The following is a 41,477-nucleotide window of genomic DNA, read 5'->3' as shown; positions in this document are numbered from 1 at the left end:
GCTAGACGGCCGGCGGCGCTGGATTCCCTACCAGGGCGGCTTCACTGCTGCGGCCCGAACACCTCCAGCACCACCGGCGGGAGATCCTGCGGGCTGACCGTGCCCACCACCAGTACCCCGGCATCGACGAAATCGGCTACGGCACGAGGCATATGGTCGGCCGACGTGACGACCACTGCATCGCCGGCGCCCAGCGTGTGCATCATTTCCGCGGAGTTGACGGCGTTCTCGACGGTATCGCCGGCGCGTGACTCGATGTGGATCCGCTCCGGGGCGATGCCGTGGCCGACGAGCCAGCCGGCCATGGCGTCGGCTTCGGTGGTGCCGCCCCGCGGATTCCCGCCGGTGACGATGATCGGTGAGGCCGGCGACACCATCGCCTGTACGAGCGCCGCCTGCAACCGGGCGACGAGTTCGGGTCTCATACCGCCGTCGGGCAGCAACCCGTAACCGAGCACCACGATGGCGGTGGTCGGCCCGTGCGGGGCGGGCAGCGGCGGCAGTGGATCGCTGACGGCGCGTAGCTGTTCGACGACGCCGGCCGCATCGGTGAGCGGATCGGCGGCGGCGGTGGGGAAGGCGACCGCGGTGAGGGCGCCGACGGCCAGAGCCGCTGCGGCGAAGAAGCGAAAACCATTGGGCCGCAAAGTAGTACGAAAACCGGGCATCAGGACTCCAGGCGACGTGGGGCCGTGCCACGTACGCACGTGGACCGGACCGGACGGACAACTCCAGTGAGAATCCGATATCTGTTCGTGATTGCGTCGTAATTGGTTGTATCGCTGGATATTTCACGGCACGGCCGACATTGCCGCTGTGACTGCGCCGATAACGGGAAAAGCCCTGACGCCACCGGGCAATTCGCTCGGCTGTGCAACTTCACTGCGGTCGGTTCGGCGCCTCGTGAGATTCCGAAGAGACTGCCTTTGTCCGTATCGGCGGCCCGTCAGCGACTTTAGCGTCTGAGTTCAGTTTCGGCCGCGCGGCTCGCTGTCGCGCATCGCAACAAAGAACGCCGATGTTCTGACGAAAGGTTCACCCATGAGACCAAACACCCGCCGCAGGCCGCTGAGCGCCGCGGTCGTCGTGGGGGTTTCGCTGTTGACGATGGGCTTCGCGGGGATCGGCGCCGACGCCGAGCCGGCGGTGGCGCCGAACGATCAGCAGCAGGAGCAGCAACTGGTCGACTTCATCGACCAGGGACTGAAGAATCCCGCCGCCCACCCGATCGCCGATTCCGGCAGCTCCGGCACCGGTTCGGCCTGCACCTCGGGCAGCGGCGCGGGCTCGGGCAACGGGTCGGGCGACTGCTACGGCGGTTCCGGGTCCAGCTCGGGCTCCTCGGGTGGAACCTCCAGCGACACCATCGGTTACGGCCCGGCGCAGAGCTCGTTTCTGGCCGCCTTCGGATACGGCCTGCTGCATCCGGACGTGGCCCCGCCGGGAACCAACGACTGGAATTGCCAACCCACCGCGGCGCATCCGGAACCGGTGGTGCTGGTGCACGGGACGTGGGAGAACGCCTACGACAACTTCTCCTTCGTCAGCCAGCCGATCAAGGACGCCGGCTACTGCGTATTCACCTTCAATTACGGCAAATCCAATCTGATTCAGGGCGGCGGCCTGGGATCGGTGCTGCCGGGCGCGAACGGCACCGGGTTGATTCAGGATTCGTCCAAGCAGCTGGCGCAATTCGTCGATCGCGTGCTGGCGGCGACCGGCTCGCAGAAGGTAAATCTCGTCGGCCATTCCCAGGGCGGCGCGATGTCGCGGTGGTATCTGAAGTTCGACGGTGGTGCGGCGAAGGTGCACCACATGATGACCTTCGGCGCCACCAACCACGGCACCACCCTCGACGGCATCGGCGCGCTGGGCCGGGCCATCAACAACTTCGGCATCGACGTGCTCGGACTGGTGGAGATCTTCGTCGGCCACTCCGGCATCCAGCAGACGGTCGGTTCGGATTTCGTCAATCAGCTCAACGCCGGTGGTGACACGATGCCGGGTGTGGACTACACGGTGGTCGGCACCCGCTACGACGAGGTCACCACACCGTACGATCTGACCTTCCTGCAGCCCGGGCCCGGTGCGACGGTCAAGAACGTCACCCTGCAGGACGGCTGCGAACAGGATCTGTCCGATCACCTGACGATGATGTATTCGCCGCGGGTGCTCTCGATCATCCTCAACACTCTCGATTCGACTCAGACTCCCGCGCTGACCTGCAGCTTCAACCCGTGGCTGCTGGGTGGCGGCGGCAAGCTCTGAGTGTGGCGACCTGCCCGCCGGAACGCGAAAACCCTGAATTCCCATCGTGTTCCGGCGGGCCGCACGCCGCCGTGGGGTCCGGCGCGGATCTAGGACACGCCGGCCTCATATCCGCGCTCAGGAGTGCACACACCCACGGCGGTGCGCCCGCCGGGCGATGCCCTCACACCGCATCGCCCGGCGGGCCTCTTCGTCTCGGCCCGTCTGCGGCGATCCGTTACCTCACGAAGGAGTTCTCATGTTCGGAAAGGTGCTGCGCGGCAGCATCATTCCCGCCGTTCTGATGATGGCGGGCGCGGTGCTGGGGGCCGCGCCAGCCGGTGCGCAACCCGACCCGGTCGCCGCGGACGGCTCGGCGGTCACCGGCAGCTGGCGGCTCGATCCGCGCACCGAACAGTTGCGGGTGCATTCGGCGGCGATGAACACCGACATCATGGTGAAGGTGCAGACCCCGGCCGACGACCAGGCGCCCGCGCCGGTGCTGTATCTGCTCAACGGCGGTGGGGGAGGCCAGGATTCGGCCACCTGGGAGCGCAACACCGATGTCGCGGGTTTCCTGTCAGCAAAGCAGACCTATGTGGTGCAGCCGGTCGGGGGCCGCTGGAGCTACTACACCGACTGGCGCGCGCCGGATCCGAAACTCGGTGTGTACAAATGGAAGACGTTCCTCACCGTGGAACTGCCGCCGCTGATCGACGGGCGCTACCGCACCACCGGCGCCAACGCGCTGGCCGGGTTGTCGACGTCGGGGACCTCGGTGCTGCAACTGCCGATCGCGGCCCCGGGACTGTATCGCTCGGTGGCCGCGTATTCCGGATGTGCGCAGATCAGCGATCCGATCGGGCGGGAATTCGTCAAAATGGCGGTGCAGACGTGGGGCGGCGGCGACGTGGAGAACATGTACGGCCCCGACGACGACCCGATGTGGGCGGCCAACGACCCGTACGTGCACGCCGACGGGCTGCGGGGGCTGAATCTGTTCATCTCCACCGGCACCGGTGTACCCGGCATGTACGACGTGTACGGCGGGGACCATATGCAGCCCGGTCCGCGCGGATATCTCGATCAGCTGGTGATCGGCGGGGTGATCGAGGCCGCGGTGAACTGGTGTACGCACAATATGTCGACGCGCCTGGGGGAGCTGGGGATTCCGGCGACCTTCGACTTCGAACCGACGGGCACGCATTCGTGGGGCTACTGGCAGGACGCGCTGAAACGCTCATGGCCGGTCCTCGCCGCGGGACTCGGCATCGCGCCGTGAACCGGCGTCGCACGCCGTGAGGGTCGCGACCAGCGTGCCGGTCCGCGCGTGCGGCACGCCACACCGGCCGGTACGGTGGCCCGGCAGTCGTAGACTGTGCACGAACCACATGACGATGGGACGGTCACAACGAATGATTCGGGCAGGTGAGCGGGTGACCAGCGGAGTCCTGCGGTGACGGCGGCGGCCACCGAGACCGCCTCCGGACCGGGCGCGGGGCAGACTCCACCGCAGCCGGTACCGGCGCTGGAGAAATTCGGATTCGCGGAGTTCCGCCGCACCGCCGCGATCGGCACGACGATCGGCAGCCGGGTGACGCGCCGCGTACTGCGCCAAGGTCTGCGCCCGGCGAAGCGGCGACGGGCGATGGCCGAGGGGACGGTCGACGGCTTCGAGGCGCTGGGCCCGATGTTCGTCAAACTCGGGCAGCTCATCGCCTCGTCGCCGGCCTCCTTCCCGGACGAACTCGCCGACGCGTGCCTGCGCTGCCTCGACGACGTCCCGCCGTTTCCGGCCACCGACGCGCGCGCGGTGATCGAGGCCGACCTCGGCGCCCCGATCGACCGATTGTTCCGGGAATTCGACGACGAACCGCTCTCGGCCGCGTCGGTGGCTCAGGTGCATGCCTGCGTCCTCGCCGACGGCCGCCCGGCGGTGCTGAAGGTGCAGCGTCCCGATATCGCGCGGCGCATGATCGTGGATCTGCGCGCCGCCTACCGGCTGGCCGGCTCGCTGACCAGACGTTCGGAGAACGCCCGCATCGCCAACGCCGAGGGTGTGGTCCGCGATCTGTACGACACCACCGTCGCCGAGCTGGACTTCCGCAACGAGGCCCGCAATCAGGCGCAGGCGAGGGCCGATCTGGCCGCCTTCGGCGACAACACCGGTGTGGTCGTCCCCGAGGTGTACTGGGAGTACTGCGGACCGCGCGTGCTGTGCATGGAGCGGATGCGCGGGATGCCACTCGACCGCTTCGACGATATCCGCGCCGCCCACCCCGATCCGGAGCTCCTGATCCGCCGTCTGGTCAAGGCGTGGGTGGAAAGTGTTGTGGTGCATGGCCTTTTCCACGGCGACGTACATGCCGGAAATCTCTGGCTGCTCGACGACGGCCGGGCCGCCATGCTCGATTTCGGCATCGTCGGCACCATGACGCCGCAGTGGCGCGCGTTCGTGCGCGCGCTGTTCCACGCCAGCGCCATCGACGGTGACTTCCGCCCGGTCGCGCGGGCACTGCGGGAACTGGATCTGCTCGACGGCGACGACGGTGACGACGCCACCATCGGCCGGCAGCTGGCAACCGCGCTCGCGCCGGTGCTGTCGGGCAAACTGGCGCAACTGGATATGGGTAAGGTCGCCGCCCGGCTGGTGGAATTCGGCAAACGCCGCGGCGCCTCGGGCCCGCAGCAGTTGCTGCTGATGGGCAAACAGCTCGGCTACTTCGAACGCTATGCGGTCGCACTGGCGCCGGGCTGGCGGCTGGGTCAGGACCTTTATTTGTTCCGCAACATCTTTCCCGAGGAAGTGACCGCCAAGGTCGCCGCCGAGGGGATCGAACTCCCCGCCGACTGAGCTCACCCGCGGGATCGGCACCACGAGAAGGAGTGCGCAGATGTCGCCGGAGCAGACGTCGCCGGAGGAAATGCCCGCGGTATTTCTCGGCCACGGCAACCCGATGAACGCGCTCGACCGCAACCGCTACACCGAGGCGTGGGCGGCGGTCGGGCGCGCCGCGCCGCGGCCGCGCGCGATTCTGGTGATCTCCGCGCACTGGTACACCAACGCGACCGCGGTCACCGCGATGCCGCGCCCGCGCACCATCCACGACTTCTACGGCTTTCCGGACGAGCTGTTCGCGGTCGAATACCCGGCGCCGGGCCTGCCGGAACTGGCCGAACAGGTCGCCGATGTGGCCCGTCCGCAGTGGGTGGGCTGCGATACCGACAGCTGGGGCCTCGATCACGGCACCTGGTCGGTGCTGGTGCACGCGTTTCCGGACGCCTCGATTCCAGTGGTGCAGTTGTCGCTCAACGCCTTCGAACCGCTGGACTACCACCTCGAACTCGGCCGCAAGCTCGCGCCGCTGCGGTCGGACGGGGTGCTGATCGTCGGCAGCGGCAATATCGTGCACAATCTGCGCGCGGTCGATTTCGGGCAGCCGGATGCCGGGTATGACTGGGCGGTGCGCTTCGACGAGGCGGCCCGGGAAGTGCTGATGCGCGCACCCACCGAGGTCGCCGCGCTCGACGCACATCCCGATTTCGCCGCGGCCGTCCCCACTCCCGATCACTACCTGCCGCTGCTGTACATCGCGGGCCTGGCCGATACCGAACCGCTGGTGCCGATCGTCGACGGGCATTGTGCCGGTTCGATTTCCATGGCCGCCTACCAGCTCGGCGGTACCTGCCCACCGCAGTCGGCGGGAAGTGGCGCGCCGGGGTTGCCGGAGGGAGTTCCGGCCCTCGACAGCAATATGTGATCGCGTTCAGGCCCGGCGTTCGCCGAGCAGCAGGGCGACGATCGCCAGTGCCGTGTGGATGCGGGGTCGATCGCCCCCGAGCAGTGGCGCGTAGAGGTGCGCGTCGCAGATGCGGACGATGGCCTCGCCCAGTACGTCGGCGGCCAAGGGGAGTGCCAGATTGCCCTGACGCTGTTCGCTGTCGAGCAGTTCGGCGACCATGCGCGCCGACGTCGACTCGATCCTGCCGGGGAGCAGCGCGAGCCGGATGAACAGGGCCGGTTCGCGACTGGTGAGAACGCGCAGCGGTTCGGATTCGGCGACCGCGTTCATCACCCGTTCGAGGGTGTCGAGAACCAGTGCCGCACCGGATCCGGTGGCGGCGGCGAACACTTTGCGGTAGGTGCGTTCGGTGGCTTCGGCCAGCACGGTCGCGATGAGGTCGTCCCGGTTGCCGACGTGCCGGTACAGCGTCGCGCGTCCGATGCCCAGCTCGCGGGCGAGCACCGACATGTCGAGTTGTTCGCCCGCCAGGTACAGCTTCGTCGCCGCGTCGACGGCGCGACGTCCCTCGGAAGTAGCGATCATGTCGTCCATCTCCTCATACCGCGGCAGGTCGTGCCGGCTCGGCGGCCGTATCGAGCTGGTTGACGAATCCTCGACTGTGAGACACACTTGCGCAGTGTCTCACACGGGATGGCGTGGATCACATTCTTCCGGCCGCATTCATAGCCGTCCCGCTCGCCGCTGATACCCCGAGGAATTCGATGTCTACCGTTGAAACCGTCCGTGGACCCCTCGACACCGCCGCCCTGGGCAAGGTGCTGATGCACGAGCACGTCTTCGTGCTCGGCGAGGAGATGCGGCAGAACTATCCCGACTATCCGAATCACTGGGATGAGGACGCGCGGGTCGCCGACGCCGTCGCGAAATTGCGGGAATGCGCCGCCCGCGGGATCGATACGATCGTCGATCCGACGGTGATCGGGCTCGGTCGCTACATTCCGCGAATTCAGCGGATCAACGAGCAGGTCGACATCAATATCATCGTGGCGACCGGCCTCTACACCTACAACGAGGTGCCGTTCCAGTTCCACTACACCGGCCCCGGCCTGCTGTTCGACGTCGACGAGCCGTTGGTCGAGCTGTTCGTCAAGGACATCCGCGAAGGGATCGCGGGGACCGGCGTGAAAGCCGCGTTCCTCAAATGCGCGATCGAGGAGCAGGGCCTGACGCCCGGAGTCGAGCGGGTTATGCGTGCCGTCGGCCAGGCGCACGTGGAGACCGGGGCGCCGATCACCGTGCACACGAACGTCCACAACCAGTCCGGCCTGATCGCGCAGAAGGTGCTCGCGGAGGAGGGAGTGGATCTCGGCAAGGTCGTCATCGGGCATTCGGGCGACAGCACCGATCTGGACTATCTGTGCGCTCTCGCCGACGCCGGCTCCTACCTGGGTATGGACCGCTTCGGACTCGACGTCCTGCTGCCGTTCGAGCAACGAGTGGACACGGTGGTGCGACTGGTCGAGCGCGGCTACGCCGAGAAGATGGTGCTCGCTCACGACGCGGCCTGCTTCATCGACTGGTTCTCCGACGAGGGTAAGGCCGCCGCGGTGCCGAACTGGAACTTCACCCACATCAGCGACGACGTGCTGCCGGCGCTGCGGGAGCGCGGCGTCAGCGACGAGCAGATCGACACCATGCTCGTCCACAACCCGCGGCGCTATTTCGGTGCCTGAGTTCCGCTTCTGCGCGGGCCGTGATGTGTTGCGCGCCCAGCGAATGGCGAACACGGCCGATCGAGGAGATGTACTGATGACAACCGAACCCGCGGTGATCGAGATTTCGCGCCACGACAACCCCTTTCCGCGAACCGGCGTCACCGAGCGCGACGGTGTCGCGCACTACACCGGGCTCCCCGCGACGCTGCTGGACATGCTGCACGCCCAGGTGGAGAGTCGGCCCGACAGTGAAGCGGTCGTCGAACTCGCCGCGGATCGCCTGACCTATCGGCGGCTGTGGGAGCGTGCCGCCCGGGTCGCCGGGGGTCTGCGTGCGGCGGGGTTGCAACGCGGAGACCGTGTCGCCGTGCGTTATCCGGCCGGCGTCGACTGGGTGCTCGCCTTCTGGGGCACGGTGATGGCGGGCGGAATCGTCGTCGCGGTCAATACCCGCTCGGCCGGACCGGAGGTCGATTTCGTGCTGACCGATTCGGGCGCGCGGATCGACCTCGCTCCCGGCGTACCGCTTCCCGACGGCGATCCGGTTGTGACGCAAGATCTTTCGGCCGACGATAGCGCGGCGATCTTCTACACCTCGGGCACCACGGGGCACCCCAAGGGGGTGCCCACCACGCACGAGGCATTCGTGACCAACGCCGAGAACATGGTGCGCTGCATCGGACTTTCCCGCGATATCGGCGAGGGTATGCGGACGCTGATCTCGGTTCCGCTGTTCCACGTGACCGGCTGCAACTCCCAGTTGCTGACCGCCGCCCACCTCGGCGGCACCGCGGTGATCATGCCGGCGCTCGACGTTGCCGAGTTGATCACCGCGCTCTCGACGGAACGGATTTCGTTCCTGGTGACGGTGCCGGCCGTCTATGCGCTGATGGTGCGGCACCCCGACTTCGGCGCGGCGGACACCGCCGCGGTGCGCTGGGTGGGCTACGGCGGCGCGCCGATCGCACCGTCGCTGGTGCTGGCATTGAAGGACGCGTTTCCCAACGCCCAGGTCTTCAACGGATACGGCATGACCGAGACCGCGTCTCTGATGACGGTGCTGCCCGACGGAGACGCCGTCGACCACGCCGATTCGGTCGGCTACGCGGTGCCGTCGGTTCGGCTCGGCGTCGTCCCGCTCGGCGGCGAGCCCGGCGTCGGCGAACTGGTGGTGCGCGGGGCGAACGTCACCGGCCGCTATTGGCATCGTCCCGACGCCGACGCCGCCACGATCGTCGACGGCTGGCTGCATACCGGTGACGTGGTCCGCGTCGACGATGCCGGGCGGGTGCACATCGTCGACCGGATCAAGGACATCATCAACCGTGGTGGAGAGAACGTCTCCAGCGTCGAGGTCGAAGCGGTTCTGCTCGCGGCGCCGGGTGTCGCCGACGCCGCCGTCCTCGCCGTACCGGACGCCGTCATGGGGGAGAAGGTCGGCGCCGTCGTCGTCGCCGATCGTGCCGACATCGACATTGCCGCGCTGATCGAGCACTGCGGGCAACGGTTGGCCGACTTCAAGGTGCCGCAGTACGTGACCGTGGTGGGTGAACCATTGCCGCGCAACGCGGGCGGCAAACTGCTCAAAGCCGCGCTGCGCGAACGCACGACGTGGCGTGAGCCCCTGCGGTGAGGAATGCGAGATCGCCCACTCGCGGGACTCCTCGCCCAGCGGCACGCGGATGTCGTGGCGGCGCTCACGGCCTCGGCGCGGTGATGCCCGGCGGCGGTCCTCCCACTGCGATGACCCGCCGGAGTTCGGGCGCCGGCACGCCCGGCGCGCCTCGGCGGGCGATCGTTTCGGCCCGGCGCGGCGCGGGTACTGCCGCCTCATGGGTTTCGAATCGACGAATGTCGTCGACTTTCCCCAGGCCGACGTCTTCGAATGGTTCACCCGGCCCGGTGCGCTGACCAGGCTGGCGCCGCCGTGGCAACCGGTACGGGTGGTCCGCGAAGCGGGATCGCTGAAGGACGGGCGCGCCGAACTGGCACTGCCCGGCCACCTGCGCTGGGTGGCCCGGCACGATCCGGTCGCCTACGACCCGCCGCACCTTTTCGCCGACGAACTCGTCGCCGAGGGCCCCGCCTCGGCCTTCGCACATGTGGTGCAGTGGCGCCACACCCACGGCTTCGAAGCCGTCGACGCAGGCCGCACCCGCATCATCGACGAGGTGGACACGCCCGTGCCCGCCGCGCTGCTGCGGCCCATGTTCGAATACCGGCACCGGCAGCTCGCCGGTGATCTGGCAGCCCACGCCCGTGCCGCCGAGAACGGCCTGCGGTCGTCGACCATCGCGATCACCGGCGCCTCCGGACTGGTCGGGACGGCACTGACCGCGTTCCTGCGGACCGGCGGGCACCGCGTGATCCGGCTGGTGCGCGGGCCCGCCCGCGAACCCGACGAGCGGCAGTGGGATCCGTCCGCGCCCGCCGCCGATCTGCTGGACGGGGTGGACGCGCTGATCCATCTGGCCGGGGCGCCGATCGCGGGCCGGTTCACCGACGAGCACAAACGCCGCGTGCGCGACAGTCGCGTGGAACCGACCCGCGCGCTCGCCGAACTGGCCGCGCGGACCGGATTGCCGGCCTTCGTCGCGGCGTCGGCGATCGGCTACTACGGCTACGACCTCGGCGATCGCCCGCTCACCGAGGACAGTCCGGCCGGTGACGGATTTCTGGCCGAGGTGGTCTCGGCGTGGGAGGACGCCGATCGGCCCGCCCGCGACGCCGGGGTGCGGGTGGTGCGGGTGCGAACCGGTCTGGTGCAGTCGCCGGCCGGTGGGCTGCTGCGCATGCTGCGGCCGTTGTTCGGTGCCGGAGTGGGCGGACCGATCGCCGGTGGGCGGCAGTGGATGTCGTGGATCGGCATCGACGACATGATCGACATCTACCACCGCGCGCTGTGGGATACCGCCCTGTCGGGTCCGGTGAACGCGGTGGCGCCGCATCCGGTCCGCAATGCCGAATACACTCGCACGCTGGCCCGCGTCGTCCGACGGCCCGCGATCCTGCCGGTGCCGCAGGCCGGTCCGGCGCTGCTGCTGGGCGGGCAGGGCGCGCGGGAGCTGGCAGCGGCGAGTCAGCGAGTGGAGCCGACCCGGCTGCTGGCCGCCGGCCATCATTTCCGCACCGACCGTCTCGAACCGGCCCTGCGGCACGTGCTGGGCCGGCTCGAGGCGCCGGGGGAGTAGGCACAGCCGGGAAAGAGGGGGCCGGCCACCTCAACCCACCCACAGCAGGCCGATGACGGCCGCGCAGCCGAAGACCAGCCACGCCGCGTAGTCGCCGAGGTGCCCGCTGTGCAGCCGGTGCAGTCCGTGCCGCACCGCGACCACCGCGGCAGGGCGAGAATCGTTGTCGCCCAGCATATTACGAAGGTGGATGCCGCACAGCGCGAGGGCCACCGCGGCGCCGGCCGATACCAGGCCGAGGATCGTTCCGTGCAGCGTCCAGCTCAGATCCGGGGCGGATTGCACCGGGACGGCTCCCGACAACGCGCGGTCTCGATAGCCGATCCGATCGCAGAACTGCGCGGCCGCCGCGGCCACCTCGCGGCCGAACCGTCCCGGAAGTCCGCTCAGCACACCGGCACTCAACAGTGCGAACACCGCCGCGAGCATCGTCACCGGAATGCGGCCGGGCGGGGTGTCGGCATCGGGAGTCTCGTGCGCGCCGGTGGTCTCGTCCGCCTCCGACGCCGGCCGGGGTGGACGGCCGACGCCGAAGAACACGCGCAGTCCCACCCGCAGCACCGCGGCGCCGGTCAGGGCCGACACCACGATCACCAGCGCGGTCAGCGGTATCGAATGTGCCGATTCCTCCAGCAGCGATTTGCCGAAACCGGTGCCCGACAGCGGAATTCCGCTCAGCATGAGTCCGCCCAGCAGGAACGCCGCTCCGACCACCCGGTGCCTCCGGGCGCGACCGTACAACCGCACCTCGTCGAGAGATCGATAGCGCGACAACAGAATTCCCGCCATCAGGAACAGCGCGCCCTTCACCGCGGCGTGCCCGGCCAGATACACCGCCGAGGCCGCCACGCCTTCCGGAGTCAGTGCGGCCAGCCCGAGCAGGAACAGTCCGATGTGCGCGATGGTCGAATAGGCGAGCAGTCGCTTGATATGGCGCTGCAGGACACACATCACGGTGCCCAGCAGCGCGGTGCACACGGCCAGCACCAGCATCATCCGATGTACGCCCGCGGCCGGTAGGACGGTGTCGAACACCGCCCAATAGACCCGCGCCACACCGTAGATGCCCAGCGGCGCCATCGCGCCCGAGAACAGGACGCACACCGGGGTGGGAGCGACCGCGTGCGCGTCGGCCAGCCAGAAATGGAACGGCACCGCCGCGGCTTTCACCAGCCAGCCCGTCGCGATCAGCCCGAAGGCGATGAGTACCAGCGCATCCGGCGCCCGCTGCGACAGCGCGAGGCTCAACTGCGGCAGACCCAGCCGACCGGTCCGCGCGTAGAGCAGGCCGATGCCGAACAGACACAGATAGGCGCCCAGCGAATTGACGACCGCGAAGTTCAGGCCGCCCTGGACGGCTTCGGGTTCCTCGATCTCGAGTCCGGTCAGGGCGTAGGCGGCCACACTCATCAGCTCGAAGAAGACGAACATGTCGAACAGGTCGCCGGTGAGGGCATAGCCCGCCATGCCCGCGGTGAACAGCAGCAGCAGCGCCGGATAGTGCGCGCGCACGGTATCGAAATAGCGCCAGCCGAACAGCAGGGCCGTGGTCGCGAGCACGGCGATCAACAGCACCATGGCCGCGCCGAGCCGGTCGGCGACCAGCACGATGCCGAGCGCGAATCGTGGTCCGGGATGCCAGCCGCCGGCCCAGGTCACCACCGCGCCCGACCCTGTCGCGGCGAGCAGCCACGCGGCGAGGATCGTGGTGGCGAGGGCGGTGACCAGCGCGAGCGTATCGATGAGGCGACGGGGAGCGATCCGTCCGAGAAGCAGCAGCACACAGGCGCCGGCGATCGGCACCGTGACGATCAACGGCGGCAGCGCGCTCGCGGAACCGCCCATCAGCCGCGCAGAGCGTGCAGTTCATCGGGGACCACGGTGCCGTGCCGTTTGGCCACCTGGATCACCAGGGCCAGCAGCAGCGCGCTCACGGTCGCCGACACCACGATGTCGGTCAGCGCCATGGCCTGCACCACCGGGTCCACCACCGGCGAACCGGGCGGATTGGCCTGCCCGAAGATGGGTGCGCTCGCCTTCTTCTGATATCCGACGGCGAGCAGCAGCACATACGTACTCGACTGGGTCACCGACACGCACACCACGGTGTGGACGAGATGGCGGCTGCGGATCACGCCGAACAATCCCATCAGCAGAATCCACGCCGCGACCAGATACGGGAATACGCTCATCTCGCCCCTTCGTCGGCGCCCAGATACTCGTCGAGGAACTGGGCGAGCAGTACGACGACGCCGCTGCCCACCGCGATCCCGACCGCGCAGCTGAACAGCGCGACGGTGCCCGCGGAGAACAGGTGCCCGCTTGTGCCTTTCGGCAGGAAGTTGGACAGGAATCCGGTGCCGGCCGCGAGCCCGGCCGCGCCCAGCGCGAGGACCGCGCCCATACCGACGGCTTCTCCCGTCTCGTACCAGACCAGCGGCCGGACCCGCCGCAGTGCCCGATAGTCGCCGGCCACGTACAACAGATGCAGACCGGTGGCCAGCACCACGCCGCCCTGGAAGCCGCCGCCGGGGGTGAGGTGGCCGTGTACGACGACGTCGGCGCCGATCAGCAGCGTCACCGGCAGCAGGATGTAGCCGGCGAGGCGGGTGGCGGCCAGCAGTGGTGGACGCGACGACGAGGCGATCGCCGGTCGCGGCGGCCGGGGCTGGGAGGTGCGCCGCAGCAGTGTGGCCGCCCCGACGACCGCCGCCACCAGAATGGCCTCCTCGCCGAGGGTGTCGAATCCGCGTTGATCGAAGTTGACGGAGGACACCACGTTCGGGCTCCGGCGATGCAGTGCCTCGGCCACCGCGGCGTCGCGATAGGGATGAAAGGCGTTGCCGAAGGCGGGAATTCGCAGCACCGCGAGGATCAGTGCGACACCGAGTCCGAGGGCCCCGGCGGCGAAGACCAGCAGGCGCGTCCGGGTGCTCACGAGCGTCTCCGCCGGCGCACCGACCGCACCGCCAGCAACACCATCAGCGGCACCACCGCGGTGCCGACCGCGATCTGCGACAGCGCGACATCGGGGGCGCCGAGCACCAGGAACAGCGGCGACAGCAGCGCGCCGTAGACGCCCAGCGTCACCGCCTGGCGCTGCGGATTCTCGGTCCACACCACGACGGTGGCCGCGACGGCCACCAGGAGAAGTGTGAGGATGATCAGTACATTCATTCCCGTTTCCGTTCGCCCAGAACGACATTCAACTTGCCGATCGCCGCCGACGACACCGGTGCGGTGACCCACAGCAGTGCCGCGGTGAGGGCGACGATCGCGGTGGTGAGACCCGGGCCGTAGTCCAGCAGTACCGCCAATGTCAGCAGCGGCCCGGTCACCGACGTGAGCATGCCGGGATAGTGCAGCCGCGCGTACACTCCGCGCGGTCGCAGCGCCGCCCACGACGCCGCCACCGCCACCACGACCGCCGCGCCGAGGACGACGGCGGCCGCGGTCGGGGCGGGATCAGTCATCGCCCGCCCCGGTCAGCCGGGTGAACACCAAGGTCCCGGCGAACGCCAGCAAGGCCAGCACCGTCGCCACGATCAGATAGTCGGGACGGTGGGCGGCGAGGCTGATCGTGATCAGTACCAGCACCGTCACCGTCCCGACCATCTGCATTCCGACGAGTCGGTGGGCCGCGATACCGCGCGCGGACAACCAGATCCCCGGCGGCAGGGCGCCCGCCAGCAGTGCGATCGAGGCGACGGTCCACATCAGCGTCGCCGGTCCGGGTCGCGCACCGCGCGCTGCAGCGCGGACTCGGGCAGCGGCAGGGTGTGCAGCCTGATCCGGGAGTGTTCGGGGTCGGAGTAGACCACCAGGGAACCCGGTGTCGCCGACAGCAGAATCGTCGCGACGGCTTCCCGTCCGTCGCGCTGTGCTGTCGAACCGCTTGCGGGCAAGGGCAGTTCGGTGAGTCGACCGGCCGGCCGCCGGCCGCGCGCCACCAGGGCGAGCGCTCCGGCACTGTCGCGCACCACCGCGAGCGCGGTGCGGGCCACCCACCGCGGCAGCTCGGCGGGCGGGCGCCACCTGCCGCCGACCGCGCGTCGCGCCGCACAGGCGGCCACCGCACACGGTAGGGCCAGCACCGCGGCGGCGATCACCTCCTCCCACGCGGCGACGGTCACCGTGGCCTGCCAGATCAGCACACAGATCAGCCACCAGGCCGCCGCCTCCGCCACGACACCGCCGCGCCGCATCCAGACCTCCTGCCTCGGGGCCGCACATACCCGCTCGACCTGCGGGTACCCGGGGAAGTCGTGGCCAATCGCGAACTGCCGCCGACCCGGTACCCGCAGGACGTTTGGTTCCCCGGATGCCCGGGTATCGGCGACGACGAGCGATAAACGCGAAACGCGCCTGCGCGGCGGAAGGAGAGGACGTGTCCTTGAGCGAGTGGATTTCGCCGTCGGCGGACCCGGCACCCACGGGTTCGGTCGTCGGCGTGCGAGTACTCGCACAAGCGCGCCAGTTGCTCATGCTGCGCGCACTGGCCGAAACGGTCGCATTGATGGCCGAATTCGCGCTCGACGAGGTGACCGACATTCGGGTGGCGCTGGACGAGATCGCCACCGCACTGATCGAACGGGCCGTTGCCGGATCGTCGATCGAATGCGATTTCGGCTACGACGGCGACCGGATGTCGGTCGCGGTGACGGCGGTGGCGGTCACCCCCGAGGCGCTGCATCAGGACGGGCTCGGGTGGCATGTGCTCACCTCCATCACCGACTCGCTCGAGGCCACCACCGCACCCTTCGATTCGGCGGTGGCGGGATATCCGGTGACGGTCGAATTCCGGCGATTGCGCCGGCACGGTATCACCGCGTGAGTCCGGCGAGGGCCCGGCACTCGGTGTGCCGGACCCTCGTATTCCTGGCCGGCGGTCCGATCGACCGCCGAAAGTCACTTCGCCGGAGTCAATTCGCGCATCGGAGTGTCGAGTTCGCTGCGATAGAAGTCGATGAATCCTTCCGGATCGGGTCCGGCGTTCTGCATCACCAGATGGTCGAATCCGGCGTCCACATATTGCTGTGCCACTTCCAGATAGCGTTTCGGATCGGAACCGCAGGCGAATTGGCCGAGAATATCGTCGCGGCGCACGGTGGAGGTCGCGGCGTCGAAATTCACCGGATTCGGCAACTCGCTCATTACTTTCCATCCGGTGAGCGCCCAGCGTGAGGTTTCCAGTGCGGCCTGCGCCGCGGTCTGTTCGTCGGCGGCCCAGGCCATTCCGACTTCGGCGTAGCCGCCGCCGCGACCACCGGCACCGCGGTAGGTGTCCACGAGTTGCGCTTCGGGGTCGGTCGCGAACAGTCCGTCGCCGAGTTCGGCGGCGAGCCGGGCGGCATCCGGTCCGCCTGCGGCGACGATGATATCGGGCAGCCGCTCGGGCAGATCGAACACTCGCGCATCCGAAATCGACAGGTACTCACCGCGATACGTGCGATATCCGCCGCGCCACAGCAGCCGGATGATCTCGAGGGCCTCGCGCAGCATGCGCTGGCGGATATCGATCGGCGGGAATTCCCGGTCCACCACATGTTCGTTGAGCCGCTCACCGGATCCGACGCCGAGATCGAAACGCCCATCCGACACCAGCGCCACAGTGGCGGCGGCCTGCGCCACGATGGCCGGGTGATACCGGATGGTGGGGCAGGTGACACCGGTGACCAACCGGATGCGCTCGGTGCGTTCGGCGATGGCGCCGAAGACCGTCCAGGTGAAGGGGGAGTGGCCCTGATTGTCGAGCCACGGGTGATAGTGATCGCTCATTTCCACGAAGTCGAATCCGGCCGCCTCGGCGTGAATCGCCTGTCGGATCAGGTCGCGCGGTCCGTAGGATTCCGACGCCAGTTTGTAGCCGATCTGCATTGTGGGGGCTCCTCACGTGCGTGGGACAGTCCATTCCCGGCTACCCAGCCGTGCGGTCCGCAACCGCAGGCGACGGGCTATACAGACCGCTTCGTCTTTGTTAGAAAGGTGATAGCGGGATTTGCCTCGAGAAAACGGGGCACTGCACATGTCGATTTTCGCCTGGGAGATCGCACATGAAGACGAACGCCACATTCCGGATCGGTCATCACCGTTCACTTCCCGTCCCGGGTCGCGCCGAGGCCCGGCTCAGTGCGGTCATGCGCACCCACGGGGCCGCGGTCGTCTTGTCGGTGCGCGGGGAGGCCGATGCGTGCACTCTCGACGATTGGCGGCGTCTCATTCACGAGGGCGCGGCGCTGGCCGCGGACCACGGCGGGTCGCTCGTCGTCGATACCAGCGGGCTCGGCTTCCTGGGCTGGCGCGCACTGGTCGTAGTGGCCGAGGAAGCCGCCGCTCAGCGTGGACGTGGTGTCGCGATATGCCTGGTCAGCCGCACGCCGACGATCGCACGAATGGCCGCGGTGGATCCGCTGACCGCCGAGTTGGCCATTCACACCACCGTGGTCGGCGCCTTGAGCAACCTGCCCGCCCCTCCCGCCGACGCGAAGTGAGCCGACACAATCGTTGTCGGAGCCGCAAGATCGTCGTAGCGTCGCTGGGGTGAGTGTTCCTCAGCATCTGCCCGCCACCGCGGGCGAACTACGCGCCGCCGGTTATCAGCCGCGCGGGGTGAAATCCGAAATTCGCGAGAATCTCCTCGCCGCATTGCGATCCGGGACCGATCCGTGGCCCGGCATCGTCGGCTTCGACCGCACCGTCGTCCCGCAATTGGAGCGGGCGCTGCTCGCCGGCCACGATGTGGTACTGCTGGGCGAGCGCGGCCAGGGCAAGACCCGGCTGCTGCGCACCCTGGTGGGGTTGCTCGACGAATGGACGCCGGTGATCGACGGTGCCGAACTCGGCGAACATCCGCTGGCGCCGATCAGCCCGGCGGGCCGGCGGCTCGCGGCCGAACTGGGCGACGACCTGCCGGTGGCGTGGCGTCACCGCAGCGAACGTTATGCCGAAAAGCTCGCCACCCCCGACACCTCCGTCGGTGACCTGATCGGCGACGTCGACCCGGTGAAGGTGGCCGAGGGCCGCAGCCTCGGTGATCCGGAGACCATCCACTTCGGGCTGGTTCCGCGCGCCCATCGCGGCATCGTCGCCATCAACGAACTGCCCGACCTCGCCGAGCGGATCCAGGTCGCGCTGCTGAACGTCATGGAGGAACGCGATATCCAGGTGCGCGGCTATACGCTGCGGCTACCGCTGGATGTGCTGCTGGTGGCCACCGCCAACCCGGAGGACTACACCAACCGCGGCCGCATCATCACTCCGCTCAAGGACCGGTTCGGCGCCGAGATCCGCACCCACTATCCGCTCGACGTGGAGGCCGAGACCGCGCTGGTGCGCCAGGAGGCCGATCTGGTCGCCGAGGTCGGCGACCCACTGCTCGAGGTGCTGGCGCGCTTCGTGCGCCAGCTGCGGGAATCGCCGGCCGTCGATCAGCGCTCCGGCGTCTCGGCGCGCTTCGCGGTGGCGGCGGCCGAGACCGTGGCCGCGGCCGCACTGCGCCGGACCGCGCTGACCGGTGAACATCCCGCCGTCGCCCGCCCGGTGGATCTGGAGTCGGTGCCCGCGGTGCTGCGCGGCAAGGTGGAATTCGAATCCGGTGAGGAGGGCCGCGAGAGCGAGCATCTCACCCATCTGCTGCGCCGCGCCTTCGCCGAAACCGCACGCCGGCGCCTGGCCGGGGTGGATTTGCGGCCGCTGGCCGAGGCGGTGAGCGCGGGGCATCCGGTCACCACCGGCGAACGAGTGCCCGGCCAGGAGGTGCTCTCGGCGCTGCCCGAGCTGCCGGTGCTGGCGCGGGTGGCCGAGCGGCTCGGCGCCGAGTCCACCGATTCGCCGGCACGAATCGCCGCGACCGTCGAATTCGCTTTGGAGTCATTGTATTTGAGCCGCCAGCTGGCCAAGGACTCCGACGACGGCACGGCGACCTACGGCTCATGACGACCCCCGACCGCTATTCCTACGGGCCCTATCACGACGGTCCCGACCCGCTGGCGCCGCCGGTCGATCTGCGGGAGGCGCTGGACCTCATCGGCCGCGACGTGATGGACGGCAGTTCCCCGCGCACCGCCCTGGAGGAGTTGCTGCGCCGCGGCACCGGCCGCACACCCGGCCTGGACGAGCTGACCCGGCGGTTGTGGCAGCGCCGCGCCGAGATCACCCGGCAACACCGCCTCGACGGCACCCTGCAACAGGTGCGCGAGTTGCTCGACCAGGCCTTGGAGGCCGAACGCGCCGCCCTGTTCCCCGACCCCTCCGACGATGCCCGCTTCGCCGAGGCCGAACTCGACGCGCTGCCGTCGAGTACCGCCGCCGCGGTGACCGAACTCGCCGACTATCAGTGGCGCTCGGAGACGGGCCGCGCCAACTACGAGCAGATACGTGATCTGCTCGGTCGTGAACTGCTCGACTCCCGCTTCCAGGGCATGAAGCAGGCGCTCGAGAACGCCACGCCCGAGGATGTCGAGCGGGTGCGGCAGATGATGTCGGATCTGAACCAGCTGCTGGCCGCCCACGCCCGCGGCGAGAACACCGAGCGGCAGTTCGCCGAGTTCATGGCCGAACACGGCGAGTTCTTTCCCGAAAACCCCCGCGACACCGAGGAATTGATCGATGCGCTGGCCGCGCGGGCGGCGGCCGCGCAGCGGATGATGAATTCGCTCTCGCCGCAGCAGCAGGCGGAGTTGAGCCAACTGATCGGTCAGGCCTTCGGCGATCCGCGTATCGCCGAACAGGTTTCGGCACTCGATGCCGCGTTGCGCGCACTGCGCCCCGGCGAGGATTGGGATTCGGGGCAGCGGTTCCGCGGCCAGGACCCGCTCGGTCTCGGCGAGGGCGCGCAGGCGATGCAGGATCTGGCCGAAATGGACGCGCTGGCCGAACAACTCGGCCAGTCCTATCCCGGTGCCCGGCTCGAGGATATCGACCTCGACGCCCTCACCCGCCAGCTCGGCGCCGACGCCGCCGTCGATGCCGCCCGCCTGGCCGAACTGGAACGCGAACTGCGCCGCCAGGGCCTGTTCGAACGCGCCCCCGATGGGTCGCTTCGCTTGACGCCCAAGGCGTTACGCCGCCTCGGCGAGGTGGCGCTGCGCGATGTGGTCGGGCGGTTGCGCGCTCAGCGCGGACAGCGCGAGACCGTGACCGCGGGGGCGGCCGGCGAACCGACGGGCGCGACGCGGCCGTGGCGCTTCGGCGATACCGAACCGTGGGATGTGTCGAAAACCGTGCGCAACGCGGTCCTTCGGTCGGCGTCGACCGGCAGCCGCCGGGTGTCGTTGTCGGTGTCGGATGTCGAGATCACCGAAACCGATCAGCGGTCGCGCGCGGCGGTGGCCCTGTGCGTCGACACGTCGTGGTCGATGGTGCAGGACGGGCGCTGGCTGCCGATGAAGCGGACCGCGTTGGCCCTGCACCAGCTGATCAGTACCCGATTCCGTTCCGACGCATTGGAAGTCGTGACGTTCGGCCGCCACGCCACCACCGTCGACATCGCGGAGCTGACCGGCCTGGAAGCCGTGTGGGAACAGGGCACCAACCTGCACCACGCCCTGTTGCTCGCCGCCCGCCACCTGCGCCGCCATCCCGACGCGGTCCCGGTGGTACTGGTGGTCACCGACGGCGAACCGACGGCCCATCTGGAGTCCGACGGCAGCTCGTATTTCAACTGGCCACCCGACCCACGAACCCTCGCGGTCACCATGGCCCAGGTCGACGCCCTCGCGAAACTCGGCGCCTCGGTCTCGGTATTCATCCTCGGTGAAAATCCGAGGCTCGCAGCGTTCGTCGATCTGATGGCCCGCCGCAGCGGCGGCCGGGTCATCGCCCCGGACCTCGACGGCCTGGGCGCGGCGGTGGTCTCCGACTATCTGAGCGGGCGGCGCCGATAGCGTCGGCCTGGTGGTGGTGCCTGCACAAGCTCACCCGCAACGGGTGAAGCGCCACCCGGGGCCGGGGCGTGAACTTGTCGGCGTACCGCGGCCGCTGCTGCCGGAAGGGAGCATGCGGTGGCGGGAAGCCGTTCGGAGGAAGCCGGACGCTGTCATCGAGGAGACGTCATGCCCGTGTGGGATGTGTTCTGGCTGATCATCATGAGTTTCGCGTTCGCCGCCTACCTGGTGCTGCTGTTCTGGATCTTCACCGATCTGTTCCGGGATCGCGGCACCTCGGGCTGGGTGAAGGCGGTATGGGTGGTGTTCCTGTTCGTGCTGCCGCTGCTCACCTCGCTGGTATATCTGATCGTGCGGGGCGGCGGTATGGCGCAGCGGTCGGCCCGGGCGGCGAAAGAGGCCGAGCAGGCGCAGCACGCCTATATCAAGGAAGTGGCCGGAAGCAATTCGGCCACCCAGATCGCCGACGCCAAACGACTACTCGACGAGGGCACGATCACCGCACAGGAATTCCAGCAGCTGAAGAGCCGAGCTCTGGCCTGAGCCGTACGGCGCCGGTGATCGAGAGGCGGTGCGGTGCGCTACGAATTCTCCATCGACGGCGAGTTGTCCGGCGACATCTGCGCCGAATTTCCCGAACTGGCCCGCAGCACCGTGGCCGCGCCCGGTACCACCACGCTGTTCGGCCCCCTCGAGGACTACACCGCGATGCGCAGCGTGCTGGCGCGCATCGACGCCCTGGGGCTGACGCTGATCGAGATGCGCCGCCTGCCGGATTGAGGCGCCACCCCCTTCGGCGTGGCCGAAGAGGTGTGTTCGACGTGGCCGATCAGGAGTGGCCGTGCCCCACCTGCGGGCTGATCCGCCGCCATTCGCGTTCCCATTCGCCGGCCCGGCGCCGATCCAGCGCACAACCGGCGCACCGGGCCAGCCCGTAGGCCAGGGCCCAGCAGGCGAGCAGGGCGGCGGTGCCGGTGGCGACGCCCTTGGCGACGGCGACGTCGTCGGCGACCGGCGGCGTGGTGGGATCGCCGCGGCCGGTGAGCCACAACGGAATTCGGTCCCCTCGATGGATGGTGCCGTCGACGTCGACCATCGCCTGGCCGGGATGACCGGCGCGGCTCCACTGGGCCTGGGCGCGGAGCTGGTCGGCGAACATGCCGTTGGGTGCGGGCATTCGGATCGGATCGCTCGTAACCTCGGCTGTCACAGCCGTTTTCGTGGCGTTGTCGGCGTGGATGGCGGCGAGCTCGGCCCGGTACTGCGCGGTGCCGGCGGCGACGGCCAGCAGCACCGCGGCGAGCGCGCTCACCACCAGTGCGAGCCGCAGTGCCTGTTCGACACGGTCGGCGGTGCGCATCAACGGCGAACGCGTCCAAGGCGCGATCCGTCCGGCCCGCAGCACCGCGAAGGTAGTACGCACCATCTTCACTCTCCCACCACGACCGGCAGAGGCACGCTCGGAGAATAACCGTTCGCCGCCCCGGCAAACGGCGTTCGAAGTGGATCTTCGCCACGCTCGGCCGCAGGTTTGACCCGGGTCTGCGGGGTTATCGCTCCGATGCGACCCGCATCGTGCGGGTGGTCCGGCAATTCGGAAGGAGCACGGTATGAGTGCCATCGATAAGGCCAAGAACAAGCTCGAGGACGCCGCCGGTCAGGCGAAGGAGAAGCTCGGCGCCGCCACGGGCGATCCGGACAAGAAGAACGAGGGCAAGGCCGACCAGACCAAGTCGAACCTGAAGGACGCGGGCGAGAAGGTCAAGGACGCCTTCGACCACTGATCTCGTCCGGGGATCCACCTCGTCGCGAGGCCCGGACCGGTGCAGCATATGCGCCCGGTCCGGGCCTCGTGCCGTTTCGGCGGCGGTCGGGCGCATGCGCTGGAGCTGGGCTTACGCCGTTTCGGCTGTACAGACCGCTTCGTCTCTGTTATGAAGGTAGGGCGGGTCGGTCTTCATGTGGTAGGACGCCCGCAGCGGGCTCGCGCCCGTTGCCCTCGGCTCCGGTTTGGAGACCATCAATGAGCTCGAGCGCCGAATTACGTCCCGTACCCTCCGCCGATGAATCCGGCGCCCCCCATGTGGCCGAGGCGCGCCTGTCCGCCGTCGTGCGCACCCGCGGCCCGGCGCTGGTGCTGTCGTTCCGCGGTGAGGCCGACAGCTACACCCTGCCCGGATGGAGCGCGCGCATCCGCTCCGCCGCCGAAAGCGGTATCCGCATCGTGGTGATCGACACCAATTGCCTGAGTTTCCTGTCGTGGCGCGCCCTGCTGACGCTGGCCCGCGAGGCCGAGCACTACCGATCCGCGGGCGTGCATCTGTGCCTGGTCACCCAGTCCCGGACGATCATGCGGATCGCCGAACTGGATGCGCTGACCCGGCAACTACCGATCCATTCGACGGTCGTGAGCGCGGTCAGCCGCGCCACCTACGACGCGGCCGGGCCCACGATCGCCGCCACCCCCGGTTGAGCCGCTACTCGTCGGGGAGCGGGAAGTAGGAGTCGTCGTCGGTACCGGATTCGCGCCGCACGATCTCCGCTACGGCTTCGGTGTCACTGGCGCCGTCGGGTGATCCGGTGCGGATCGAATCCAGGCCTTCGGTCGCACCGGATTCCGGCAACGTCGGCTCGGCGGAAGGCCTGGTCCCCACATCCGGCTCCTCTTCGGCCAGTCGCTGGGAGAGTGGACGTTCCGTGCGCTGTTCGCCGGCCGTCATGCCGTAGCTGTCGACGCCCGACCAATCGTCGGGCGGTTCGACGATCTCGTCGCCGTCGTCGTTGCCGACATCGTCGGAGTCCAGTCCCTCGGTCGAGGTGAGCAGGTCTTCGTCGGATTCGTTTCCAGCCATGTACTTCGCGTGCCCCCGATCGCCTGTCGCAAACCGTCGGCGGCGGGCCCGTTCGTTTGGTCATCCGGGCGGCGGGTAGGCCGACGGTGGCCGTATCCAGCACATATGCAGATCGAGGTGACACGATGAAAGCAGTGACGTGGCAGGGCCGGCGCAAGGTGTCGGTGGACGAGGTGCCCGACCCGCGGATCGAGGAACCGACCGATGCCGTCATCGCCGTGACCTCCTCCGGGGTGTGCGGGTCGGATCTGCACCTCTACGAGGTGCTCGGCCCGTACATGAGTGCCGGCGACGTGCTCGGCCACGAGCCGATCGGGGTGGTGGTCGACGTCGGGCCGGAAGTGCGGTCGCTGTCGGTGGGTGACCGGGTGGTGGTGCCGTTCCAGATCGCCTGCGGGCACTGCGTCATGTGCGATACCGGTTTGCCGACGCAGTGCGAGACCACGCAGGTGCGCGAATACGGCAGCGGCGCGGCCTTGTTCGGCTATTCCAAGCTCTACGGGCAGGTGCCCGGCGCCCAGGCGCAGTACCTGCGCGTTCCGCATGCCGATTTCACCCACATCCCGATTCCGGCCGGTCCCGACGACAGCCGCTTCCTGTATCTGTCGGACGTTCTGCCGACGGCGTGGCAGGCGGTGGAATACGCCGGCGTGCCCGACGGGGGCTCGGTGGTGGTGCTGGGACTGGGCCCGATCGGGGATATGGCGTGCCGGATCGCGGCCCATCGCGGATACCGGGTGATCGGTGTCGATCGGGTGCCGGAACGACTGCGCCGGGTGGCCGATCGCGGTATCGAGGTGGTCGACCTGGAGCAGATCGGCGACTCGATCGGGGATGTGATCCGCGACCGCACCGACGGACGGGGGTCCGACAGCGTGATCGACGCGGTCGGAATGGAGGCCCACGGATCACCCGTCGCGGAGTTGGCTCAGCGTTCGGCGGGCTATCTGCCCGCGATGGTGTCGCAGAAGTTGATGGACACCGTCGGCGTGGACCGGCTGGCGGCATTGAACAGTGCGATCGACATCGTGCGCCGCGGCGGCACCATATCGCTGTCCGGGGTCTACGGGGGCATGGCCGACCCGTTGCCGATGCGCATCCTGTTCGACAAGCAGATTCAGCTGCGGATGGGTCAGGCGAACGTCAAGCGATGGGTCGGCGACATCCTTCCGCTGTTGCAGGACGGTGATCCGCTCGGGGTGGAAACCTTTGCCACTCATCGGCTTCCGCTGTCGGAGGCGCCGCGGGTGTATCACGACTTCCAGCGTAAGGCCGACGGCATGGTGAAGGTGGTGCTCGACCCGGCGGCCGCGTGAGCGCGCGGTGCGATCATGCGGCCGCAATGCCCGAATCAGCCCGTGCCGCAAGATATTTCCGGGCGTGACCAGTAGGTTCGCAATCGTCCGCGATATCGGTGCATAGACCCGGGAGGCCCGGGTAGTGCCTCTGATGTGACCGGGAAGTACGCCGGTCGCGATGGAGAGAAGTCCCTACTGCGAAGGAGGTCCGCAATGGCCGACCAGAACAATCCCGGACAGTTCGGCAACCGCAGCGACACCGAGGAACAGGCTCGCCGCGGCGGCCAGGCCAGCACGGGTAGTTTCGGCCAGCGCAATGCCGCCGATCCGCACGAAGCGGGGCGCAAGGGCGCCCAGGCGCAGCCGACCGAGGCCAAGCAGGCCGGTGGTCAGCACAGTCACGGCGGTCGCTGACCCGAATCGCGACACACGGACTCGAGCGCGTAGGCCGGATCACGGATCCGGCCTACGCGGCTGTCGGGACCAGTGCGGCGTGGCGTTTCGGATCGCGGAATTCCGACGTTCTCGAGATTGTTCCACTTTTGTGGTTAACATCTGGCACCCAGACTTCGATGCTAGATATGTCGTTGATTGTGACGGCAGCGATCGGTCGGTTCCAACGGCTCGGATCGGGTATCACGCGTTCGGTCGCGAGCATCGGCGCTCGGTGGCACAAGGATTGACCAGGCGGTTCGGCAACGTAGCCGATTCTCCCCGCAGGTAACGACTATCCCGCGAAACGAAACGGTGTGCGATGGACATCGATCAGCGTTACCGTCAGAGTAGTTCGACCACCATGACGGCAGCGGAACTGGCTACCTTGCTGCACAAGTCCGCGGCGGGGGACGCCGAATCCTTCGCGGCCTTCTACCGCAGCACCAACGCCCGCCTGATGGCCCGGTTGACCGCGATTCTGCGCAGTCCCGGCTTGGCTCAGGAAGTGAGCCAGGAGGTCTATCTGCAGGCGTGGTCCGCGGCCGGCGACTACGACGCCGGACGGGCCAGCCCGATGGCGTGGCTGATGATGTTCGCGCACCGGCGTGCGGTCGACCGGGTGCGCTCGGAGCAATCGCTGGCGGATCGGGAGCGGGCGTTCGGTCGCGGTCAGTATCAGCCCGAATGTGATGTGGTGTTCGACGAGGTGACGCAGCGGCTCGATGAGCGCTCGGTCGCGGGGGAGGTGCACCGGCTGGGGCATCGGCAGCGGGAGGCGATTCTGCTCGCCTTCTACGGCGGCCGCACCTATCCGGAGGTGGCGCAGGATCTGGGTATTCCGCTGCCCACCGCGAAGGCCCGGATCCGGGCCGGATTGAAAACGCTCGGTTCCAGACTTTCGGAGAAGTCGCGCGACGAGACGAAGTGAGGGCGGCCACTCCCCGGTAGTCGGCGTTTCTACCCCCTAGGGGTATATTACATGGTGTCGCCCAGTCGGCGGCTCCCGCCTCTTCGGCGGTTATGATCTACTAGTTGCGTACGTAAGTAGTAGATGTTATCGAGCCTGTTGCCGCGTTCCCCAGCGGTGGGGTGACATCCGGCTCGATGCTCGGCAACACCGTGTGAAGGTGTTGCGCGACAGTGGCGATCGTGGTGAGGAGGCTGGGTTGGTGGATCGGTGTCCGGCCCGGCGTGGACTCCGGCCTCGGGTCTGTGCGCCGCTGCGGTCGGTCGAGCGGTGGGTGCGGATGCGGTGAGCTCCGTCCGTCGGTCGCGGCGGGGTGTCGTGGCCATGATCTTCGTCGCCCTGCTCACACTCGTTGCGCTGCATACCGATTGCGTGGTCGCCGATGCCGAGACGGCCGGCACTTCCGCATCGTCCGCCGCCGCGAAATCCACACTGGCCCATCTTGGTTCGCATCTGCCCGCCTGGGACGACTGCTGTGCGCACGACAGGCACATCGTCCTGGATTCGGTACTTCCGGCGGATCCGGTGAAGCTGTGGCCGCCCGGCCAAGTGTGGGATGCGGTGGCCGCGGTGACCCCCGCCCGGTGGCACCGTCACGCGACCGCCGTGCGCGGGCCGCCGGGCCCGCCGCCCCGCACCGGTCGCGACATTCTGACGCATCTCGGTATCGCCCGCCGCTGATCGGTCAGCGACAGGCCGCCTGCCCTGTGCCGGCGGCCGGTGTCCGCTGCCCGCATCCGTACCGCCCGCATCGGGCGAAGATACCGAAAGCGACAGTCATGGACGACATCGTGCTCGACCACCCGCAGCCGATTCCGGCAGCGCCGACCCCGGCGCACCGTCCGCGCGGCCTGGTCGGCAATACGCCGGTGCTCTGGATCGGCGAACCGCTGAGCGGCCGCGGCCGCGGCTTCTGGGCCAAACTCGAAGGCGCCAATCCGGGCGGCATGAAGGACCGGCCCGCGCTGCACATGGTGCGCAGGGCCGAACGCCGCGGAGATCTGCGGCCGGGTGCGCGCATCGTCGAATCATCCAGCGGCACTCTGGGATTGGGGCTCGCGCTGGCGGGGATGGTGTACTCGCATCCGGTGACCGTCGTCACCGATCCCGGAATGGAACCGATGGTCGCGCGACTGCTGCGCGCCTACGGCGCACGGGTGGAGACGGTCACCGAACCGCATCCGGCCGGCGGCTGGCAACAGGCGCGTCGCGATCGGGTCGCGGCGCTGCTGGCCACCGAACCGGATGCCTGGAGCCCCGACCAGTACAGCAATCCCGACAATGTGGAGGGCTACGAATCGCTGGCCCTGGAGATGGTGCAGCAATTGGGCCGCATCGACGTCCTGGTCTGCGCGGTCGGAACCGGCGGACACTCCGCGGGCGTGGCCCGGGTGCTGCGCCGGAACAATCCGCGGTTGCGGCTGATCGGCGTGGACACCGTGTCCTCGACGATCTTCGGCCAACCGGCCGGGCCGCGACTCATGCGCGGACTGGGCTCGAGCATCCACCCCCGCAACGTCGACTACGACGCCTTCGACGAAATCCATTGGGTGGCACCGGCGGAAGCGGTATGGGCATGCCGGACACTGGCCGCGACCCACCACGCCAGCGGCGGCTGGAGTGTCGGCGCGGTGGCGCTGGTGGCGGGCTGGGCCGCGCGCGTGCACGACACCGGCACCCGGATCGCCGCCGTCTTTCCCGACGGGCCGCACCGCTACGCCGACACCGTCTACAACGACGCCTACTGTGACGAGCACGGCCTGCTCGATGCCGATCCGCCCCTCGAACCCGACACGATCGGCCATCCCGCCGAGCGAGTGGTGAGCTCGTGGACGCGCTGCACCACCGTCGTCGACCCCCGCACCCTCGACCCGGAGCCCGCCGCATGAGTGTCCTCGCCCGATTCCGCAGCTTCGACCCGGCGGCCCGGTTGCTGATGATCAACCAGTTCGGCATCAACCTCGGCTTCTACATGCTCATGCCGTATCTGGCCGGATATCTCGCCGGCCCGATCGGCTTGGCGGCGTGGGCGGTCGGTCTGGTGCTGGGCGTGCGCAACTTCTCCCAGCAGGGCATGTTCCTCGTCGGCGGGACGCTCGCCGACCGGCTCGGCTACAAACCGCTGATCGTGGCGGGCTGTCTGCTGCGCACCGCGGGATTCGCGCTGCTGATCTTCGCCACCTCGCTGCCGATGCTGCTGATCGCCTCGGCCGCAACGGGTTTCGCCGGTGCGCTGTTCAATCCGGCGGTGCGCGCGTATCTGGCCGCGGAGACCGGTGACCGCCGCGTGGAGGCATTCGCGGTTTTCAACATCTTCTATCAGGCCGGCATCCTCGTCGGGCCGCTGGCCGGGCTGGCCCTGCTGGTGACCGACTTCCGGGTGACCGCCGCGGCCGCCGCCGTGGTCTTCGCGGTACTGACCGTCGCGCAACTGTTCGCGCTGCCGCCACGGCGGGCGAGTGAGCCCGCGGTGCGCACGACGGTGCTCCAGGATTGGCGGACCGTACTGGCCAATCGCCGTTTCCTGGCCTTCGCGGTCGCGATGATCGGTTCGTATGTGCTGTCGTTCCAGGTCTATCTGGCACTGCCGTTGCAGGCTGAATATCTGAGCCCCGGTCACGCGCAGGCGCTGACCTCGGCATTGTTCGTGGTGTCGGGTGCGGTCGCGGTGGCCGGGCAGCTGCGCATCACCGCGTGGTTTCGACGCCGGTGGGGCACCGGCCGCGGCCTCGTGGTCGGCATGGGGGTGCTGGCCGCGTCCTTCCTGCCGCTGCTGCTGGTGCCGGGCCCGCGGCCCTTCGGCACGGTGGCTGCCGTTGCGGCGCTGCTGATTTCGGCGGCGATCCTCGCGGTCGGGACCGCGGCGGTGTTCCCGTTCGAAATGGATACGGTGGTCTCGCTGTCCGGCGGCGCGCTCGTTGCCACGCACTACGGGTTCTACAACACGGTGGTCGGAGTCGGAATCCTGACCGGAAACCTCGTCACCGGCGTAGTGCTGGACGCCGCCCGCTCGGCCGGACTCGACGCCGTGGTGTGGGCCGGGTTCGCCGCCATCGGGGCACTCGCGGCGTTCGGCCTGGCCGCGGTCGAGCGCAGTGCACGCGCGCACACCGCTGGGGGAGAAGAAGTTCCGGTGAATTCGGTGCGCGAATCCGCCTGACCGCAGATGGCCGGTACTCGTCCGCCGCCACCATGGCGGACGAGTACCGCATCGGCTAGCCGCGCCGCAGTTCCAGCACCGGAATGGTGCGGATTCCTTCGGTTTTGCGGGCGTAGCCGGCGAATCCGGGGTAGCGGCGGGCCTGTTCGGCGAAGATCCGGTCGCGGCGCTCACCGGTCACTTCGGTGACCGCCGCCGGGTAACGGTCGGTGCCGCGTTCGATCTCCGCCGTGCCGGCGGTGGTCAGGTTGTAGTACCAGTCCGGATTGGTCGGAGCGCCGGCCTTCGACGCGAAAACATAGATGCTGTCCGGGTTCTCGTCGTCGGCCAGATACATCATCGGTGTCACCAGTTCGCGCCCGGATTTGCGGCCGCGGTGATGCACCAGCACCATCGGCGCGCCCTCGAAATCGCCGCCGACGCGTCCCTGGTTGGCTCGAAATTCCTCGATGATCGCGGTGTTCCAATCGCTCATGAGCTGCATTCTGCTGTCGAACCAGCGGCCGCGGCGGGAGGCGCGCACGTGGGAATACCGGCGGTGGCCTGTATGCGATGATCGGTCCGGTGTTCGTGATCCGATTCGTGGTGCGGTGCCATGGCTGAGCTGTACGGGCGGGCGGCCGACACCGCGGCGATCGCCGCCCTGCTGGACCGGGCCCGTGCGGGGGAGAGCGGCTGGCTGGTACTGCGCGGCGAACCCGGAATCGGTAAGACCGCCCTGCTCGACCACGCCGCCGATCTCGGCGCCGGGCTGCGGGTCCTGCGCGGCGCGGGGGTGGAGATCGAGGCCGAACTTCCGTTCGCCGGATTGCAGTTGCTGCTGCGGCCGGCGGTCGCGCATCTGCCCGCCCTGCCCGCGCGCCAGCGGGCGGCGCTGGAGGCGGCGCTGCGCCTCGGCGACGATCCCGGCGGAGATGCGATGCTGGTCGGATTGGCGGTGTTGTCGCTGCTCACCGAATACGCCGGCGACACCGGGCTGGTCTGTCTGATCGACGACGCGCAATGGCTCGACCGGGCCTCGCTGGACACGATCCTGTTCGCCGCCCGGCGGTTGTACGCCGAGGGGGTCGTGATCATCCTCGCCGCTCGTGACGGTGCCGCGTTCGCACGGTCCGCGGATCTGCCCGAACGCCGCATCGCCGGACTCGACCCGGAGGCCGCCGCCGCGCTGCTCGACCGCCGCGAACTGCCCGCCGGGGTGCGCCGGCAGGTCCTGGCCGAGGCGCAGGGCAACCCGCTGGCCTTGCTCGAATTGGCCGGCGCCGCACGCGACGAACGTCCCGGCGCCGCCCATCCCGGTGCGCTGGCGTTGACCGACCGCCTGCAACTGGCCTTCCACGGACAGGTCAGCCGGATGCCGAAATCGACACAGGACGTGCTGCTGATCGTCGCGGCCGAGGAATCCGGCGAATTGTCGGCGGTCCTGCGCGCCGCGGCCGCCGTCGGCGCCGGAATCGACGATCTGGCCCCGGCCGAGGAGGCGGGACTGCTGGTGCGCGGCGAGACGGCGGAGACGATCGCCTTCCGTCATCCGCTGCTGCGCGCCGCCGTCTACCAGCGAGCGCCGCTGGGACAGCGGGTGACCGCACACCGCGCGCTGGCGGCCGCGCTCGACGGCCCCGCCGACGCGGACCGCCGTGCCTGGCACGCCGCGGCCGCGGCCACCGGCCCGGACGCGGAAGTCGCTGCGGCCCTGGAGGATACCGCTGCCCGCGCGCTCGCCCGCAGTGGCCACGAGGCGGCCGCCGCGGCCTACGAACGCGCCGCCCGGCTCACCATGGACCCCGGGCTGCGCGCGCATCGCGAGGCGCTGGCCGCCCAATCCGCCTTGAATGCGGGCGATCTGGAGCGGGCCGCGGGGCTCGCGCGCCGGGTGGCCGCAAGAGCCGGTGCGACAGCGCAATTGCGGGCTCGGGTCGCGCATGTCGAAGGGCTCGCCCACTTCTGGCAGGGCCGTTTCGCCGAGGCGGACGCGCTGCTGCGCGCCGGCGCCGCGCAGGTCGCCGACCGCGATCCCGCGCTGGCGGCGACGATGCTGGTCCAGGCCCTGCACACCGGCTGGTATCTGGGCGAACAGCATGTCCGCGACTGTGTGGCGCAGTTGACCGCGGTGCCGCTGACAGACACCGATCCGCTGCACCCGGTCGTGACCTATATGGCGAGCGTCCTGGATCGCCGCGACACCGCGAGCGCGCCACCGGAATTGACCCGGACGCTGGCAGAGTCCGCGCGGCGGGGCCCGGTGCCCGATCAGGTGCGGCTGATGCTGTGTGGCGTGGCGATGGCCAGCGGCCAGGACGCCGACGTCTACGGGCCCGCCGAGGCGCTGAGCCGGGAGTATCGCGGAGCCGGTGCCGCCGGCCGGCTGCCCACCACCTTGTTCTTCGCCGCCGAGGTCGAGATCTTCACCGGTCGTCTGCGCGATGCGCGAACCACCGCGGCCGAGGCACTGCGTCTGGCCGCAGATCTGGGCCAGCGCCAATGGGTCAGTCAGCTCAGCAGCGTTCTCGCGCATATCCATGCCGCCGAGGGCGACGAGGACCGGTGCCGGCACTACGCCGAGGCCGGACTCGCCGACAGCACGCCCGGATCCGTGTCTCCCGGTGCGGCGTGGGCGCATTGGTCGCTGGGTTTGCTCGAACTCGGTTCGGGCCGGGCCGAAACGGCGCTGTCGCGCTTCGAGCGGCTGACCCGGGACCCGCTGCGTCATCACTTGTGCGCGATGCGTTCGATACCCGATCTGGTCGAGGCGGCGGTCCGGGTCGGCGCCGCCGACCGCGCCGAACCCCACGCCGATCGGCTCGCCGACTGGGCCACCGCGGTGCGGCAGCCGTGGGCCGAAGCACTCGTATTGCGCTGTCGCGCACTGCTGTCCGACGACGACAGCGCCGAGACCCACTACACGGGGGCGCTGAAGCTGCACGACCGTGAGGCACGCCCGGTGGAATACGCTCGCACCGCACAACTTTACGGGGAGTGGCTGCGCCGGGCCCGCCGCAAGAGCGAGGCGCGAACGGTGCTGACCGAGGCGCTGGACATGTTCGACCGCATCGGCATGCGCCCGTGGGCCGAACGCGCCCGCACCGAACTCACCGCGACCGGTGCCGCGCCGAGCGGGCCTGGCGGACAACCGGATTCCCGCTCGAGCGCGGCGGTCACCGGGCTCACACCGCAGGAATTGCAGATCGCTCGCCTCGCCTCCCAGGGCCTGTCCAATCGCGATATCGCCGCCCAGCTGTTCCTCAGCCACCGCACCGTCGGCTACCACCTCTACAAGGCGTATCCGAAACTCGGAGTGACCTCGCGCGGCGAACTGAAAACCATTGCCGATCAACTGCGTTGACGATCGCGGACACGCCGGAACCCCGGTGGTGACCACCGGGGCTCCGATCTCTACTTCCGGATGCGTGCGGCGGGGAGCAGTTGCACCAGTGCCGCGGTGAGCAGGCACAGCAGCGCCATCGGCACCAGGCTCGCGACGAACGCCGGCGCCAATCCGCCGGGCGCTGCGAGCCGGTCGTAGAAGACGATGCCGACCACCGCGATCCCGACCGCGCCGCCGACCTGCTGCGCGGTGGCCAGCACGCCCCCTGCGGCGGCGGCGTGCCGTGGTGTCACTCCCGCCAGCACGATGCCCGGCATGGGCACCAGCGCCAGACCCATTCCCGCTCCCGCGACGATCATTCCCGGCAGCAGGTCGAGCACCGATCCGTCGGCGCCGAGTTCGTGCGCGGTGATCGCGAGCAGCAGATATCCGCCGGCCTGCAGCACCGCGCCGACCGCGACGACCTGCCGGCCGAGCCGGGCGGCCGCCCGCTCCGACAGTATCGAGGTGAACAGGTAGGCCCCGCCGAGCGCGAGGAACAGCAGGCCCGATCCCAGGGCCGACAGGCCGCGGCCCTGTTGCAGATACAGCGCCAGGACCAGGAAGAACGATCCCATGGTCATCTGGTAGCTCAGCGCGATCGCCGAACCGATCGCGAACGAGCGTTCGGTGAACAGCGCCGGATCGACCAGCGGTTCCCCGCCGCGGGCCGCCGATCGCCGCGCGGCGGTGACGAAGACGGCGATCAGCACCGCAGCCGCGGCCAGTGCGAGCCAGGTCCACAGCGGCCAGCCCTGCTCACGGCCCTGGATCAGCGGCAACACCACCGCCGCGAGCGCGGTCGCGATGAGGCCGACGCCGAGCCGGTCCAGCCGGGTTCCGCCGTCTCCGCGTGATTCGGGGACCAGCCGTGCCAGCACGGCGAGGGTGAGCGCACCCACCGGCACGTTGATCCAGAAGATGGTGCGCCAGCCCAGTCCGAACAGATCGGCCTGGATCAACAGCCCGCCGATGAGCTGGCCGAAGACCGCGGCCAGGCCCATGGCCAGCCCGTAGGCGGCGAAGGCGCGCACTCGGCGCGTGCCGGTGAACACCACGCTGATGATGCCCAGGACCTGCGGCATCAGCAGCGCCATCCCGGCCCCCTGGGCGATCCGGGCGACGACAAGTTCGGCGGCGTCACCGGCCAGCGCGCAGGCCAGAGAGGCGAGGGTGAACACCGCCATGCCGAGGCCGTAGAGCCGGCGGCGGCCGTAGAGGTCGCCGAGCCGTCCGCCGGTGATCAGTCCGGCCGCGACCGCGAGGCCGTAGCCGGCGACCACCCACTGCATGGTGGCGCTGCTCGCGTGCAGATCGGCCTGGGTGTCGGGGATGGCGACGTTGACGATGAAGAAGTCCAGTGTGGCCATGAAGATTCCGGCCAGCAGGACGAGCAGGGTGGCCCGTGCGGGCGGTGCGCTCGCCGGGCGGGTGCCACGGGCGAGCAGGGTGGGTGTGGACATGGGTATCCCATCGGGGATGGTGCTGCGGGACAAGAAGATTCGCTCAGCCCTTGACGAATTCGAGGAGATCGTCGTTGAACTCGGCGGCGTGCGAGGTATAGAGACCGTGACCGGCGGTCGGGTACTCCTTGTAGACGGCCTGCGGCATCAGCTCGGCGGTGCGCCGGCCGGTGACCTCGGCGGGTGCGGAGAAGTCCAGGGCGCCGTGCACGATGAGCGTGGGAACGGTGATGCCGCGCAACGCTTCCCGGTTGTCGCAGTGGAAGACCGCCTGCTGCATGTGCAGCGTCGCCCACGGCGCGGTCGACAGGCACTGGCGGTAGGTGATATCGATGTGTTCGGGGGAGACGTCCGGATTCAGGTGGCTGTTGAAGTAGATCTGCGACTGGCGGGCCAGCCACCGGCCGCGGTCGGTGCGGATGCTGGCCACCAGCGCATCGAGCATGGCTTCCGGGATGCCGCCGGGGTTGTCGTCGGTGGCCTTCATGAAGGGCAGGATCGCCGCGAGGAAAACCACTCGGGCAACGCGGCTTTCACCGTGGCGGGCCAGATACCGGGCGATCTCCGCGCCGCCGGTGGAGTGGCCGACCAGGGTGGCGCCGCGCAGGTCGAGATGCTCGAGCAGGGCGCCGAGATCGTCGGCGGTGGTGTCGATGTCGTAGCCGGTGGACGGGCGGTCCGAGCGGCCGTGGCCGCGGCGGTCCAGGGCGATGCAGCGGTAGCCGCGCTCGGTGAAGTACGGAATCTGGTATTCCCACATCTCGGTGTTGAGCATGGCCCCGGCGACGAAGACGATCGGTTCGCCCGTGCCGTAATCCTCGTAGGCGAGGGTGGTTCCGTCGGTGGTGGTGAAGTACATGACCTTGTCCTTTGGGATGAGTGCCGGGTGTCGGGAAGGGATCAGGCCCCGGTGGGCACCTTGTCGAGGAAGCCGAGGATCTGGCGGATACGGCCGTCGTCGCCGAGCGCGGCGACGTCGAAGCCGATCACCAGCGGCTCCTCGCCCGCACGGCCCAGATTCCAGGTGAAGCGGGCGATGCCGTGGTGGCTGTCGATCGGGCCGCCGAGAGTGAATTCCAGTCCGGCGAACTGCTGCTGGACCGCGGCGACGGCGGCGTCGAGGCCGGCGTGGCCGCGCACCGACACCAGTGGATCGGTGTATTCGGCGTCGTCGGTGAGCAGGTCGGCGATCTGTGCGGCGCGGGCGGCGGGATCGGTCTCGTTCCAGACGGCGAGGTAGCGTTCGACCAGGTCGTTGATGTCGCTCACGGGATTCTCCTTCGTGGTGGTGATGTTCCGACCACAAAGTTATGGAGTTCCGGGCGACGGGGAATCTGTCGCGCTTAAGTACTTTCGACGGTAGTGCCGGGCGACGTACTACCGGTCGGCGGCGGGATCGCCGAGCCGCCGCGACGGGTCCAGGGTGGCGGCGGGTTGTCCGGTGGTGATGCTGTCGGCGAGCGTGGCGCCCAGGACCGGGGCCAGTTTGAACAGATTGTGCCCGGCGATGAAGGTGGCGCCGCCGTCCTGCCAGGCGGCCAGCCCGTCCTCACCCCACGGCAGCCGGGTCACCCAGCAGTGCACGTAGCCCTCCGGTTCGGGTGCGAGTCCGGGAAGTGCGCGGTCGACGTAGCGGGTGGCGCGTTCGGCCAGCCCGGCCAGCGCCGTGGGATCGACCGAGCCGCCGTCGTTGCTGGGGACGGAATCGCTGAGTCCGAGCCCGTAATGGGTGTTGCCGGGGAACGCGGCGGCATAGATTCCGGTTTCGCCGAATTCGCCGCTGCTGTCCTGCAGCGTGGCGAGTGTGGCGGGCGGCGCCGATCGCGGGCGGAAGGTCACCCGAACGTGCGCGGACACCTGCACCGGCAGGGCGAGGCCGAGTGTCCGGGCCAGCGGCGCGGTGCCGCGGCCCGCGCAGACGACGACGCTGCCGAAGTCCGAACAGGTTGTGCCGGTGCGTAATTCGACGGTTCCGGCCGCGGTGTGCCGCAGGGTGAGGACATGGTCGGTGACGAGCGCCTCGCGCACTCGTTCGGTGAGAGCGTCTATCGCGGCGACGGTGCGGATGGAGCCGCCGGTCGCGTCCAGCATGGCCGGTCCGTCGTAGTCGGCCAGCGGCGGCAATCGGGTCGCCAGCTCCTCGGCGTCGATACCGCGGGCGTCGATTCCGGGCGTTCGCCGCAGGATCTCCAGCTTGTCCGCCACGCCGGCCCCGAGCGCGACCGCCCCGTCCCGCGAGATCAGTTCGGTGCCGAATTCGCCTTCCCAGTCGCGCCAGACGCGCCGCGCGGCCACCGCCATCTCGACCAGCCGGGGATCGGTGTGCGCGTGGCGGAAGATGCGGGAATGGCCGGCCGACTGGCCGCCGCCGGGGCGGCCCGACTCGTACACGGTGACCGAGAGCCCGGCCCGGCGTAGTGCGTGCGCTGTGGCCAGGCCGACGATTCCGGCTCCGACCACGGCGACATCGGTTGCGGCACCCATCTCCGCGGACTACCCGCCGACACGGCCCGCAATCTCGGCCGGTGGTCGTGGGCTCAGTACCCGCCGAGCAGCGCGCGGAGCCGGCCCAGTTCCTCGGGGCCGGCGGCACTGTGCCAGCGCGTCGGGTCGGCCGGTCGTCGACCCCACAGGAACAGCACGCGCACCGCCGGATCGCTTTCCACCGTCGCCGGTCCCTGCGGCGGCGCCAATTCGATGGAATTGCCGTCCGGCTCGGCGACGATCAGGACGTCGTCGGTGCCCGGCGCCCGCAGTCTGCCTTCGATGCGGCCCTCGGGACCGAAATCGATATCCCTGCTACCGCGCGCGAGCAAGGGCAGACCGACATCGCGCACACTGTGGCGAGTTATCCACGGCCGCATGAGCATATCGATCGCCGTCGCGTCGTCGCCGGTCATATCCCAGCGGTGCAGCACCATCTCCTGGCGCATGTGCTCGAGGAAGAAGTCCGGGGCGACGGTTCGCCCGGTCCAGCCGATCGCCTCCAGCGGCGACAGCGTGTCGATCACCTCGGCGGTCTCGACGAGTTGTTCGCACCGGTCCACGAACGCCGCCCACAACTCGGCGTCGGGCATCGCGCGGTAGGGCGCCTCACGCTCCTCGAAACCACGGGTCGGCACCGGGCTGCCCGCCGCGTGGGCGGCGAGCACCCGTGCGAGTTCGGCCGCGTTGCCGGTGTTGTGGATCACGACATCGCGGACGGTCCAGCCCTCGCACCAGGTGCCCGCGTCGGGCCGGCGCGCCTGCACGGCGCGGGCGAAGGCCTCCCATTCCGGCAACGCTTCGGCGGCACTGTGTGAAACCATCGGCATCTCCTCCGACCGGGGTCTGCGGCGCCCGGTTGTCGTGGCGGATCCCGTCCTGATTCGCGCATACCCCGCCGCTGCCGGAACTCACCCGGTGGTTCGCCCCTCCGGTCCGTATTCGTCGAGGATCCGGACTATTTCGGCGGCGACCAGCCCGGGCCGCTGGGTCGGCACCATATGGCCACAGTGCTCGGCGACGACATGTCGGGCGTGCGGCCGTGCCGCCCGCCGCTGGTGTGCGGCGTTGATCGCGGCACGTGAGCGGGCCGAGATACCGGCGGAGGGGGAGTCGGCGGACACGATCGTGACGGCGAGATCCGGGCGGTCGGGGCCGGCGTCGCGCAGCTGTTCGAGATCGGTTGTGTGGCAGGCGAGTTCGGCGGCGCGGGTACGCATCGCCGCGGCGGTGAAGCCTTCGGCGCGGAAGTCGGCGCGGGCATCGGCGGGTAGCGCGGTGAGGGTGTCGCGATAGGCCAGTCGCAGTACGCCGATCCGTGCGAGTGCGGCGCTGAGCCGCTGTCCGGTTCGGGCCGCTCGCCGCGATGCCGCGGTGAACAGATCCTCGCAGAATTCGTCGGTGGGATCGACCAGGACCGTACCCGCGACCCGGTCGGGCCGGTCCGCGGCGGCGACCCGCACGATCGGACCGCCCCAGCTGTGGCCGACCAGTACGAACCGCGGTGCGGCGAACCGTTCGGTGAGGTGATCGAGCAGATCGACGAGGTCGTCGGCCAGGCGTCGGAGGCCGCGCGGTGCGCTGTCGGGGGCGCTGCGGCCCAGACCGCTGCGGTCGTAGACCACGGTCGGCGCGTAGTCGTCGAATTCGCGCTGCACCGCCGCCCAATAGGAGCGGGTGCAGGCGAGTCCGCTCTCGAAAACGACCAGGGCCGAACGATGGTCGTCTCGCCCCGGCCGGTGCATGTAGTACAGCCGGCGTCCGTCGCGAGTGGGCGCCGTACTCGCCGTGCCCTGGCTGTGCGGTGCGGCGGGATCGGCTCGTTGCCGCGTGGATCGTCCCGCTTGAGTCCCCTGCGTGCTCCCAATCACATTGGTTAGCCTAACCTAAAGATGCCAGGATGCTGGGATGCGGTTCTTTCAGGGTGTCAGCGGGGCGGTTCACTATCGGGTGTGGATCGCGGAGTCGTCTCGTGCGGTCGCGGTGCTACTGCACGGTCTCGGCCAGCAGAGTGCGGACTACCATCGCTTCTCGCGCGCGCTGAACCGTTGCGGCATAACGGTATTCGGCATCGATCATATCGGACACGGCCTCAGTGAAGGTGAATTCGGCGCGGTCGCCCCCATCGGCGATCTCGCCGCCGACGCGCTGACCTTGACCGGCCTCGCCCACGCCGCGCACCCGCACCTGCCGCTCGTGCTGATCGGTCATTCTCTCGGTGCGGGCACCGCGGTGGTGGCGATGGCCTCCGATACGGCGGCGGTCGCGCACATTTCCGGAGTGGTTCTGCTCGGCACTCCGGAACAGGCTCCGGCGCAAGGCTTCTCGACACCGCCGGTACCGACTCTGGTACTGCACGGTGCCGACGACCGGCGCGCGCCGCTGGCACCCATCCGCGCCTGGACGAGCGAAGCCCGCGACTGCCGGACCCTCGAAATCCCCGACGCCGGACATGATCTGCTGCACGAACCCGTCCACCGCCGTGTCACCGGCGAGATCGTCGAGTTCATCCACGCCCGCTGTGCGGCGATGAGCGGGTCTCTCGCCACCTGAGCGCGAGCTCGGCCGGGTCGGGTTCGACGCCGCGATCCTGGGCACTCGCCAGGAGACCAGGAAGGGTGTCGATGGGATGAACCAACTGCAGGATCTCGTCACCGGCGCGGCCGGGTCGCCGTGGGTGTACTTCGCGCTACTGGGCGTCTGCATCGTCGACGCCTTCTTCCCGCCGGTCCCCAGTGAATCGGTGATCGCCGCACTCGCCGCCATCGGCAGTTCGACCGGGCAGCCCTCCGTCTGGCTGCTGATCGCCGCCGCCGCGATCGGCGCGATCATCGGCGACAATCTGGCCTATACGATCGGTCGCGCGATCGGCACGGATCGATTCGCGTGGATGCGCACACCGAAGATCCGGCGGGCCTTCGACTGGGCGCGCGGAATGCTCGACAAACGCGCGGCCCTGCTGATCATCACCGGGCGCTACATTCCGGTCGGTCGCATCGCGGTCAATATGACCGCCGGGGCGACCGGATATCCGCGCCGGAAATTCGTACCGCTGACGGTGATCGGAGGCATCAGCTGGGCGGCGTATTCGGTGGCGATCGCCAGTGCCTTCGGGCGCTGGCTGCGCGATCAGCCCCTCCTTGCCGCCGTGATCGGCATCGCCTGCGCGATCGTTCTCGGCTTTCTCGTCGACCGCATCGTGCGGCACTTCTTCCCGGGCACCGACGAGGACGAATCCGGCGACGAGCACGACGACAGCCGGGACGAGGACGACGCGGGGCAGAGAGCGGACGCCCGCCGGCGACAAGCGTCGTGAGTGCGCATCCGGCGTCGTCACACGGGCATCGGCGATGCACGATCGCCCACACGAGGCAGGCGACGATCCCGCTGACCTCGTCCTCCGGTCGGTCGTGGAATCCGTCCGCGGGTGGATGAGCGCGGCCCCTGCGGCCCGTTACTGTCGGCACCGCGTCGACCGGCGCCGCGCTCGCGGCGGTGACTTGTTCGCGCACAGTCAGGGGAAGGCACGGACATGGACACGTTCACGCACGCCGGATTCGTCTTCGACGTCACCGACACGCCACCGCCCTCCGGCAGCGGAACGCCGGAGACCGTGATTCTGCTGCACGGCTTTCCGGAGGATCGCCACTGCTGGGATGCGATCACGACGACCCTCACCGCGGCGGGCTATCGCGTACTGGCACCGGATCTGCGGGGCTACTCACCGGGTGCGCGCCCGGCCGCGCGGTCGGCGTACGCCACGGCGCGTATGACCGGTGACGTGTACGCCCTGGCCGACGCGGCCGGCGCCGGGCGCTTTCATCTGGTCGGCCACGACTGGGGCGCCGCGCTCGCCTGGTCCGTCGCCGCCGAGCGGCCCGACCGGCTGATGTCGCTGACCGCCCTGTCGGTGCCGCATCCCATGGCCTTCGCGCGTGCCATGGTCACGAGCAGCCAAGCCCTGCGGTCGTGGTACATGGCCGCCTGTCAGCTGCCGTGGGTCCCGGAGCTCGTACTCTCCGCACAGGGTGGCCGGGCGATGGGGCGGGCCCTGGTCCGCGCCGGACTCGAGCCGGAGTCGGCGAACCGCTACGCGGCACGGGCGGCGCATCGACGGGATATGCGCGGCCCGGTCAACTGGTACCGGGGACTGCCGTTCGCGCTGCGCCGCCCGGTCGGCTCCGTCGAGGTCCCGACGCTGTTCTGCTGGGGCATCGCCGACCGTTACGTCACACGATCCGCAGCGCAGGCGTGCGGCCGGTACGTCACCGGCCCGTATCGCTACGAGGCCCTCGACGGCGGCTCGCACTGGCTGCCCGAACAGGCCTCCGACCGGGTCGCCGCACTACTCGTCGACCATCTGCGCGCTGCGGTGGCCGGCGTCGCCGGCCGTTTCTGACCGAGCTGCCGTCGCCGACCGCGACAGCGGATCAGTCGGGTGGTTCCTGGGCGTTCTCCTCGGTGCCGACGTCGTCGGCGACCTCCCGGGTCGCCATCCCGCCGTTGTCGCCCTCGTCCACCGGCCCGGGCCGCCCACCGCGCGGTTCGTCGGTGTCGTCGTCGTGCGGATGATTGGGATGGGACATGAATCCGTCCTTTCTCGAGGTTCGTAGCGGACTACCTCGACAGCCGGGCCGCAAACGCCCGGCGCACGTCAGCCGTCGGCTAGGG

Annotated in this window: 45 protein-coding genes; 25 read left to right on the top strand and 20 right to left on the bottom strand. The window is 69.3% G+C overall.

The annotated features are described in order from the left end of the window. Nucleotides 1-41: 41 nt before the first annotated feature. A complete protein-coding gene (locus IRT45_RS30165; RefSeq protein WP_194809207.1) occupies nt 42-668 on the bottom strand; it encodes a YdcF family protein in 627 nt (208 codons plus the stop codon). A 373-nt stretch (nt 669-1,041) separates the two neighbouring features. Here IRT45_RS30165 and IRT45_RS30160 point away from each other — a divergent pair, with 373 nt between their 5' ends. The 4 genes from IRT45_RS30160 (at nt 1,042) to ygiD (ending at nt 6,008) form a co-directional block, all read left to right on the top strand. After that, on the top strand, nt 1,042-2,268 hold the full coding sequence (locus IRT45_RS30160) for a triacylglycerol lipase (protein ID WP_228535511.1): 1,227 nt from the start codon (nt 1,042-1,044) through the stop codon (nt 2,266-2,268). 238 nt (nt 2,269-2,506) lie between these two features. Continuing rightward, complete coding sequence (locus IRT45_RS30155; RefSeq protein WP_375540170.1) at nt 2,507-3,529, top strand: alpha/beta hydrolase; 1,023 nt, start codon at nt 2,507-2,509, stop codon at nt 3,527-3,529. A 174-nt stretch (nt 3,530-3,703) separates the two neighbouring features. Then, nucleotides 3,704-5,101, top strand: a complete 1,398-nt coding sequence (locus tag IRT45_RS30150; protein ID WP_194809206.1) for an AarF/ABC1/UbiB kinase family protein — start codon at nt 3,704-3,706, stop codon at nt 5,099-5,101. Between the two features lie 70 nt (nt 5,102-5,171). Continuing rightward, complete coding sequence (gene ygiD, locus IRT45_RS30145; protein WP_194809211.1) at nt 5,172-6,008, top strand: 4,5-DOPA dioxygenase extradiol; 837 nt, start codon at nt 5,172-5,174, stop codon at nt 6,006-6,008. A gap of 6 nt (nt 6,009-6,014) precedes the next feature. Here the strand turns inward: ygiD and IRT45_RS30140 are convergent, their stop codons facing one another. Next, a complete protein-coding gene (locus IRT45_RS30140) occupies nt 6,015-6,575 on the bottom strand; it encodes a QsdR family transcriptional regulator (protein ID WP_194809205.1) in 561 nt (186 codons plus the stop codon). 179 nt (nt 6,576-6,754) lie between these two features. Between IRT45_RS30140 and IRT45_RS30135 the strand changes: the two genes are divergently transcribed. From IRT45_RS30135 to IRT45_RS30125, 3 genes are all read left to right on the top strand, one after another. Further along, nucleotides 6,755-7,726 carry a phosphotriesterase gene (locus IRT45_RS30135; protein ID WP_194809204.1) on the top strand — a complete coding sequence of 324 codons (972 nt, stop codon included), beginning with the start codon at nt 6,755-6,757 and terminating at the stop codon, nt 7,724-7,726. Nucleotides 7,727-7,802: 76 nt separating this feature from the next. Next, nucleotides 7,803-9,341, top strand: coding sequence for a class I adenylate-forming enzyme family protein (locus IRT45_RS30130; RefSeq protein WP_228535509.1), 1,539 nt, complete (start codon nt 7,803-7,805; stop codon nt 9,339-9,341). Between the two features lie 199 nt (nt 9,342-9,540). After that, nucleotides 9,541-10,899: a TIGR01777 family oxidoreductase gene (locus tag IRT45_RS30125; RefSeq protein ID WP_194809203.1), complete on the top strand. Its 1,359-nt coding sequence runs from the start codon at nt 9,541-9,543 to the stop codon at nt 10,897-10,899. 30 nt (nt 10,900-10,929) lie between these two features. Here the strand turns inward: IRT45_RS30125 and IRT45_RS30120 are convergent, their stop codons facing one another. Genes IRT45_RS30120 through IRT45_RS30090 form a run of 7 tightly spaced genes read right to left on the bottom strand, consistent with a single transcriptional unit; the run spans nt 10,930 to nt 15,104 of the window. Beyond that, nucleotides 10,930-12,744, bottom strand: coding sequence for a complex I subunit 5 family protein (locus tag IRT45_RS30120; RefSeq protein WP_194809202.1), 1,815 nt, complete (start codon nt 12,742-12,744; stop codon nt 10,930-10,932). Next, nucleotides 12,744-13,091 carry a sodium:proton antiporter gene (locus tag IRT45_RS30115; RefSeq protein ID WP_194809201.1) on the bottom strand — a complete coding sequence of 116 codons (348 nt, stop codon included), beginning with the start codon at nt 13,089-13,091 and terminating at the stop codon, nt 12,744-12,746. Before IRT45_RS30115 ends, IRT45_RS30120 begins: the two co-directional genes overlap by 1 nt. Beyond that, nucleotides 13,088-13,837, bottom strand: coding sequence for an MnhB domain-containing protein (locus IRT45_RS30110; protein ID WP_194809200.1), 750 nt, complete (start codon nt 13,835-13,837; stop codon nt 13,088-13,090). Before IRT45_RS30110 ends, IRT45_RS30115 begins: the two co-directional genes overlap by 4 nt. After that, a complete protein-coding gene (locus tag IRT45_RS30105; protein WP_194809199.1) occupies nt 13,834-14,076 on the bottom strand; it encodes a DUF4040 domain-containing protein in 243 nt (80 codons plus the stop codon). Before IRT45_RS30105 ends, IRT45_RS30110 begins: the two co-directional genes overlap by 4 nt. Further along, nucleotides 14,073-14,372, bottom strand: a complete 300-nt coding sequence (locus IRT45_RS30100) for a monovalent cation/H(+) antiporter subunit G (protein ID WP_194809198.1) — start codon at nt 14,370-14,372, stop codon at nt 14,073-14,075. Before IRT45_RS30100 ends, IRT45_RS30105 begins: the two co-directional genes overlap by 4 nt. Then, complete coding sequence (locus IRT45_RS30095) at nt 14,365-14,616, bottom strand: MrpF/PhaF family protein (RefSeq protein ID WP_194809197.1); 252 nt, start codon at nt 14,614-14,616, stop codon at nt 14,365-14,367. Before IRT45_RS30095 ends, IRT45_RS30100 begins: the two co-directional genes overlap by 8 nt. Further along, complete coding sequence (locus IRT45_RS30090) at nt 14,616-15,104, bottom strand: Na+/H+ antiporter subunit E (RefSeq protein WP_194809196.1); 489 nt, start codon at nt 15,102-15,104, stop codon at nt 14,616-14,618. The genes IRT45_RS30095 and IRT45_RS30090 overlap by 1 nt, the downstream gene beginning before the upstream one ends. A 182-nt stretch (nt 15,105-15,286) precedes the next feature. Here IRT45_RS30090 and IRT45_RS30085 point away from each other — a divergent pair, with 182 nt between their 5' ends. Continuing rightward, the gene (locus tag IRT45_RS30085; RefSeq protein ID WP_309241218.1) at nt 15,287-15,733 is read left to right on the top strand and encodes an anti-sigma factor; all 447 of its coding nucleotides are present in this window, start codon (nt 15,287-15,289) and stop codon (nt 15,731-15,733) included. Between the two features lie 74 nt (nt 15,734-15,807). On the opposite strand, the gene IRT45_RS30080 is transcribed toward IRT45_RS30085, so the two are convergent. Next, on the bottom strand, nt 15,808-16,776 hold the full coding sequence (locus IRT45_RS30080; protein ID WP_194809195.1) for a TIGR03557 family F420-dependent LLM class oxidoreductase: 969 nt from the start codon (nt 16,774-16,776) through the stop codon (nt 15,808-15,810). A gap of 176 nt (nt 16,777-16,952) precedes the next feature. Between IRT45_RS30080 and IRT45_RS30075 the strand changes: the two genes are divergently transcribed. The 5 genes from IRT45_RS30075 (at nt 16,953) to IRT45_RS30055 (ending at nt 21,563) form a co-directional block, all read left to right on the top strand. Beyond that, a complete protein-coding gene (locus IRT45_RS30075; RefSeq protein WP_194809194.1) occupies nt 16,953-17,390 on the top strand; it encodes an STAS domain-containing protein in 438 nt (145 codons plus the stop codon). A 49-nt stretch (nt 17,391-17,439) separates the two neighbouring features. Beyond that, a complete protein-coding gene (locus IRT45_RS30070) occupies nt 17,440-18,834 on the top strand; it encodes an ATP-binding protein (protein ID WP_194809193.1) in 1,395 nt (464 codons plus the stop codon). Beyond that, entirely contained in the window at nt 18,831-20,783 is a 1,953-nt protein-coding gene (locus IRT45_RS30065) for a VWA domain-containing protein (protein WP_194809192.1), read from the top strand. Before IRT45_RS30070 ends, IRT45_RS30065 begins: the two co-directional genes overlap by 4 nt. A gap of 168 nt (nt 20,784-20,951) precedes the next feature. Then, nucleotides 20,952-21,326, top strand: a complete 375-nt coding sequence (locus tag IRT45_RS30060) for a PLDc N-terminal domain-containing protein (protein WP_194809191.1) — start codon at nt 20,952-20,954, stop codon at nt 21,324-21,326. Between the two features lie 33 nt (nt 21,327-21,359). Further along, nucleotides 21,360-21,563, top strand: a complete 204-nt coding sequence (locus IRT45_RS30055; protein WP_194809190.1) for a hypothetical protein — start codon at nt 21,360-21,362, stop codon at nt 21,561-21,563. A 49-nt stretch (nt 21,564-21,612) separates the two neighbouring features. On the opposite strand, the gene IRT45_RS30050 is transcribed toward IRT45_RS30055, so the two are convergent. Next, nucleotides 21,613-22,209: a hypothetical protein gene (locus IRT45_RS30050; RefSeq protein ID WP_194809189.1), complete on the bottom strand. Its 597-nt coding sequence runs from the start codon at nt 22,207-22,209 to the stop codon at nt 21,613-21,615. Nucleotides 22,210-22,393: 184 nt separating this feature from the next. On the opposite strand from IRT45_RS30050, the gene IRT45_RS30045 reads away from it, so the two are divergent. Together IRT45_RS30045 and IRT45_RS30040 are read left to right on the top strand one after the other, a co-directional pair. Beyond that, a complete protein-coding gene (locus IRT45_RS30045; protein WP_030518399.1) occupies nt 22,394-22,567 on the top strand; it encodes a CsbD family protein in 174 nt (57 codons plus the stop codon). Between the two features lie 239 nt (nt 22,568-22,806). After that, on the top strand, nt 22,807-23,256 hold the full coding sequence (locus tag IRT45_RS30040) for an STAS domain-containing protein (protein WP_194809188.1): 450 nt from the start codon (nt 22,807-22,809) through the stop codon (nt 23,254-23,256). 4 nt (nt 23,257-23,260) lie between these two features. On the opposite strand, the gene IRT45_RS30035 is transcribed toward IRT45_RS30040, so the two are convergent. Further along, on the bottom strand, nt 23,261-23,635 hold the full coding sequence (locus IRT45_RS30035) for a hypothetical protein (protein ID WP_194809187.1): 375 nt from the start codon (nt 23,633-23,635) through the stop codon (nt 23,261-23,263). 125 nt (nt 23,636-23,760) lie between these two features. On the opposite strand from IRT45_RS30035, the gene IRT45_RS30030 reads away from it, so the two are divergent. The 6 genes from IRT45_RS30030 (at nt 23,761) to IRT45_RS30005 (ending at nt 29,495) form a co-directional block, all read left to right on the top strand. After that, the gene (locus tag IRT45_RS30030; RefSeq protein WP_194809186.1) at nt 23,761-24,951 is read left to right on the top strand and encodes an alcohol dehydrogenase catalytic domain-containing protein; all 1,191 of its coding nucleotides are present in this window, start codon (nt 23,761-23,763) and stop codon (nt 24,949-24,951) included. Between the two features lie 195 nt (nt 24,952-25,146). Then, nucleotides 25,147-25,347, top strand: coding sequence for a hypothetical protein (locus tag IRT45_RS30025; protein ID WP_194809185.1), 201 nt, complete (start codon nt 25,147-25,149; stop codon nt 25,345-25,347). Nucleotides 25,348-25,729: 382 nt separating this feature from the next. After that, entirely contained in the window at nt 25,730-26,296 is a 567-nt protein-coding gene (locus tag IRT45_RS30020; protein WP_194809184.1) for a sigma-70 family RNA polymerase sigma factor, read from the top strand. Between the two features lie 324 nt (nt 26,297-26,620). Next, entirely contained in the window at nt 26,621-27,016 is a 396-nt protein-coding gene (locus IRT45_RS30015) for a hypothetical protein (protein ID WP_194809183.1), read from the top strand. A 98-nt stretch (nt 27,017-27,114) separates the two neighbouring features. Further along, entirely contained in the window at nt 27,115-28,224 is a 1,110-nt protein-coding gene (locus IRT45_RS30010) for a PLP-dependent cysteine synthase family protein (RefSeq protein ID WP_194809182.1), read from the top strand. Beyond that, nucleotides 28,221-29,495 (top strand): MFS transporter, encoded by a 1,275-nt coding sequence (locus tag IRT45_RS30005; RefSeq protein ID WP_194809181.1) that lies wholly within the window; start codon nt 28,221-28,223, stop codon nt 29,493-29,495. Before IRT45_RS30010 ends, IRT45_RS30005 begins: the two co-directional genes overlap by 4 nt. Nucleotides 29,496-29,550: 55 nt before the next feature. Here the strand turns inward: IRT45_RS30005 and IRT45_RS30000 are convergent, their stop codons facing one another. Further along, entirely contained in the window at nt 29,551-29,979 is a 429-nt protein-coding gene (locus tag IRT45_RS30000; protein ID WP_194809180.1) for a nitroreductase family deazaflavin-dependent oxidoreductase, read from the bottom strand. Between the two features lie 111 nt (nt 29,980-30,090). On the opposite strand from IRT45_RS30000, the gene IRT45_RS29995 reads away from it, so the two are divergent. Next, complete coding sequence (locus IRT45_RS29995; protein WP_194809179.1) at nt 30,091-32,838, top strand: AAA family ATPase; 2,748 nt, start codon at nt 30,091-30,093, stop codon at nt 32,836-32,838. Nucleotides 32,839-32,888: 50 nt separating this feature from the next. On the opposite strand, the gene IRT45_RS29990 is transcribed toward IRT45_RS29995, so the two are convergent. From IRT45_RS29990 to IRT45_RS29965, 6 genes are all read right to left on the bottom strand, one after another. Continuing rightward, on the bottom strand, nt 32,889-34,322 hold the full coding sequence (locus tag IRT45_RS29990; protein WP_194809178.1) for an MFS transporter: 1,434 nt from the start codon (nt 34,320-34,322) through the stop codon (nt 32,889-32,891). Between the two features lie 43 nt (nt 34,323-34,365). Continuing rightward, the gene (locus tag IRT45_RS29985) at nt 34,366-35,181 is read right to left on the bottom strand and encodes an alpha/beta fold hydrolase (RefSeq protein WP_194809177.1); all 816 of its coding nucleotides are present in this window, start codon (nt 35,179-35,181) and stop codon (nt 34,366-34,368) included. A gap of 41 nt (nt 35,182-35,222) precedes the next feature. Continuing rightward, complete coding sequence (locus IRT45_RS29980) at nt 35,223-35,591, bottom strand: nuclear transport factor 2 family protein (RefSeq protein WP_194809176.1); 369 nt, start codon at nt 35,589-35,591, stop codon at nt 35,223-35,225. Between the two features lie 108 nt (nt 35,592-35,699). Then, nucleotides 35,700-36,806 carry an FAD-binding oxidoreductase gene (locus tag IRT45_RS29975; protein WP_194809175.1) on the bottom strand — a complete coding sequence of 369 codons (1,107 nt, stop codon included), beginning with the start codon at nt 36,804-36,806 and terminating at the stop codon, nt 35,700-35,702. A 53-nt stretch (nt 36,807-36,859) separates the two neighbouring features. Continuing rightward, nucleotides 36,860-37,630, bottom strand: a complete 771-nt coding sequence (locus tag IRT45_RS29970; protein WP_194809174.1) for a maleylpyruvate isomerase N-terminal domain-containing protein — start codon at nt 37,628-37,630, stop codon at nt 36,860-36,862. An 87-nt stretch (nt 37,631-37,717) separates the two neighbouring features. Then, nucleotides 37,718-38,677, bottom strand: a complete 960-nt coding sequence (locus IRT45_RS29965) for an alpha/beta hydrolase (RefSeq protein WP_309241217.1) — start codon at nt 38,675-38,677, stop codon at nt 37,718-37,720. 37 nt (nt 38,678-38,714) lie between these two features. Here IRT45_RS29965 and IRT45_RS29960 point away from each other — a divergent pair, with 37 nt between their 5' ends. The 3 genes from IRT45_RS29960 to IRT45_RS29950 all read left to right on the top strand — a co-directional run bounded on the left by IRT45_RS29960 (nt 38,715) and on the right by IRT45_RS29950 (nt 41,205). After that, entirely contained in the window at nt 38,715-39,359 is a 645-nt protein-coding gene (locus tag IRT45_RS29960; protein ID WP_194809173.1) for an alpha/beta hydrolase, read from the top strand. Nucleotides 39,360-39,435: 76 nt separating this feature from the next. Beyond that, nucleotides 39,436-40,122 carry a DedA family protein gene (locus IRT45_RS29955; protein WP_194809172.1) on the top strand — a complete coding sequence of 229 codons (687 nt, stop codon included), beginning with the start codon at nt 39,436-39,438 and terminating at the stop codon, nt 40,120-40,122. A gap of 216 nt (nt 40,123-40,338) precedes the next feature. Continuing rightward, nucleotides 40,339-41,205, top strand: a complete 867-nt coding sequence (locus IRT45_RS29950; RefSeq protein WP_194809171.1) for an alpha/beta fold hydrolase — start codon at nt 40,339-40,341, stop codon at nt 41,203-41,205. A gap of 31 nt (nt 41,206-41,236) precedes the next feature. Here IRT45_RS29950 and IRT45_RS29945 read toward each other — a convergent pair whose 3' ends face one another. Beyond that, entirely contained in the window at nt 41,237-41,392 is a 156-nt protein-coding gene (locus IRT45_RS29945; RefSeq protein ID WP_167354225.1) for a hypothetical protein, read from the bottom strand. Nucleotides 41,393-41,477: the final 85 nt, after the last annotated feature.

This window comes from Nocardia sp. BSTN01, assembly GCF_015354405.1.
Taxonomy (GTDB): Bacteria; Actinomycetota; Actinomycetes; order Mycobacteriales; family Mycobacteriaceae; genus Nocardia.
This window is presented reverse-complemented; position numbering and strand designations above follow the sequence as displayed.

What these genes read in the sequence shown, in the direction of transcription:
- IRT45_RS30020 (WP_194809184.1), top strand. Translation starts at nt 25,730, where the DNA reads ATGACGGCAGCGGAACTGGCTACCTTGCTGCACAAGTCCGCGGCGGGG.
- IRT45_RS29960 (WP_194809173.1), top strand. Translation starts at nt 38,715, where the DNA reads ATGCGGTTCTTTCAGGGTGTCAGCGGGGCGGTTCACTATCGGGTGTGG.
- IRT45_RS30100 (WP_194809198.1), bottom strand. Translation starts at nt 14,372, where the DNA reads ATGACTGATCCCGCCCCGACCGCGGCCGCCGTCGTCCTCGGCGCGGCG.
- IRT45_RS30075 (WP_194809194.1), top strand. Translation starts at nt 16,953, where the DNA reads ATGAAGACGAACGCCACATTCCGGATCGGTCATCACCGTTCACTTCCC.
- IRT45_RS30010 (WP_194809182.1), top strand. Translation starts at nt 27,115, where the DNA reads ATGGACGACATCGTGCTCGACCACCCGCAGCCGATTCCGGCAGCGCCG.
- IRT45_RS30060 (WP_194809191.1), top strand. Translation starts at nt 20,952, where the DNA reads ATGCCCGTGTGGGATGTGTTCTGGCTGATCATCATGAGTTTCGCGTTC.
- IRT45_RS30130 (WP_228535509.1), top strand. Translation starts at nt 7,803, where the DNA reads ATGACAACCGAACCCGCGGTGATCGAGATTTCGCGCCACGACAACCCC.
- IRT45_RS30125 (WP_194809203.1), top strand. Translation starts at nt 9,541, where the DNA reads ATGGGTTTCGAATCGACGAATGTCGTCGACTTTCCCCAGGCCGACGTC.
- IRT45_RS30165 (WP_194809207.1), bottom strand. Translation starts at nt 668, where the DNA reads ATGCCCGGTTTTCGTACTACTTTGCGGCCCAATGGTTTTCGCTTCTTC.
- IRT45_RS29995 (WP_194809179.1), top strand. Translation starts at nt 30,091, where the DNA reads ATGGCTGAGCTGTACGGGCGGGCGGCCGACACCGCGGCGATCGCCGCC.
- IRT45_RS30030 (WP_194809186.1), top strand. Translation starts at nt 23,761, where the DNA reads ATGAAAGCAGTGACGTGGCAGGGCCGGCGCAAGGTGTCGGTGGACGAG.
- ygiD (WP_194809211.1), top strand. Translation starts at nt 5,172, where the DNA reads ATGCCCGCGGTATTTCTCGGCCACGGCAACCCGATGAACGCGCTCGAC.
- IRT45_RS30065 (WP_194809192.1), top strand. Translation starts at nt 18,831, where the DNA reads ATGACGACCCCCGACCGCTATTCCTACGGGCCCTATCACGACGGTCCC.
- IRT45_RS30040 (WP_194809188.1), top strand. Translation starts at nt 22,807, where the DNA reads ATGAGCTCGAGCGCCGAATTACGTCCCGTACCCTCCGCCGATGAATCC.
- IRT45_RS29970 (WP_194809174.1), bottom strand. Translation starts at nt 37,630, where the DNA reads ATGGTTTCACACAGTGCCGCCGAAGCGTTGCCGGAATGGGAGGCCTTC.
- IRT45_RS30080 (WP_194809195.1), bottom strand. Translation starts at nt 16,776, where the DNA reads ATGCAGATCGGCTACAAACTGGCGTCGGAATCCTACGGACCGCGCGAC.
- IRT45_RS30120 (WP_194809202.1), bottom strand. Translation starts at nt 12,744, where the DNA reads ATGGGCGGTTCCGCGAGCGCGCTGCCGCCGTTGATCGTCACGGTGCCG.
- IRT45_RS29985 (WP_194809177.1), bottom strand. Translation starts at nt 35,181, where the DNA reads ATGTACTTCACCACCACCGACGGAACCACCCTCGCCTACGAGGATTAC.
- IRT45_RS29975 (WP_194809175.1), bottom strand. Translation starts at nt 36,806, where the DNA reads ATGGGTGCCGCAACCGATGTCGCCGTGGTCGGAGCCGGAATCGTCGGC.
- IRT45_RS30005 (WP_194809181.1), top strand. Translation starts at nt 28,221, where the DNA reads ATGAGTGTCCTCGCCCGATTCCGCAGCTTCGACCCGGCGGCCCGGTTG.
- IRT45_RS30115 (WP_194809201.1), bottom strand. Translation starts at nt 13,091, where the DNA reads ATGAGCGTATTCCCGTATCTGGTCGCGGCGTGGATTCTGCTGATGGGA.
- IRT45_RS30050 (WP_194809189.1), bottom strand. Translation starts at nt 22,209, where the DNA reads ATGGTGCGTACTACCTTCGCGGTGCTGCGGGCCGGACGGATCGCGCCT.
- IRT45_RS30025 (WP_194809185.1), top strand. Translation starts at nt 25,147, where the DNA reads ATGGCCGACCAGAACAATCCCGGACAGTTCGGCAACCGCAGCGACACC.
- IRT45_RS29955 (WP_194809172.1), top strand. Translation starts at nt 39,436, where the DNA reads ATGAACCAACTGCAGGATCTCGTCACCGGCGCGGCCGGGTCGCCGTGG.
- IRT45_RS30045 (WP_030518399.1), top strand. Translation starts at nt 22,394, where the DNA reads ATGAGTGCCATCGATAAGGCCAAGAACAAGCTCGAGGACGCCGCCGGT.
- IRT45_RS30135 (WP_194809204.1), top strand. Translation starts at nt 6,755, where the DNA reads ATGTCTACCGTTGAAACCGTCCGTGGACCCCTCGACACCGCCGCCCTG.
- IRT45_RS29950 (WP_194809171.1), top strand. Translation starts at nt 40,339, where the DNA reads ATGGACACGTTCACGCACGCCGGATTCGTCTTCGACGTCACCGACACG.
- IRT45_RS30090 (WP_194809196.1), bottom strand. Translation starts at nt 15,104, where the DNA reads ATGCGGCGCGGCGGTGTCGTGGCGGAGGCGGCGGCCTGGTGGCTGATC.
- IRT45_RS30155 (WP_375540170.1), top strand. Translation starts at nt 2,507, where the DNA reads ATGTTCGGAAAGGTGCTGCGCGGCAGCATCATTCCCGCCGTTCTGATG.
- IRT45_RS30140 (WP_194809205.1), bottom strand. Translation starts at nt 6,575, where the DNA reads ATGATCGCTACTTCCGAGGGACGTCGCGCCGTCGACGCGGCGACGAAG.
- IRT45_RS30035 (WP_194809187.1), bottom strand. Translation starts at nt 23,635, where the DNA reads ATGGCTGGAAACGAATCCGACGAAGACCTGCTCACCTCGACCGAGGGA.
- IRT45_RS30105 (WP_194809199.1), bottom strand. Translation starts at nt 14,076, where the DNA reads ATGAATGTACTGATCATCCTCACACTTCTCCTGGTGGCCGTCGCGGCC.
- IRT45_RS30000 (WP_194809180.1), bottom strand. Translation starts at nt 29,979, where the DNA reads ATGCAGCTCATGAGCGATTGGAACACCGCGATCATCGAGGAATTTCGA.
- IRT45_RS30095 (WP_194809197.1), bottom strand. Translation starts at nt 14,616, where the DNA reads ATGTGGACCGTCGCCTCGATCGCACTGCTGGCGGGCGCCCTGCCGCCG.
- IRT45_RS29990 (WP_194809178.1), bottom strand. Translation starts at nt 34,322, where the DNA reads ATGTCCACACCCACCCTGCTCGCCCGTGGCACCCGCCCGGCGAGCGCA.
- IRT45_RS29945 (WP_167354225.1), bottom strand. Translation starts at nt 41,392, where the DNA reads ATGTCCCATCCCAATCATCCGCACGACGACGACACCGACGAACCGCGC.
- IRT45_RS30160 (WP_228535511.1), top strand. Translation starts at nt 1,042, where the DNA reads ATGAGACCAAACACCCGCCGCAGGCCGCTGAGCGCCGCGGTCGTCGTG.